This window comes from Streptomyces sp. NPDC046925 (assembly GCF_040644915.1).
Taxonomy (GTDB): Bacteria; Actinomycetota; Actinomycetes; order Streptomycetales; family Streptomycetaceae; genus Streptomyces.
Map to the genome: position 1 here is coordinate 1,305,079 of NZ_JBEYWZ010000002.1, position 56,897 is coordinate 1,361,975.

52 protein-coding genes (2 of these 52 only partly in view) are annotated in these 56,897 nt (G+C 71.0%); 35 read left to right on the forward strand and 17 right to left on the reverse strand.

The features are described from left to right. Window positions 1-404, forward strand: the 3' end of a protein-coding gene (locus ABZ906_RS12430; protein WP_361380953.1) for a cytosine permease. The gene continues 1,156 nt to the left of window position 1, outside the view; the window shows 404 of its 1,560 coding nt (coding positions 1,157-1,560); its start codon lies beyond the left edge, outside the window; it ends in the stop codon at window positions 402-404. Here the strand turns inward: ABZ906_RS12430 and ABZ906_RS12435 are convergent. The 4 genes from ABZ906_RS12435 to ABZ906_RS12450 all read right to left on the reverse strand — a co-directional run bounded on the left by ABZ906_RS12435 (window position 376) and on the right by ABZ906_RS12450 (window position 2,643). Next, window positions 376-879: an SRPBCC family protein gene (locus ABZ906_RS12435; protein ID WP_361183247.1), complete on the reverse strand. Its 504-nt coding sequence runs from the start codon at window positions 877-879 to the stop codon at window positions 376-378. The two genes, ABZ906_RS12430 and ABZ906_RS12435, sit on opposite strands and share 29 nt — an antisense overlap. A 110-nt stretch (window positions 880-989) precedes the next feature. Beyond that, window positions 990-1,331 carry an Asp23/Gls24 family envelope stress response protein gene (locus tag ABZ906_RS12440; RefSeq protein ID WP_361380956.1) on the reverse strand — a complete coding sequence of 114 codons (342 nt, stop codon included), beginning with the start codon at window positions 1,329-1,331 and terminating at the stop codon, window positions 990-992. Further along, complete coding sequence (locus tag ABZ906_RS12445) at window positions 1,328-2,065, reverse strand: Asp23/Gls24 family envelope stress response protein (protein WP_361380959.1); 738 nt, start codon at window positions 2,063-2,065, stop codon at window positions 1,328-1,330. Before ABZ906_RS12445 ends, ABZ906_RS12440 begins: the two co-directional genes overlap by 4 nt. Then, a complete protein-coding gene (locus ABZ906_RS12450) occupies window positions 2,056-2,643 on the reverse strand; it encodes an RNA polymerase sigma factor (protein WP_361380962.1) in 588 nt (195 codons plus the stop codon). Before ABZ906_RS12450 ends, ABZ906_RS12445 begins: the two co-directional genes overlap by 10 nt. 228 nt (window positions 2,644-2,871) lie before the next feature. On the opposite strand from ABZ906_RS12450, the gene ABZ906_RS12455 reads away from it, so the two are divergent. The 4 genes from ABZ906_RS12455 to ABZ906_RS12470 are packed head-to-tail and all read left to right on the forward strand — an operon-like array spanning window position 2,872 to window position 5,146. Then, window positions 2,872-3,402 carry an Asp23/Gls24 family envelope stress response protein gene (locus ABZ906_RS12455; RefSeq protein WP_361183252.1) on the forward strand — a complete coding sequence of 177 codons (531 nt, stop codon included), beginning with the start codon at window positions 2,872-2,874 and terminating at the stop codon, window positions 3,400-3,402. 52 nt (window positions 3,403-3,454) lie between these two features. Next, entirely contained in the window at window positions 3,455-3,640 is a 186-nt protein-coding gene (locus ABZ906_RS12460; protein ID WP_160503241.1) for a hypothetical protein, read from the forward strand. After that, on the forward strand, window positions 3,637-4,578 hold the full coding sequence (locus ABZ906_RS12465) for a DUF6286 domain-containing protein (RefSeq protein WP_361380965.1): 942 nt from the start codon (window positions 3,637-3,639) through the stop codon (window positions 4,576-4,578). The genes ABZ906_RS12460 and ABZ906_RS12465 overlap by 4 nt, the downstream gene beginning before the upstream one ends. Then, on the forward strand, window positions 4,562-5,146 hold the full coding sequence (locus ABZ906_RS12470) for an alkaline shock response membrane anchor protein AmaP (RefSeq protein WP_361380968.1): 585 nt from the start codon (window positions 4,562-4,564) through the stop codon (window positions 5,144-5,146). Before ABZ906_RS12465 ends, ABZ906_RS12470 begins: the two co-directional genes overlap by 17 nt. A 31-nt stretch (window positions 5,147-5,177) precedes the next feature. Here ABZ906_RS12470 and ABZ906_RS12475 read toward each other — a convergent pair whose 3' ends face one another. The 7 genes from ABZ906_RS12475 to ABZ906_RS12505 all read right to left on the reverse strand — a co-directional run bounded on the left by ABZ906_RS12475 (window position 5,178) and on the right by ABZ906_RS12505 (window position 12,208). Next, a complete protein-coding gene (locus ABZ906_RS12475) occupies window positions 5,178-5,750 on the reverse strand; it encodes a rhodanese-like domain-containing protein (protein WP_361380971.1) in 573 nt (190 codons plus the stop codon). Between the two features lie 188 nt (window positions 5,751-5,938). Next, window positions 5,939-6,592 carry a fasciclin domain-containing protein gene (locus ABZ906_RS12480; RefSeq protein WP_361183260.1) on the reverse strand — a complete coding sequence of 218 codons (654 nt, stop codon included), beginning with the start codon at window positions 6,590-6,592 and terminating at the stop codon, window positions 5,939-5,941. Window positions 6,593-6,798: 206 nt separating this feature from the next. After that, on the reverse strand, window positions 6,799-8,157 hold the full coding sequence (locus tag ABZ906_RS12485) for a deoxyribodipyrimidine photo-lyase (RefSeq protein ID WP_361380974.1): 1,359 nt from the start codon (window positions 8,155-8,157) through the stop codon (window positions 6,799-6,801). A 30-nt stretch (window positions 8,158-8,187) separates the two neighbouring features. Next, the gene (locus ABZ906_RS12490) at window positions 8,188-8,943 is read right to left on the reverse strand and encodes an anti-sigma factor (RefSeq protein ID WP_361380977.1); all 756 of its coding nucleotides are present in this window, start codon (window positions 8,941-8,943) and stop codon (window positions 8,188-8,190) included. Next, the gene (locus ABZ906_RS12495; protein ID WP_361183266.1) at window positions 8,940-9,527 is read right to left on the reverse strand and encodes a sigma-70 family RNA polymerase sigma factor; all 588 of its coding nucleotides are present in this window, start codon (window positions 9,525-9,527) and stop codon (window positions 8,940-8,942) included. The genes ABZ906_RS12490 and ABZ906_RS12495 overlap by 4 nt, the downstream gene beginning before the upstream one ends. Before the next feature lie 73 nt (window positions 9,528-9,600). Then, window positions 9,601-11,118, reverse strand: a complete 1,518-nt coding sequence (locus ABZ906_RS12500) for an SDR family oxidoreductase (protein ID WP_361380980.1) — start codon at window positions 11,116-11,118, stop codon at window positions 9,601-9,603. Window positions 11,119-11,218: 100 nt separating this feature from the next. Continuing rightward, on the reverse strand, window positions 11,219-12,208 hold the full coding sequence (locus tag ABZ906_RS12505; protein WP_361381448.1) for a LacI family DNA-binding transcriptional regulator: 990 nt from the start codon (window positions 12,206-12,208) through the stop codon (window positions 11,219-11,221). 322 nt (window positions 12,209-12,530) lie between these two features. Here ABZ906_RS12505 and ABZ906_RS12510 point away from each other — a divergent pair, with 322 nt between their 5' ends. From ABZ906_RS12510 to ABZ906_RS12535, 6 genes are all read left to right on the forward strand, one after another. Next, window positions 12,531-13,457, forward strand: a complete 927-nt coding sequence (locus ABZ906_RS12510; RefSeq protein ID WP_361183269.1) for a sugar ABC transporter permease — start codon at window positions 12,531-12,533, stop codon at window positions 13,455-13,457. Window positions 13,458-13,461: 4 nt separating this feature from the next. Beyond that, window positions 13,462-14,430 carry a carbohydrate ABC transporter permease gene (locus ABZ906_RS12515; RefSeq protein WP_361380983.1) on the forward strand — a complete coding sequence of 323 codons (969 nt, stop codon included), beginning with the start codon at window positions 13,462-13,464 and terminating at the stop codon, window positions 14,428-14,430. A 70-nt stretch (window positions 14,431-14,500) separates the two neighbouring features. Continuing rightward, the gene (locus ABZ906_RS12520) at window positions 14,501-15,841 is read left to right on the forward strand and encodes a sugar ABC transporter substrate-binding protein (RefSeq protein ID WP_361380986.1); all 1,341 of its coding nucleotides are present in this window, start codon (window positions 14,501-14,503) and stop codon (window positions 15,839-15,841) included. Between the two features lie 53 nt (window positions 15,842-15,894). Continuing rightward, window positions 15,895-17,946: a beta-galactosidase gene (locus tag ABZ906_RS12525; protein ID WP_361380989.1), complete on the forward strand. Its 2,052-nt coding sequence runs from the start codon at window positions 15,895-15,897 to the stop codon at window positions 17,944-17,946. Between the two features lie 52 nt (window positions 17,947-17,998). After that, on the forward strand, window positions 17,999-20,035 hold the full coding sequence (locus ABZ906_RS12530) for a glycoside hydrolase (RefSeq protein ID WP_361380992.1): 2,037 nt from the start codon (window positions 17,999-18,001) through the stop codon (window positions 20,033-20,035). An 82-nt stretch (window positions 20,036-20,117) separates the two neighbouring features. Further along, window positions 20,118-20,630: a flavin reductase family protein gene (locus ABZ906_RS12535; RefSeq protein WP_361380995.1), complete on the forward strand. Its 513-nt coding sequence runs from the start codon at window positions 20,118-20,120 to the stop codon at window positions 20,628-20,630. Between the two features lie 17 nt (window positions 20,631-20,647). Here the strand turns inward: ABZ906_RS12535 and ABZ906_RS12540 are convergent, their stop codons facing one another. Continuing rightward, a complete protein-coding gene (locus tag ABZ906_RS12540) occupies window positions 20,648-21,022 on the reverse strand; it encodes a VOC family protein (protein ID WP_361380998.1) in 375 nt (124 codons plus the stop codon). 212 nt (window positions 21,023-21,234) lie between these two features. On the opposite strand from ABZ906_RS12540, the gene dhaK reads away from it, so the two are divergent. From dhaK to ABZ906_RS12555, 3 genes are all read left to right on the forward strand, one after another. After that, a complete protein-coding gene (dhaK, locus tag ABZ906_RS12545; RefSeq protein ID WP_361183279.1) occupies window positions 21,235-22,227 on the forward strand; it encodes a dihydroxyacetone kinase subunit DhaK in 993 nt (330 codons plus the stop codon). A 97-nt stretch (window positions 22,228-22,324) separates the two neighbouring features. Next, window positions 22,325-22,933: a dihydroxyacetone kinase subunit DhaL gene (gene dhaL, locus ABZ906_RS12550; RefSeq protein ID WP_361183281.1), complete on the forward strand. Its 609-nt coding sequence runs from the start codon at window positions 22,325-22,327 to the stop codon at window positions 22,931-22,933. Then, entirely contained in the window at window positions 22,926-23,336 is a 411-nt protein-coding gene (locus ABZ906_RS12555) for a PTS fructose transporter subunit IIA (RefSeq protein WP_361183283.1), read from the forward strand. Before dhaL ends, ABZ906_RS12555 begins: the two co-directional genes overlap by 8 nt. Before the next feature lie 10 nt (window positions 23,337-23,346). On the opposite strand, the gene ABZ906_RS12560 is transcribed toward ABZ906_RS12555, so the two are convergent. Further along, window positions 23,347-24,111: a glycoside hydrolase family 75 protein gene (locus ABZ906_RS12560; RefSeq protein ID WP_361381001.1), complete on the reverse strand. Its 765-nt coding sequence runs from the start codon at window positions 24,109-24,111 to the stop codon at window positions 23,347-23,349. A gap of 257 nt (window positions 24,112-24,368) precedes the next feature. On the opposite strand from ABZ906_RS12560, the gene ABZ906_RS12565 reads away from it, so the two are divergent. Together ABZ906_RS12565 and ABZ906_RS12570 are read left to right on the forward strand one after the other, a co-directional pair. Beyond that, entirely contained in the window at window positions 24,369-25,358 is a 990-nt protein-coding gene (locus tag ABZ906_RS12565; protein ID WP_361381004.1) for a fibronectin type III domain-containing protein, read from the forward strand. A 187-nt stretch (window positions 25,359-25,545) separates the two neighbouring features. Continuing rightward, window positions 25,546-26,055, forward strand: a complete 510-nt coding sequence (locus tag ABZ906_RS12570) for a hypothetical protein (protein WP_361381007.1) — start codon at window positions 25,546-25,548, stop codon at window positions 26,053-26,055. Window positions 26,056-26,181: 126 nt separating this feature from the next. On the opposite strand, the gene ABZ906_RS12575 is transcribed toward ABZ906_RS12570, so the two are convergent. Together ABZ906_RS12575 and ABZ906_RS12580 are read right to left on the reverse strand one after the other, a co-directional pair. Beyond that, window positions 26,182-26,721, reverse strand: coding sequence for a PadR family transcriptional regulator (locus tag ABZ906_RS12575; protein ID WP_361381010.1), 540 nt, complete (start codon window positions 26,719-26,721; stop codon window positions 26,182-26,184). 76 nt (window positions 26,722-26,797) lie between these two features. Beyond that, the gene (locus ABZ906_RS12580; RefSeq protein ID WP_361381013.1) at window positions 26,798-28,819 is read right to left on the reverse strand and encodes an NADPH-dependent 2,4-dienoyl-CoA reductase; all 2,022 of its coding nucleotides are present in this window, start codon (window positions 28,817-28,819) and stop codon (window positions 26,798-26,800) included. 270 nt (window positions 28,820-29,089) lie between these two features. Between ABZ906_RS12580 and ABZ906_RS12585 the strand changes: the two genes are divergently transcribed. From ABZ906_RS12585 to ABZ906_RS12615, 7 genes are all read left to right on the forward strand, one after another. Beyond that, window positions 29,090-30,379, forward strand: coding sequence for an ABC transporter substrate-binding protein (locus tag ABZ906_RS12585; protein ID WP_361381016.1), 1,290 nt, complete (start codon window positions 29,090-29,092; stop codon window positions 30,377-30,379). A gap of 43 nt (window positions 30,380-30,422) precedes the next feature. Next, window positions 30,423-31,355, forward strand: coding sequence for a sugar ABC transporter permease (locus tag ABZ906_RS12590; RefSeq protein WP_361381019.1), 933 nt, complete (start codon window positions 30,423-30,425; stop codon window positions 31,353-31,355). 42 nt (window positions 31,356-31,397) lie between these two features. Beyond that, window positions 31,398-32,225 (forward strand): carbohydrate ABC transporter permease, encoded by an 828-nt coding sequence (locus ABZ906_RS12595; protein ID WP_361381022.1) that lies wholly within the window; start codon window positions 31,398-31,400, stop codon window positions 32,223-32,225. Window positions 32,226-32,290: 65 nt separating this feature from the next. Next, window positions 32,291-33,292 carry a LacI family DNA-binding transcriptional regulator gene (locus ABZ906_RS12600; RefSeq protein ID WP_361183561.1) on the forward strand — a complete coding sequence of 334 codons (1,002 nt, stop codon included), beginning with the start codon at window positions 32,291-32,293 and terminating at the stop codon, window positions 33,290-33,292. A gap of 56 nt (window positions 33,293-33,348) precedes the next feature. Next, on the forward strand, window positions 33,349-35,283 hold the full coding sequence (locus ABZ906_RS12605) for a cellulase family glycosylhydrolase (protein ID WP_361381025.1): 1,935 nt from the start codon (window positions 33,349-33,351) through the stop codon (window positions 35,281-35,283). Then, entirely contained in the window at window positions 35,280-37,574 is a 2,295-nt protein-coding gene (locus ABZ906_RS12610) for a glycoside hydrolase family 3 N-terminal domain-containing protein (protein WP_361381028.1), read from the forward strand. The genes ABZ906_RS12605 and ABZ906_RS12610 overlap by 4 nt, the downstream gene beginning before the upstream one ends. A gap of 97 nt (window positions 37,575-37,671) precedes the next feature. Continuing rightward, window positions 37,672-38,214, forward strand: coding sequence for a methylated-DNA--[protein]-cysteine S-methyltransferase (locus ABZ906_RS12615; RefSeq protein WP_361381031.1), 543 nt, complete (start codon window positions 37,672-37,674; stop codon window positions 38,212-38,214). On the opposite strand, the gene ABZ906_RS12620 is transcribed toward ABZ906_RS12615, so the two are convergent. Next, complete coding sequence (locus ABZ906_RS12620; RefSeq protein ID WP_361381034.1) at window positions 38,211-38,981, reverse strand: IclR family transcriptional regulator; 771 nt, start codon at window positions 38,979-38,981, stop codon at window positions 38,211-38,213. The two genes, ABZ906_RS12615 and ABZ906_RS12620, sit on opposite strands and share 4 nt — an antisense overlap. 242 nt (window positions 38,982-39,223) lie before the next feature. Between ABZ906_RS12620 and ABZ906_RS12625 the strand changes: the two genes are divergently transcribed. The 7 genes from ABZ906_RS12625 to ABZ906_RS12655 all read left to right on the forward strand — a co-directional run bounded on the left by ABZ906_RS12625 (window position 39,224) and on the right by ABZ906_RS12655 (window position 47,562). Then, window positions 39,224-40,384, forward strand: a complete 1,161-nt coding sequence (locus ABZ906_RS12625; RefSeq protein WP_361381037.1) for a mandelate racemase/muconate lactonizing enzyme family protein — start codon at window positions 39,224-39,226, stop codon at window positions 40,382-40,384. Next, the gene (locus ABZ906_RS12630) at window positions 40,381-41,400 is read left to right on the forward strand and encodes an alcohol dehydrogenase catalytic domain-containing protein (RefSeq protein ID WP_361381040.1); all 1,020 of its coding nucleotides are present in this window, start codon (window positions 40,381-40,383) and stop codon (window positions 41,398-41,400) included. The genes ABZ906_RS12625 and ABZ906_RS12630 overlap by 4 nt, the downstream gene beginning before the upstream one ends. A 92-nt stretch (window positions 41,401-41,492) precedes the next feature. Next, the gene (locus ABZ906_RS12635) at window positions 41,493-42,461 is read left to right on the forward strand and encodes a hypothetical protein (RefSeq protein WP_361381043.1); all 969 of its coding nucleotides are present in this window, start codon (window positions 41,493-41,495) and stop codon (window positions 42,459-42,461) included. A gap of 3 nt (window positions 42,462-42,464) precedes the next feature. Continuing rightward, window positions 42,465-43,583: a multiple monosaccharide ABC transporter substrate-binding protein gene (gene chvE, locus ABZ906_RS12640; protein WP_361381046.1), complete on the forward strand. Its 1,119-nt coding sequence runs from the start codon at window positions 42,465-42,467 to the stop codon at window positions 43,581-43,583. Window positions 43,584-43,600: 17 nt separating this feature from the next. After that, complete coding sequence (mmsA, locus tag ABZ906_RS12645) at window positions 43,601-45,139, forward strand: multiple monosaccharide ABC transporter ATP-binding protein (protein WP_361381451.1); 1,539 nt, start codon at window positions 43,601-43,603, stop codon at window positions 45,137-45,139. A 10-nt stretch (window positions 45,140-45,149) separates the two neighbouring features. Continuing rightward, the gene (gene mmsB, locus ABZ906_RS12650) at window positions 45,150-46,379 is read left to right on the forward strand and encodes a multiple monosaccharide ABC transporter permease (protein ID WP_361183310.1); all 1,230 of its coding nucleotides are present in this window, start codon (window positions 45,150-45,152) and stop codon (window positions 46,377-46,379) included. A 34-nt stretch (window positions 46,380-46,413) separates the two neighbouring features. Next, window positions 46,414-47,562, forward strand: a complete 1,149-nt coding sequence (locus ABZ906_RS12655; RefSeq protein WP_361381049.1) for an aldose epimerase family protein — start codon at window positions 46,414-46,416, stop codon at window positions 47,560-47,562. A 99-nt stretch (window positions 47,563-47,661) separates the two neighbouring features. On the opposite strand, the gene ABZ906_RS12660 is transcribed toward ABZ906_RS12655, so the two are convergent. Beyond that, window positions 47,662-50,508 carry a glycoside hydrolase family 3 C-terminal domain-containing protein gene (locus tag ABZ906_RS12660; RefSeq protein ID WP_361381052.1) on the reverse strand — a complete coding sequence of 949 codons (2,847 nt, stop codon included), beginning with the start codon at window positions 50,506-50,508 and terminating at the stop codon, window positions 47,662-47,664. Between the two features lie 296 nt (window positions 50,509-50,804). Here ABZ906_RS12660 and ABZ906_RS12665 point away from each other — a divergent pair, with 296 nt between their 5' ends. The 5 genes in view from ABZ906_RS12665 to ABZ906_RS12685 are tightly spaced (at most 8 nt apart) and all read left to right on the forward strand, a layout consistent with a single transcriptional unit that may run on beyond the window. Continuing rightward, window positions 50,805-52,481: an extracellular solute-binding protein gene (locus ABZ906_RS12665; protein WP_361381055.1), complete on the forward strand. Its 1,677-nt coding sequence runs from the start codon at window positions 50,805-50,807 to the stop codon at window positions 52,479-52,481. Window position 52,482: 1 nt separating this feature from the next. Then, window positions 52,483-53,505, forward strand: a complete 1,023-nt coding sequence (locus ABZ906_RS12670) for an ABC transporter permease subunit (RefSeq protein WP_361381058.1) — start codon at window positions 52,483-52,485, stop codon at window positions 53,503-53,505. Further along, entirely contained in the window at window positions 53,502-54,428 is a 927-nt protein-coding gene (locus ABZ906_RS12675; RefSeq protein WP_361381061.1) for a carbohydrate ABC transporter permease, read from the forward strand. Before ABZ906_RS12670 ends, ABZ906_RS12675 begins: the two co-directional genes overlap by 4 nt. Before the next feature lie 8 nt (window positions 54,429-54,436). Then, window positions 54,437-56,473, forward strand: coding sequence for a beta-galactosidase (locus ABZ906_RS12680; protein WP_361381064.1), 2,037 nt, complete (start codon window positions 54,437-54,439; stop codon window positions 56,471-56,473). Continuing rightward, window positions 56,470-56,897, forward strand: the 5' portion of a protein-coding gene (locus ABZ906_RS12685) for a hypothetical protein (RefSeq protein ID WP_361183320.1). It continues 286 nt past the right edge of the window; only the first 428 of its 714 coding nucleotides appear in the window; its start codon is at window positions 56,470-56,472; the stop codon falls past the right edge of the window. The genes ABZ906_RS12680 and ABZ906_RS12685 overlap by 4 nt, the downstream gene beginning before the upstream one ends.

The following is a 56,897-nucleotide window of genomic DNA, read 5'->3' on the forward strand; positions in this document are numbered from 1 at the left end:
TGCTCGGCTATGTCACCCGGCGCGGCTGGTACGACCCCGAGGCGCTGCAGGTCTTCACCCGCAGGCAGCACGGCGGCCGCTACTGGTTCGCGCGCGGCTGGAACTGGCGCGGCATGTCGGCCTGGTGGACCGGAGCGGTGACCGGCGTCCTTTTCACCAACATTCCCGGCCAGTTCGTCGGGCCGCTCGGTGACCTCGCGAACGGCGCCGACATCAGCCTCCCGCTGGGCGCGGCCGTCGCGGCGGTCGTCTACCTCGCCCTGCTCGCGGCCTTCCCGGAGCCGCGCGCGGTGTACGGGCCCGAGGGGCCGCGCTGGGTGCGGGCGGCCGACACCCCGATCGCGCCGATCACCGGGCCTCCCGGCGGGGACCGGGTCAGCGAGCCGTCTCGAACTCCCGCTTGAGGTTCTTCAGCGTCCGGTCGATGTTGCCGACCTGGAAGACCGCGAAGGTCTTGCCGCCCGTGGCGACGCGGTCGAAGGCGTTGGCCGCGAAGGCGGGCCAGGAGCGCCGGTCGTCCGTCCAGGTCTCGGTCACCTTCGTGGCGCCGCCTTTGTCCTCGAAGCGGTACTCCCAGGTGGCGATCGGGGCCCGCAGGCGAGGGCGCTTCAGGCCGATCGCGTGCACGCGGAAGGCGAAGCGCTTGCCGGGGTCGGCCTCGGTCACCGTGCAGCGCGTGGTCCAGCGGAACGGGCCGCGCTTGTTGTGCCCCTCGAAGACCAGGCCGACGGCGGCGGGCTCTTCGCCTCCGGGCACGGTCGCGCCGAGGTTCTCCGGGCTCCACCGCCCCATCAGGGCGGGCTGGCTGACCTGCTCGTACACCGACCGCGGTGACGCCTCGACCAGGATGCTGCGGGACACTGTGAACGTGCGGGTCATGACCACTCCGATCCTCGTCCCGCGACCTTACTTACCAGTAGCTTGAATGTCAGCCCCCTCCCTCACTCCCCTCCCCCGCCCCGGGAGCGGGCCGCGGCCACGAGGGCGTCTCAGACGAGCCCGGTCACGGTGACCGTCACCTCGGTCGCGTCCCCGCTCGTCCGCTCGACGGCCGCCGCCGCGGCCGACCGCACCTCCCGCGTCACGTCCAGGGCCCGCCGCCCCCGGTGCAGGACGACGTGCACCTCCACGCTCCAGGCCGCGGCCCCCTTCTGCCTGCGCACCTGGACCCCGCCGGAGCCCTTCGGCGCACCGGGCAGTCCGCGCCCGAGCAGGGCGGAGGACCGCAGGAGGTCCACGAGGCCGGGGCGCAGGAAGGCCACTCCGGGGGTGTCGAGGACCGCCTCCATGACGGCGTCCGCCAGCGCGCGGGACATGTCTCGGTCGCTCACTGCTGCCACCCTCCGTTGTTGTCGTGGCTGTCGGGGTCGATGACATCGGTGATCGTCACGTCGACGCCCGCGATCCGCATGCCGAGCTCGCCGTCCACCGCCTCGATCACCCGGCCGCGCACCAGGTCCGCGGCCTCCGGCAGATTCCACGTAAGAGGGACCTGCACCTCGATGCGCACCTTGACGGGGCCCCGCGCGAGGCGTCCCGCGGGCGCCGCGGCGCTGCCCGGGGCCAGCGGATCGATACGGCAGCTGCCCGCGCGCACGCCCGGCAGGGACTCGGCCGCCGCCCGGATGGTCCTGGCCGCCGCGGCCTCGACGATCCACGCGTCCTCGTCCTCGTCGCCCAGCGGCAGCGTCCGGCCCGGCCGCAGCTCCAGGCGCACCACGTCCATGACACGGCCGGTGAGCGCGGAGGTATCCGGCTCCCGCGGTGCCGCGTCGCGCGCCTGCGTGACGATCCCCTCCAGGTGCCGCAAGGCGTCCACGGCCTGCGTGCAGTGCGGGCAGCTCTCGATGTGGGGGTCGGGCACGCCCGCCTCCGACTGCTCCCACACATACGACAACTTGCGTCCGCAGGGCAGCAGTTCGTCATCCGGCAGCACTTCGAAGCCCGCCTCCCGCTCGTCGCCCGGTGTCTCGTCGCCCGGTGTCTCGTTGCCCGGTGTCTCGTTGCCCGGTGTCCTGTTGCCCGGTGTCTCCCCGTCCGGCCCGGATTCCCCGTTCACCGCCATGCCGCCATCGCCTCCGTCAGATAGCGCCGCGCTCTGAAGACCCGGCCGCGGACCGCCTCCGGGCTGATGCCGACCGAATCGGCGATGGACTCGTACGACGCCCCGTCCAGCTCGCGCAGCACCCAGCACACCCGCTGTTCCGGCGAGAGGCCCTCCATCACCCGCGCCAGATCCTGCACGGCCGCGTGCGCCTCGGCCGCCCGCGCGGGCGAGACCTCGTGCTCCGGTGCGGGCGGCTCGGGCAGGCCGTCCAGGGTCACGACCGGCCGCCGCGAACGCAGCACGTTCAGGCAGCGGTTGGTGACGATGCGATAGATCCACGTACCGAACTGGGCGTCGCCGCGGAACTCCGGCAGTTTGCGCCAGGCGCTGACGAAGGACTCCTGCACGGCGTCCTCCGCCTCCGGACGGCTGCCGAGCAGGCGGGTGGCCAGACGTAGGGCCGAGGGCGCGTGGCGGTGCATCAGCGCTTCGAAGGCCTCCTCGTCACCCTCCGCCGCCCGCACCGCGAGCAGTCCGTCCTCACGTCTCGATGACGCGTCCGCTTCCTCTGCTGTTCCGCCCCGGTCGCCCGGCACACGCGGCTCCTCTCTTTTCGATCGTGCTCGTACGACACACGAAGGACCCTCCGCGTTACGCGGCCCCGGCACGCTACATGCCCGGGAAAGAAATTCCCGCGAGGCGCGTAACAGGCGTACTGCGGCCGGGTCAGAGAAGGAGAAGAGCCGGGGACGGGCCCCTCACAGGGGCCCGGGCCGACGGCACAGTCACCGGGAAATCCCTGACGACCACTAGGAGATGCCACCATGGCGACGCAGGACCTCACTTCGAACGTTTCGAACACGGCCGTGTCCGTCAGCGGCGAGAAGGACCTCACCGGCGGGGCGCGCAAGAACACCCTCGGAGCCACCACCGTCACGGGAGGTACGGGCGCGGCAGAACCGGCGGCGACTCGGGGCAAGACGTCCATCGCCGATGTCGTGGTCGTGAAGATCGCCGGCATGGCGGCCCGCGAGATCCCCGGCGTGTTCGACATGGGCGGCGGTCTGTCCCGCACCATCGGCGCCGTGCGCGACCGTGTGCCCGGCGGGCGCCCCAACGTCGGCCGCGGCGTGAAGGTCGAGGTCGGCGAGCGGCAGACGGCGATCGACCTGGACATCGTCGTCGAGTACGGCGTGCCGATCACGGACGTGGCGCACGACGTGCGCGAGAACGTCATCTCCGCGGTGGAGCGCATCACCGGCCTGGAGGTAGTCGAGGTGAACGTCGCCGTCAACGACGTCCGCCTGCCCGACGAGGACACCGCGGACGCCGGCGGCGAGACGCGCGTCGAGTAACGCACCGGAGTAGATCGTCCCCCTTCTTTCGGTCTCTGGTGTGAGGTGAGTGGTGAGCACAGCTCTGGTCGGTCTGATGGCGGGCATGGCCCTGGGATTCGCCGGGTGGTTCGGCGGCTTCGGGGCGTTCCTGCTGGTCGCCGCGCTCGGCGCGGTCGGCTTCGTCCTGGGGCGCCTGGTGGACGACGGCACGGACATCCGCGCCTTCCTCGGCGGGCGCGACCGGGAGCGGCGATGACCACGCCCGCGGCGGACCGCGGCACGACGACCATCGCGGACCGCGCGGTGCGCCGGATCGCGGAGCGCGCCGCGACGGAGGCGACGGCCCCCGGCGCGATCTCGGCCGGCCGCGCGTCGGCGACCGTACGCGGGCGCCGGGCCGAGGTCGGTGTCACCGTGACGCTGCCCTACCCCGCGGTGCTGGACGATGCGGGCGAGAGCGTACGGGCACATGTGGCCGAGCGCACCGCCCGGCTCACCGGGCTCACCGTGCCGTCGGCGCGCGTCCGCGTCCGGGGTCTGTCCCCCCGGGAGCGGACCGCCGGGCAGCCCGCCCCGCCGGCGACGGAGACCGGGGCCACGGAGGACGCCGGGGCCCGTGCACGCCGCCCGTGGTCCCAACGCCGCCTTCCCGTGGCGGTGTTGGCGCTTGTCGCCGCCGCGGTCTGCGGGATCGTGCTGTACGACGTGGTGTCCGTGCACGCGGCCGGGCACGCTCCCGCGCGGTGGCGGGTCCGGGCGGTGGAGTGGCTCGCCACGCACGGCCCGGACGGCGGCGCGGCCTGGAGCGTTCCTGCCGCGATCGCCGTGTTCGCGCTCGGCGTGTGGCTGCTTGTCCTCGCCCTCACGCCGGGCCGCCGCGGCCGTCTCCCGATGCGGCCGCCGCTGCGGGACGTGCACGCGGTCCTGGAGCGGCGGGCGGTCGCGGTCTTCCTGCGGGACGCCGTGACCGACGTGCCCGGCGTCAGCAGGGTCGCGGTCCGGGTCGGCCGCCGCACCGCGCGGGTGCGCGCCGGTCTCGCGTTCGGCGAACCGGACGGCGCGCGGCGGGCGGTGACCGAGGCGGCCGGGGCGGCGGCCGCCGGGCTCGGCCTGGCCAGACCGCTGCGGCTGCGCGTACGGCTGAAGACGGAACCCACGTGGAGAGGTGCACCCCCTGATGAGTCGACTCCGTAGCAGCGCCAACCGCTCGACTCTGGTCTGCGCGGCGGCCGTTCTGCTCGGCGCGGGCGCCGTGCTCGCCTCCACGACCGCCCCGGTCCGCGAGCGGATTCCGGCGGCCTGGCCCCGGATCGGCGCCGACCGGGTGTGGCTGGACGAGGAGATGCTGGGCCGCTGGCGCGATCACGGCTGGTGGACTCCGGTGGTCATCGCCGGGCTGGCGGCAGGTGCCGTCCTGTTCCTCGGCTGGGCCCTCGCCCAGTTCCGCACCGGCCGGCTGCGCGAGCTGCCGCTCGGGCAGCCGGGTGTCACCCTCTCCGCGACGGCGCTGGCCTCCGTGATGGCCGACCGCGCCCGGGCGGTCGAGGGCGTGGCCCGCGCCGACGTGTCCCTGCTGGGACGCCCGCGCCGGCTGCGGGCCCGCATCACCCTGGTCCTCGACCCGGACGCGTCCCCGGAAGCGGTGCTGCGCGAGCTGGCCGGGGGCACGGTGGCCGAGGCACGGGCGGCGGCGGCGCCGCGCGCCCTGGAGGCGGACGTGCGTCTCACCACCCGGCCGCACCGGGCGCCCCGCATCCGCTGAGCGCCCGGCACACCGGTGGACAGGGCCGCCGCTACTGCTCCTGCTGGAGGGCTTCCAGCGTGGCGCTCAGGTCGGCGGGGCGCGGGCGGTTGTGGGGAAGCCGCGTGAGGGCGGCCGCCATCCCGCACGTGTTGGTGACGGCGGAGAAGACCAGGCCGGCGCCGATACCGGCGGCCAGCCAGCGTGCGCCCTTGAAGCGGGTTCCGGCGGCCAGGCCGAGCACGACGAGGGACCCGGCGGCCAGCCGCACCTGGCGTTCCATCGCCCAGCCCGCCGGTGCGCCCTCGGAGGGCTGCAGCGGGTGGCCCTGCGCCGCCCAGGCGGTGGTACCGCCGACGAGGGTGGCGGCCGGGATGTCGGCGGCGGCGAGCTCGGTGCCCGCGGTGGCGGAGCGGTTCCCGGAGGCGCAGACCATCAGGAGCTCACCGCGGGCGGCGGCTGCCTTCAGCTCGGGCAGCGCCTGGTGCAGGTCGCCGAGGGGAATGTTGTGCGCTCCGGGCAGGTGGCCGGAGGCGTACTCGCCGGGGCTGCGGACGTCGATGACGGTGTAGCGGTCCAGGCGGGCGGCCGCCTGGGCGGGCACCAGATCGGTGGGGGGAGTCATGTGGAGCTGTCCTTTCGTCGAGCAAAGGCTCTCACCCCGGCGCAGAGCATGGTCGCCGGGATCATCGAGGTGATCGGATACCGGGCGGGGCAGGGTTCGCGATCATCGCGACAGACCTCCACCATCGCACGAACGCCGAAAACCCCCGCCGCGCCCTGTGGGGCGGCGGAGGCGCTCGGCGGTGTCCGTCAGCTCTTGGGCATCAGGACGGTGTCGACGATGTGGACGGTGGCGTTGGCCGTGGGGACATTGCCGCAGACGACCTTCGACGTGTCGTTGACCTTGTACTCCTTGCCGGAGCCCGCGGTGGTGAGCTTGCTCTTCTCCAGCGTCTCGTAGGAGCCGTTCTCCAGGTCCTTGGGCGCGAGCTTCTGGCCCACCACGTGGTAGGTGAGGACCTTGGTCAGCATGGCCTTGTCGCCCAGAACCTTGTCCAGATCGGCCTTGGGGATCTTCGCGAAGGCGTCGTTGGTGGGCGCGAACACCGTGATGTTCTTGGCGTTGTTCAGGGTGTCCACCAGGCCGGCCTTCTTGACCGCGGTGACCAGCGTGGACAGCTCGGGGTTGTTCGACGCGGCGGTGGCGACCGGGTCCTTCGCCATCCCGTCGAAGCTGCCCTTGCCGTCCTTGGGCACCGACGAACAGGCCGGCCCGAACGGCTCGTCCATGGTCATGGCGTCGTCCGACTTGCTCGCCTTCGCGCTGGGCGAGGAGTCGCCGGCCTTGGTGTCCTTGTCGCCGCTGTCCGAGCACGCCGTCAGGGCGATCGGCAGAACCGCCGCGGCGGCGACGGCGACCGCGGCACGGCGGAGGCGGCTGGGGTACGTGGAGGTGGCGGACATGGTCTGCTCCTTGCGTCGTTGCATGTGCGTGGGGTGACCGTGAGCCGGCGGCATGAGGTGGGGGGATGCGGGCCGCCGCCGTTCTTCGCTCACAAGGGGAATTCGTCACGGTGCGCGCCGTGGTTTGGTCAGAGATCTACATTCACCCGATCAGGCAAGCTGCGGCACATCTGTCCCCACGGCAGTCGGTCGCCCCACCGCACCGCTCAGGCCCCGCGGGCCTCCTCGAAGCGGGCCTTGCCCTCGGTCAGTTCCACGATCGGGTCGGGGTAGTCGAGCTCCGCGCGGTCCTTGTCCGCCAGCTTCCACGGCTCGTGGATGTACCGGTCGGGAACGTCGGCGAGTTCGGGCACCCAGCGCCGCACGTAGCTGCCGTCCGGGTCGAAGCGCTTGCCCTGGATGACGGGGTTGAGGACCCGGTTGGGCCGGGTGTCGGTGCCGGTGCCCGCCGCCCACTGCCAGTTCAGCTGGTTGTTCGCGACGTCGCCGTCCACCAGGAGACTCAGGAAGTGCCGGGCGCCCACCCGCCAGTCCACGTAGAGGGTCTTGGTGAGGAAGCTCGCCACCACGAGCCGTCCCCGGTTGTGCATCCAGCCCTCGTGGCGCAGCTGCCGCATCGCCGCGTCCACGAAGGGGTAGCCGGTGCACCCACTCAGCCAGGCCGCGGTCTCCTTCTTGTTCGTGCGCCACCGGTCGCCGTGCGAGCGGTAGTCGCGGGCCGCCGCGTCCGGGCGGGCCGCGAGGACCTGGTGGTGGAAGTCCCGCCAGGCCAGCTGCCGTACGAACGCCTGCGCTCCCGACGAGCCCTCGCGCGACGCCCGGTGGACGACTTCGGCCGCCGACAGGGTGCCGAAGTGGAGGTGGGGCGAGAGGCGCGACGTGTCGTCGCCCGCGACGTCGTTCTGGCCGTCCTCGTACCCCGCGATGCCGCCGGACAGCCAGGACTTCAACTGCCGTCGCGCCGTGCTCTCGCCGCCCTTGCCCAGTCCCGGCGAGACGCCGGTGATCTCCGCACGCGGCAGCACCGGATCCGACGTCACGTCGGCGACCCGCACCTTGCGCGGTGCGGCAAGGACGTCCCGTACGCCTGCCGCCGTCCAGCGCCGGAAGTACGGGGTGAACACGGCGTAGTGGTCCTTGCCCGCCGGGAGCAGCTCCCCCGGGGTGACGGCCGTGATGACCGCGTCGTGCACGACGAACTCGCAGCCGGTGTCTTCGAGCGCGTCCCGCAGCCGCTCCTCGCGCCGCGTCGCGTACCGGCTGACCCCGCCCGCGACGTGCAGCCGCACCGCCTCGGTCTCCTTCACCAGCGTGCGGACCTGGTCGACGACGTCACCGCTGCGGACCACCAGGCGACCGCCGCGCTTGCGCAACTCCGAGTCCAGGTCCTCCAGGCAGTCGGCGAGGAAGGCACGGCGGTTCGGGACGGCGAAGCCGGTGGCCCGCAGCCCGTCGTCGTACACGAACAGCGGGACGATCCGGTCCGCGTCGCGCAGCGCGGCACGCAGCACCGGATTGTCGTGCAGACGCAGGTCGGACGTGAAGAGGACGATCGATACGGTCACTTTCTGCGGCTCCTCATGTTCTGCGCATCCTCATGCGGTGGGGAAATTCATCAGGGCGACCGGGTCGGACGTCGGCTCCTTGGAGCCGCCCGCAGGTTCCACGGTGATGCCGATGCCGGATGCCTGGTCGACCGGGCCGTCGAGGAGGACGGATTCGGTGCTGTGGGCCGGGTCCATCAGACCGGCCGAGCGCATCGTCCCGTCGTCGTTGAACCACAGCTGGTAGACCTTGCCGGAGGGCGGTCCCGGCATCCCGGCCGCCACGAAGGCGGCTTGGTTGAGGCTCTTGGCCACCACGACCGTGCCGGTGGCACCGTCGGTGAGCCGCCCGGTGGAGGCCTTGGCGTCGGGTGCCGCGAGCACCAGGGCCAGCTTCTCGGACTGCTGCTGTGCCTGCTGGGCCCGTTCGCCGGCGTCGTCGGCCCGCTCGTGCTGCCACACGGCGATCCCGCCGAAGGCCGCTGCGGCCGCCAGGCACGCGGCGAGGGCGAAGCGGGACAGCTGCCGGCCGCGGCCCGCGCCGCCGCCGGTCTTCCCCGGCGGGGGTGTGTGCGGCGGCTGCTGGCGGACCGTGGCGATGCGCCGCAGCACGTCGGCCTTCAGGTCCGCCGGAGGGGCGACCGACACGGCACGGGCCAGACGCCCGGCCGTCGCGGCCAGTTCACGCACCTCCTGGCCGCAGGCCTCGCACACCTCCAGGTGCCGCTCGAACTCCGTGCGCTCCTCGTCCGAGAGGGCGTGCAGGACGTACGCGCCCGTCATCGTGTGCAGGTCGGCGGCGCTCACGCGCTCACCCCCAGGCAGTCGCGCAGGCGGATCAGGCCGTCGCGCAGTCGCGTCTTGACCGTCCCCAGGGGCACGGAGAGCAGCTCCCCGACCTCGCGGTAGGTCAGCCCGCGGTAGTAGGCCAAGGTGACCGACTGGCGCTGGAGTTCGGTCAGGTTGCGCAGGCAGCGCCGGACCTGCTCGCGCTCCAGGCGGTTCTCGACCTGCTCGCTCACCTCGTCGAAGGCGGGGGTGCGTTCGAGCAGCGCCGCCTTGTGGTCGCGCTCGGCCGAGGCCTGCACGGACCGCACGCGGTCCACCGCTCTGCGGTGAGCCATCGTCAGGACCCAGTTCATGACACTCCCCCGTTCCGGCCGGTAGCGCGCGGCACTGCGCCACACCTCCACGAGGACCTCCTGGGCGACCTCCTCCGACTGGGCCGGATCGCGCAGTACCGTGCGCACCACGCCGAGGACCGGAGAGCACACCCCGTCGTACAGCGAGGCGAAGGCCTGCTGGTCGCCGCGGGCGACCCGGCCGAGCAGCTCGGCCAGATCGGGGCCGGCCGAGGGGGCCGCCCCGCTGATGTGCACTACTTCATTCACCCGGTGATCCTCCTGGACGCTGGTCGCCTTCAGAGGTGATTCGGAGCCGGTGCGTCGTCGGATTGCCGGTGGGTCACGTTTTCTGCGCGGTTTTGGCGGTGCGCTGTTCGGCCGTCCGTGTGATGTTGCGTGCCATGCCGCCGAAGAGAATCGCGTGGAACGGCGAGATGCTCCACCAGTACGCGTGCCCGAGCAGGCCGTGCGGGTGGAAGAGCGCCCGCTGCCGGTAGCGGGTGCGGCCCTTCTCGTCCTGTTCCGCGTACATCTCCAGCCAGGCGAGGCCCGGCAGCCTCATCTCCGCCCGCAGCCGCAGGAGGTGTCCCCGTTCGATCTCCTCGACGCGCCAGAAGTCCAGCGAGTCCCCCACCCGCAGCCGCTGGGCGTCACGGCGGCCCCTGCGCAGACCGACCCCGCCGACGAGCCGGTCGAGCCAGCCGCGTACGGCCCAGGCGAGCGGGAAGGAGTACCAGCCGTTGTCGCCTCCCACGCCTTCGACGACGTCCCACAGGGCCTGTGGCGAGGCGTCCACGGTCTGTTCGCGGCGGTCGGTGTAGAGGCTGCCGCCGGCCCAGTCGGGGTCGGTGGGCAGCGGGTCGCTGGGGGCGCCGGGCAGCGCGGCGGACGACCAGCGGGTGCTGACCTTGGCCTCCTTCACGCGTTCCAGGGCGAGGGCGAGCGCCCTGTCGAAGGTGATGGGGACGCCGGGTTCGTCGGGGACGTACCGCGCGATGTCGTGCTCGTGGCAGACGACCTCGTAGCGCAGCGATTCCGCGAGCGGCCGGGCGATCGACGCCGGTACGGGGGTGATCAGGCCGACCCAGTGGCTGGAGAGGCCGGGGCTCAGCATGGGGACCGGCAGGATGAGGCGGTGGGGCAGCTTCGCCACGACCGCGTACCTGCGCATCATCTCGCGGTAGGTGACGACGTCGGGGCCGCCGATGTCGAAGCCGCGGTTGACGTCGTCGGGCATGGTGGCGCTGCCCACGAGGTAGCGCAGCACGTCGCGCACGGCGACCGGCTGGATGCGGGTGCTCACCCAGCTCGGCGTGACCATGACCGGCAGGCGTTCGGTGAGATAGCGCAGCATCTCGAAGGACGCGGAGCCGGAGCCGATGATCACCGCGGCGCGCAGCTCGGTGGTCGGTACGCCGGACTCCAGGAAGATGCGGCCCACTTCGGCGCGCGAGCGCAGGTGCGGCGAGAGCTCCTCCTGCGGGATGCCCGCGGGGGTGAGTCCGCCGAGGTAGACGATGCGCCGTACGCCCGCGGCGCGGGCCTGCTCGGCGAAGATCCGCGCCGCCTCGCGGTCCGTCTCCTCGAATCCGGATCCGGTGCCGAGCGCGTGGATGAGGTAGTACGCGACGTCGATGTCCCGCATGGCCGAGCCGACGGACTCGGCGTCGGAGGCATCGCCCTTCACCACGTCGGCCTGCCCGGCCCAGGGGTGGTCGCGCAGCTTGCCGGGCGTGCGGGCGAGGCATCGCACCTGGTGTCCGGCGTCGAGCAGCTCGGGGACGAGCCGCCCTCCGATGTATCCGGTCGCTCCGGTCACCAGGCAGCGCAGCCCCTGCGCACCTTCGCCGCTGTCCATCGGTACCTCCGGCCTCGAACGATGTTCTCGCCTTCCCACCTTCCCCCGGTTGTGCGGTGTAGCGCGCGATCAGCGAGGTGTGTCAGGGACGGGAGCGGCGTCAGCGGGCGGGCGGCCGTGCGGTGCTCCGGCGCAGGACGAGCCGGGTGGGCACCAGCGTGGTGCCGCGTTCCGGGGTGCTCTGCCGCATCTGGCGCAGCACTCCCTCGACGCAGCGGCGTCCCACTTCGGCGAAGTCCTGGTGGACGGTGGTCAGGGGCGGCAGGAAGGAGCCGGACTCGGGGATGTCGTCGAAGCCGATGACGCTGACGTCGTCCGGCACCTTGCGGCCGCGTTCGTGCAGGGCGCGCAGCAGGCCGAGGGCCATCTGGTCGTTGGCGGCGAACACCGCGGTGCAGTCGTCCTGTCCGGCGATGCCGAGTCCGGCGCGGTAGCCGGACTCGGCCGACCAGTCGCCGCGCACGAGCGGCGGCGGGACGCGCCCGGCCTCCTCGAGCGTCGCCCGCCAGGCGTCGGCGCGGCGCTGCGCGGCGTAGGAGTCCTCGGGCCCCGCGAGGTGCCACACGGTCCGGTGGCCGAGGTCGAGCAGGTGCCGGACGGCGTCGCGGGTGCCGCCCGCCTGGTCGGTGTCGACCACGGTGTAGCGGTCCCCCGCGTCCGAGTCGGCCACGACGACCTGGACGTGGGGCGGCAGTGCGAGGGCGGCCGCGTCGAGCAGGTGCTTCTCCATGATGACGATGACGGCGTCGACGGCGAGCTCCCCGAGGCGGGAGAAGGCGCCGCGCACCTCGTCCTGGGTGGGGACGGCCACGGGGAGCAGGGTGACGGCGTACCCCTCCTGTGCCGCGGAGGTGGCGATCGCGTCGATGGTGCGGACGTTGCCCGTGGTGGAGAGCGTGAAGGTGATCAGGCCGATGGTGCGGAACTCGCCGCGTTTGAGGGCGCGGGCGGCGCTGTTGGGCCGGTAGCCCAGTTCCTTCATGGCGGCGAGCACCTGCCGCCGGGTCTCCTCGGTGACGCCCGGAAAGCCGTTGGAGACACGGGAGACGGTCTGCGAGGAGACGCCGGCGACCCGCGCCACGTCGGCCATGGACGCGCTCTGCCCGCGGCGCGGAGCCCGTTCCCCCGGGGTGCCGTTCGCCGGGGTGCTTTCGGTTGGTTCCACTGTCTCCCTCGCCGCGTGAATCAGCCGTCGCGGACGGCTTTCTGTCCGTGATTTCGGACGGCCTCGACCGTCTTCCGGGCGACCCTTGACCGTCGCCGTCGAGGCAGTGTAGACATTCCGCCACCGAATGTTTACGTAAACATAACACCCCGCGACGCCCTGCCCGGGCCCTTGTCGCGCCGCGATGTTTACGCAAACATCGGCGGCCGTGCGACGCCGGCTCCGAGATGGACGAGCGAGGAACGACATGACGACGCTTCATTTGCAGGGAGCCGCGGAGCGGCGCACGTCCCGACCACCGTCACCGCGCAGGCGCCGTTCCTGGACGGGCTGGGGATTCATCGGCCCCTTCGTGGCGGTCTTCGCGCTGGTCTTCCTGGCTCCCCTCGCCTACTCGGTCTATCTCAGCCTCTTCCGCGACCAGCTCATCGGCGGCACCACGTTCGTGGGCCTGGACAACTACCAGGAGGCCCTGAAGGACGACCAGTTCTGGGCCTCGCTCGGGCGGGTCTCGCTGTTCCTCGCGGTCCAGGTCCCGATCATGCTGGGCATCGCCCTGCTCGTGGCGCTCGCCCTGGACAGCGGCCGCCTGTACGGCAAGGACTTCTTCCGGATCTCGGTCTTCCTGCCCTATGCCGTGCCCGCCGTGGTGGCCTCGCTGATGTGGGGCTTCCTGTACGGCACCCGCTTCGGGCTCGTGGGGGACATCAACGACGCCCTGGGCGTCTCGCTGCCCGACCCGCTCTCGCCGGATCTGGTCCTTGCCTCCATCGGCAACATCGTCACCTGGGAGTTCGTGGGCTACAACATGCTGATCTTCTACTCGGCGCTGCGCGTCATCCCGCACTCCCTGTACGAGGCCGCCCAGATCGACGGCGCCGGTCAGCTGCGCGTCATCACGGCCATCAAACTCCCCGCGATCCGCGGCGCCCTGGTCATCGCGACGATCTTCTCGATCATCGGCAGCTTCCAGCTCTTCAACGAGCCGAGCATCCTGCAGAACCTGGCGCGCAACTCCATCACCACCGACTTCACCCCGAACCTCTACACGTACTCGCTGTCCTTCGCGGGCCAGCGGCAGAACTACTCCGCCACGGTCGCCATCGTCATGGGCCTGATCACCATGGTCATCGCCTACGCCGTCCAGCTGCGCGGCATGCGCAAGGGAGCGTGACCCGATGACCGGACCGAGCAGCCCCGCCACCACCGCATCCCCCGCCGTGCCCGCACCCGCCCGCGCTCCGCGCACCGCACCCCGCCTGCGCACACCCCGCGCCCGCACGTCACGCCGGCACAGCGCGGACCGTCCCCGGCGCAGCGTCCCGCTCACCGTGCTCACCGGCCTCGTCCTGCTCTACAGCCTGGTGCCGCTCCTCTGGCTGGTCATCAGCGCCACCAAGACCCAGGAGGGCCTGGCCGGTTCGTTCGGTCTGTGGTTCGGCGGCGACTTCGCGCTGTGGGACAACATCAGCCAGACGTTCACGTACGACGACGGCGTCTTCACCCGCTGGCTCCTGAACACCGTCCTGTACGTGGTGGTCGGCGCCGGGGGCGCCACCTTCCTCGCGGTCCTCGGCGGCTACGCGCTCGCGAAGTTCGACTTCCCCGGCAAGCGCGCCGTCTTCGCCGTGGTCATCGGCGCCGTCGCCGTACCCGGTACGGCACTGGCGGTGCCCACCTTCCTGATGTTCAGCAAGATGGGCCTGACGGACACCCCCTGGGCGGTCATCATTCCCTCGCTCATCTCGCCCTTCGGCCTCTACCTGATGTGGGTCTTCGCCACCGAGGCCATTCCCGCCGAGCTGATGGAGGCCGCCCGCATCGACGGGGCGGGCGAGCTGCGCACCTTCTTCCGGGTGGCGCTGCCGCTGCTCGCGCCCGGCACCGTGACCGTCCTCCTCTTCACGATGGTCGCGACCTGGAACAACTACTTCCTGCCGCTGATCATGCTCAAGGACCCGGACTGGTATCCGCTGACCCTGGGCCTGAACAGCTGGAACGCCCAGGCCGCGACGGCCGGCGGCGATCCCGTCTTCCACCTGGTGATCACCGGTTCGCTGATCACCGTCCTGCCGCTGATCGCCGCGTTCCTGCTGCTCCAGAAGCACTGGCAGTCCGGACTGGCCGCCGGAAGCGTCAAGGAGTAGTCCCCGGCTGCCAGTTGACCCGTAACCCTCGCAGATCCCCCGTCGACCACGAAGAAGTGGAAGCATCGCCATGCCCCAGAACACCCGCCGCGTGCTGCGCGGCATAGGAATCCTCTGCGCCCTCACCCTGGGGGCGACCGCCTGCGGCGGCTCCGACGACGGCGGATCCGATCAGAAGCAGGTCTCGTCCGCGGACATCGAGGCGGCCCTCGAGAAGGGCGGCAAGGTGAAGGTGTGGGCGTGGGAGCCCACCCTGAAGAAGGTCGTCACCGACTTCGAGAAGGAACATCCCAAGGTCGACGTCGAGTTGGTGAACGCGGGCACCAACAAGGAGCAGTACACGGCCCTGCAGAACGCCATCTCGGCGAAGAAGGGCGTCCCCGACGTCGCGCAGGTCGAGTACTACGCGCTGAGCCAGTACGCCCTGACGAAGTCCGTCACCGACCTGACCCCCTTCGGCGCGGACAAGCTCGCCGCGTCCTACTCGCCGGGCCCGTGGAACGCGGTGAAGTCCGGTGACGGCGTCTACGGCCTGCCGATGGACTCCGGTCCCATGGCCCTCTTCTACAACAAGAAGGTCTTCGACAAGCACAAGATCAAGGTGCCGACGACCTGGGACGAATACCTCCAGGCCGCCCGCAAGCTGCACAAGGCCGACCCGAAGGCGTACATCACCAGCGACACGGGCGAGGCGGGCCTCACCACCAGCCTGTTGTGGCAGGCCGGTTCGCGGCCCTACAAGGTCGACGGCACCAAGGTGGGCATCGACTTCACCGACAAGGGCGCCCGCGCCTACACCGAGACCTGGCAGAAGCTCATCGACGAGAAGCTGGTCGCGCCGATCAACCCCTGGACCGACGAGTGGTACAAGGCCTTCGGCGACGGCACCATCGCGACCCTGCCGTCCGGCGCCTGGATGCCCGCCAACTTCGCCTCCGGCGTCAAGGAGGCCGCCGGTGACTGGCGCGCGGCGCCGCTGCCGCAGTGGACCGCGGGCGACAGGGCGAGCGCCGAGAACGGCGGCAGCTCGCTGGCCCTGCCCGAGCTCGGCAAGAACAAGGAACTGGCCTACGCCTTCGTCGAGTACGCCAACTCCGGCAAGGGCGTGCAGACCCGCATCTCGGAGGGCGCCTTCCCGGCGACCACCAAGGACCTGAAGTCCAAAGCGTTCCAGGAGACCGAGTTCGCCTACTTCGGCGGCCAGAAGGCCAACAAGGTCTTCGCCGAGTCCGCGGCCAACGTCGCCGACGACTGGACGTACCTGCCCTACCAGGTGTACGCCAACTCGATCTTCAACGACACCGCGGGCAAGGCGTACGTCTCGGGCACTCCCCTGGCCAAGGGCCTGAAGTCCTGGCAGGACGCCTCCGTCAAGTACGGCTCCGAGCAGGGCTTCAGCGTCCGGAAGTGACGCGGCGCGCCCGTACCTCCCTACACCCCGAGCACCGCTCCGGAAGGACCACCATGCCCCCCACCCTCCCGTCCCGGCTGCTGCGCGGACCGGACGGTGACGTCACCCCCGCTCTCGCGTACGGCGCCGACTACAACCCCGAGCAGTGGCCGCGCGCCGTCTGGGAGGAGGACGTCCGGCTGATGCGGGAGGCCGGCGTCACCATCGTCTCCGTGGGGATCTTCTCCTGGGCCCGCATCCAACCGGACGCGGACACCTGGGACTTCGCGTGGCTCGACGAGGTCATGGACCTGCTGCACGCGGGCGGCATCGGGGTCGACCTGGCCACCGCCACCGCGTCCCCGCCGCCCTGGCTCACCGCCGCGCACCCGGAGATCCTCCCGGTGACCGCGACCGGTGAGACGGTGTGGCCGGGGGCGCGGCAGCACTGGCGGCCGACCTCGCCCGTCTTCAGGGAGCACGCGCTGCGCCTGGTCCGCGCGATGGCCGTGCGCTACGCCGAGCACCCGGCGCTGGTGGCCTGGCACGTCTCGAACGAGCTGGGCTGTCACAACATCTACGACTATTCCGACGACGCGGCCCGCGCCTTCCGCTCCTGGCTGCGCGCCCGCTACACCACCCTGGACGGCCTCAACCACGCCTGGGGCACGGCGTTCTGGGCCCAGCGCTACGGCGACTGGGAGCAGATCCTGCCTCCCCGGCTCGCGGCGTCGCACCCCAACCCCACCCAGCAGCTGGACTTCAAGCGGTTCTCCTCGGACGCCCTGAAGGAGTATCTGCGGGCGGAGCGGGACGTCCTGCGCGAGCTGACCCCGCAGGTGCCCGTCACCACGAACTTCATGGTGATGGGCGGCACCAAGGGCATGGACTACGCCGACTGGGCGGGCGAGATCGACTTCGTCTCGAACGACCACTACGTCGTGCCGGGTCCGCAGGCCAGGGACGAGCTGTCCTTCTCCGCCAACCTCACCAGCTCCCTGGCGGGCCACCGTCCGTGGTTCCTGATGGAGCACTCCACCAGCGCCGTCAACTGGCAGCCCGTGAACGTGGCCAAGGGCGAGGGCGAACTCGCCCGCGACTCCCTGCTCCACGTCGCGCACGGCGCGGACGCCGTGTGCTTCTTCCAGTGGCGCCAGTCGGCGGCCGGCGCCGAGAAGTACCACTCGGCGATGGTGCCGCACGCCGGAGCCGACAGCGATCTGTTCCGCGCGGTGACCGGTCTGGGGCAGACCCTGAAGGCGCTGGCGCCCGTCGCGGGGGCCGGGCGCGAACCAGCGCGGGTCGCCGTCCTCTTCGACTGGAACTCGTGGTGGGCCAGCGAGCAGGACTCCCACCCCACATCGCGCCTCGACTACCACCAGGAGGCCCTGGACTGGTACTCCGCGCTCCTGGCCCTCGGTATTCGCGCCGACGTCGTGACCACGCGGAACGACCTCGATCCCTACGACGTCCTGATCGCGCCCGTGCTTCACGTGGTCCCCGAGGCGCTTGCCAAGGACCTCACGCGGTACGTCGAGGGCGGCGGCCACCTGGTCACGACGTACTTCTCCGGCATCGTCGACGAGAACGACCATGTCTGGCTCGGCGGCTATCCGGGAGCGCTGCGCGATCTGCTCGGCATCCGCGTCGAGGAGTTCGGGCCGCTGCTCGACGGCGACACGGTCGCCCTGGACGACGCCACCACGGGCACGGTGTGGACCGACCGGATCACCGTCACGGGCGCCGAGGTGGAGGTGCTGTCCCGGTACGGCACCGGTGCCTACGCCGAGCGTCCCGCCGTCACCCGCCGTACGGCGGGGGCGGGCTCGGCGGCGTACGTCTCCACGCGGCTCGGCGCGCAGGGCCTGGCCGCGCTGCTGCCGCGGCTCCTCGCCCCGGCCGGGGTCGGCAGCGAACTGCCCGAGCCCGCGCGGGGGCGGGTCGAACTGGCCGTTCGCCGCGATGCCGGGGGCCGCTACCTGTTCCTGGTCAACCGGACGGACGACCCCGTGCCACTGCCGGGACTGGCCGGGGACGTCCTCGTCGGCGGGTCCCGTGCTGCCGCCGACGGCGGTCTCGTCCTGCCGCCGAGGGACGTCGCCGTCCTGCGGCAGCCCCACCCCTGATGTCTTTCCCTCCTGTTCGGCGCCATCCCGTCACCTACGTTGGGAGCACACGTTGGCACCTCGTACCCGCACGAGACGACTGGTCGGCCTCGTCGGCATCACCGCCCTGGCCACCGGGGCGGCCCTGCTGACCGCCCCGCCGCAGCAGGCCGCCGCGGCCTCCGCGTCGGTCACCGTCCGGCCCGACCCCTCCTACCGGCACGAGAAGTTCGAGGGCTGGGGCACCAGCCTGGTCTGGTTCGCCAACGCCACCGGCGACTACCCCAAGGAGATACGGGAGAAGCTCGCCCGGCTCCTCTTCGGCGACGACGGCCTGGCCCTGAACATCGCCCGCTACAACATCGGCGGCGGCAACGCCCCCGACGTCAAGGACTACTTGCGGCCCGGCGGCGCGGTCGAGGGCTGGTGGAAGGCCCCCGCGGGCACCACCCGCGAGGACACCGACTGGTGGAGCGCCGCGGACAAGGCCGACTGGAACCCCAAGGCCGACGCCACCCAGCGCTGGTGGGTCGACCGCATCAAGAAGGACGTCGACCACTGGGAGACGTTCAGCAACTCACCGCCCTGGTTCATGACCGAGAGCGGTTACGTGTCGGGCAACTTCGACGCGGGCAGCGACCAGCTCAAGACCGAGTCGGTCGACGACTTCGCCTCCTACCTCGTGGGCGCGACCGAACGGCTCGAAAAGGCGCACGGCATCAAGGTCGACACCCTCGACCCGTTCAACGAACCCAACACCGACTACTGGGGCACCCGTCTGGGCGCGGACGGCGAGCCGGTCGGCGGCCGGCAGGAAGGGGCACACATCGGCCCCGGGCTCCAGCAGAAGGTGATCAAGGCCCTCGACCCGGCCCTGAAGAAGTCCGGTACGGGCGCGGCGATCTCCGCCATGGACGAGACCAACCCCTCCACCTTCACGCGGAACTGGAACACCTATCCGCAGGAGGTCAGGGACGCCGTCGGTCAGATGAACGTCCACACCTACGGCACGGACGGCCGCACCAGCGTCCGCGACCTGGCCAAGGCGGCCGACAAGCCGCTGTGGATGAGCGAGGTCGAGGGCGACTGGGGCGACGGGCAGGACTTCGACGACATGCGGCCGGGCCTCGGCCTGGCCCAGCGGATGGTCGACGACCTGCGGGAACTGGAGCCGAAGGCCTGGGTGTTCTGGCAGCCGGTCGAGGACTACGACAACATGAAGCCCGGCGGCGAGTCCGCCAAGGGCGGCAACTGGGGCAGCATCCAACTGCCGTTCAGCTGCACCTCGAAGGACACCCTGGAGACCTGCCCGGTCCGCACGAACACCAAGTTCGACACGGCCCGCAACTTCACCCACTTCATCAAGCCCGGCGACCGGCTCGTCAAGGTCGACGACACGTCGAGCGCCGCCGCCGTGACCCGCAAGGGCGACGGCGCGACGGTCGTCCACGTCAACGGCACCACTGCCGCGCGCACGGTCACGGTCGACCTGTCCAAGTTCGGGCAGGTGCGCCGCGGAGCCACCGTCACGCCCGTCGTGACCAGCGCCGGAGGCAAGCTCGAACGGCACCGCGCCATCGAGGTCAGCGACAGGAAAGCCACTTTCGAGGTGCCCGCCCAGTCGGTGACCTCGTTCCTCGTCAAGGGCGTCTCCGGTGTCGCGAAGGACGCCGCCGAACTGCGGAAGAACCACACGTACGAGCTGACCGGCGCCCAGAGCGGCAAGAACCTCGCCGTCGCCGACGACGGCACCGGCCTCGTCATCAGGAACGCCGCGGACACGGCGGGCCAGCGGTGGCGGCTGCGGCAGATCAGCGGGGAGCCCGGCAACCAGCGGCGGTACGTCTTCACCGACCCGGCGGGAGACAGGCGCCTCGCCGTCCGTGACGGCGCCCCGGTCGTCGAGCCCGACACCGGCCCCCGCGGCAGGGCCGCCCAGTGGATCATGTCCACGACCGGTGACGGCACATGGACCCTCGTCAACGCGGCCACCGGACGGCTCCTCGAAGTCGGCGGCCAGGCCACGCACGACGGAGCCGCCGTCACGACCTGGACACCGAACTCCGGCGCCAACCAGCGCTGGAAGCTGACCGACGTCGACCGGAACTGACAGGACGCGATGTTCCGAGGGGCGTACCCAGGTGTTTGGGTACGCCCCTCGCGGTATGTGACGGTGGAGACGCGGACAGATCATGGACACAGGAGAGGTGGTCGCCTTGGTGACCGTGGACGGATTCACCGGCCGGCTCGACTACCCGATGCTCGTGGTGACGGCGGCGACCGATGACGGCACGCCGAAGGGCTGCCTGGTCGGCTTCGCCTCGCAGTGTTCGCTCAGCCCGGCACGCTTCGCGGTGTGGCTCTCCCGGGCGAACCACACATATGAAGTGGCGCGGCGCGCCGAGTTCCTCGGGGTGCATCTGCTCAGACGGGACGAGCACCACCTGGCGCGCCGGTTCGGCGGCGCGTGCGGCGCACGGGTCGACAAATTCGCCGGCGTCCGGTGGCAGCCGGGCACGGGAGGGGCTCCGGTGCTCACGGACTCCTGCTCCTGGTGGGTCGGCAGGGTGGAGCGTTACGCCGACTGGGGAGACCACGTGGGCTTCCATCTCACGCCCGTGAAGACGGGCGGGGACGGGTCAGCGCACGAGAAGTTGCTCCGCCTCAGCGACGTCACCGACCTCGACCCCGGCCATCCGGGGTGATGCGGGTCGTGCGCCTCTCACTCCTCCACGCAGAGGCAGAAGGGGTGGCCCACCGGGTCGGCGTAGACCCGCCAGCCGCGTTCTCCGCCGTTGTCGTCGAGGTCGAGGGGGGTCGCGCCGAGGGCGATCACCGCGTCCTGCGCCCGGTCCATGTCGGTGACGGTGAAGTCGAGATGCAGCTGCTGCGAGTCCGAGCCGCCCTGCGGCCACTTGGGCGGCCGGTGGTCCGGTGCGCGCTGGAAGGAGATCCGGTGGTTGCCGGGGGCGTAGAGGTCGTACCAGATGTCGTTGTACTGCCGGACCTCGCCGCCGAGCACGGCCTGATAGAAGCGGGCCAGCGACTCGGGGTCGGGGCAGTCCAGCGCAACCAGCGTGTAGGTCGCGATCGGCATGGGCGGCTCTCCTCGCGGGTCCGGGCATGCGGGGCGGTACGGACGGGAAGGCCGGGTCGGGTCTCCCGTCACTTCACCGTAAGCCCGCCGCTTCTCCCGTGCCTCTTGGCGCACCGGCCCCCCGGCCCTTGGCCCCGGATCCGCAAACGCGCTGCTTGACCCGGAAATACCCGGCGCCGAAACTTAACTGCCCACCCCACCAGGAGGTACCCATGAAGATGCTGATCAACGTCGCGGAGACGGTCGTGGCGGACGCGCTGCGGGGCATGGCAGCCGCGCATCCCGATCTGACGATCGACGTCGAGAACCGCGTGATCGTACGCAGGGACGCCCCCGTCGCCGGGAAGGTCGCCCTCGTCTCCGGAGGGGGCTCGGGGCATGAGCCGCTGCACGGCGGGTTCGTGGGGCCGGGGATGCTGTCGGCCGCCTGTCCCGGTGAGGTGTTCACCTCGCCCGTGCCGGACCAGATGGTGCGGGCGGCCGCCGCCGTGGACAGCGGGGCCGGGGTGCTGTTCGTCGTGAAGAACTACACGGGGGACGTCCTCAACTTCGACATGGCCGCCGAACTCGCCGAGGACGAGGGCATTCAGGTCGCCAAAGTGCTTGTCAACGACGACGTGGCGGTCACGGACAGTCTGTACACGGCCGGGCGGCGCGGTACCGGCGCGACCCTCTACGTGGAGAAGATCGCCGGGGCGGCGGCCGACGAGGGCATGCCCCTGGAGCGGGTCGAGGCGATCGCGCGGCAGGTCAACGAGAACGCACGCAGTTTCGGGGTCGCCCTGTCCCCTTGCTCCACTCCCGCCAAGGGCAGCCCGACCTTCGATCTGCCCACCGGCGAGCTGGAGTTGGGCGTCGGCATCCACGGCGAGCCCGGTCGTGAGCGGCGCCCGATGATGACGTCCAGTGAGATCGCGGACTTCGCCGTGGACGCCGTACTGGAGGATCTCAACCCACGCAATCCGGTGCTCGTGCTCGTGAACGGCATGGGGGCCACTCCCCTCCTGGAGCTGTACGGCTTCAACGCCGAGGTCCAGCGTGTCCTCGCCGAGCGCGGTGTCGTCGTCGCGCACACACTGGTCGGCAACTACGTCACCTCGCTGGACATGGCGGGGGCATCCGTCACCCTGTGTCAGGTCGACGAGGAGCTGCTGCGGCTCTGGAACGCTCCGGTGCGCACCGCCGGGCTTCGCTGGGGCGTCTGATCCACCGGCCGCCCCGGGCCCGCGACCGGGGCGTCCGCATCCGTACCCGACCGATCTACCGCTGTTCTACCGTTGTTCTACCGCGCAAGGAGTTTCCGTGCTCGATGCCGCATTCTTCCGACACTGGCTGACCTCGGCCGCCGCACTCGTCGACCGGGAGGCCGGGCGGCTCACCGAGCTCGACTCGCCGATCGGCGACGCCGACCACGGCAGCAATCTGCAGCGCGGGTTCGCCGCCGTGGTGACCACCCTGGAGAAGGAGGCGCCCGCCACGCCCGGAGCCGTGCTCACCCTGGCGGGGCGGCAGCTGATCTCGACCGTGGGGGGTGCGTCGGGGCCGCTGTACGGCACGCTGCTGCGGCGGACCGGCAAGACGCTCGGTGACGCCGCCGAGGTCAGCGAGCAGGAGTTCGCGGACGCGCTGCGCGCCGGCGTCGACGCGGTCAGCGCGCTCGGCGGCGCCGCTCCCGGCGACAAGACGATGCTGGACGCCCTGGTGCCCGCGGTCGACGCGCTCGGGGAGTCGTTCGATGCGGCGCGTGCCGCCGCCAACGAAGGCGCGCTGGCCACGACGCCGCTGCAGGCGCGCAAGGGGCGTGCCAGCTATCTGGGCGAGCGCAGCATCGGGCACCAGGACCCCGGGGCGACATCCTCCGCGCTGCTCTTCGACGCGCTCGTACAGACCGCGGAGGCCGGCCGTGAGTGACGACAAGCTGGTCGGCATCGTTCTCGTCTCGCACAGCGGCGCCGTCGCCGAGTCCGTCGCCGCGCTGGCCACGGGTCTCGCGGGCGGTGGGTCGACCGCGCCCGTGGCCGCGGCGGGCGGCACCGAGGACGGCGGCTTCGGCACGAGCTCGGAACTCATCGCCCGGGCCGCAGCGAAGGTGGACCGCGGCGCGGGCGTCGCGATCCTCACCGACCTGGGCAGCGCGGTCCTCACGGTGAAAGCCCTGATCGCCGAGGGCGACGAGCTCCCGGAGGGCTCCCGCCTGGTGGACGCCCCGTTCGTCGAGGGTGCGATCGCCGCGGTCGTGGCCGCGTCGGCGGGCTCCGACGTCCACGCGGTCGAGGCCGCGGCGGCGGACGCGTACTCCTACCGGAAGGAGTGAGACCGGGCGCTCAGTTCCGGCTCAGGAACTGCCGGGCCAGCGCGTCACCCCGGGTGACCGCGGCCCGGTGGTTCTCGATCGGGGACGCCTTGGGACCGTCGAAGACGATGTAGGTGACGCCCGCACCGGTGCCGCCGGTCCGGGGGTCGGGGCTGATGCCGAGCGACTTCGCCGCCGCGTAGGACGCCTCGCCGATGAGGTCGGTGGGGCCGGTGTCGCCGACGACGGCGTACAGGACCTTGCCCCGGTGGATCACGGCGGCCACCGAGCCGCCCGTGATGCCGTGCCTGGTGTGGTTCCAGCGGCTGCTCGCGCCCGGCACGACGATGTACGGGAGGTACTCCGAGCTCAATTGGCGGCCGTTGGACTCCTGGAACGCGGTGGTGTTCTGGAACAGGGGGTCCGTGCGCCGGTTGCAGGCCGTGCTCGGCCGCCCGTCGCAGTCGATGTCCATGTCGGCCGTCCACAGCACGGCGCCCCGCTTGGCGCAGACGGGGATGTTCTCGGCGGCCCCGTCGTCCGTACGGTACTTGCCGCGCGAGACCTGTTTACAGGGTCCCGCGGCCTTGGCGAGGAGCGCGGCGGCGGACACGGAGCCTTCTCCGGGCGCCCGGGAAGCCCGGGAGGCCTCGGGCCGGGGCGGTGAACTCAGCGGGATCTGTGCCGAGTTGCCGTTCGCCTCGCTCCGCTGCGGGAACGCCGACGCGGACAGGGGGGCGGGGACGAGCAGGGCGGCTCCGGCGGCGAGGGCGAGCGCCGTGTTCCTGGTACGCACGGGGAAGGGGCCTTTCCTGGGGGCGGGGTCCGACGGCGGCCCGGTGGGACGAGCGGCGGCCGTCGGGCGGAAGTACGTGACCAGACATCCCGGGCTGTTCCGGGTCGTACACCTCGGCCGCCGCCCGGCACCGGAGGGCGCACGCACCCCCGATGACGTGCACATCCCTTGAGACGCACGCGCACACCCCTTGATGTGCACCCGACACCTGTGTCAAATAGGTCCGGACCAATGCCGCCCGAATGGAAGGCACGCCCGTGCGACGGACCCCCCACCTGTCCGCCCTCCTCGCTCTCACCGTCTGCACCCTCACCGCCTGCACCCTGACCGCCTGCTCCTGGGGCGGCGACCAGGACGCGAAGGACGTGCAGCCGCCGACCGCGCCCCGGGGCATCACCGTCCAGGCGGGCAGCGCCACCACCGCGCACGTCATGTGGAACCAGGCCACGGACGACACCGGGGTCACCGGCTACGACGTGTACCGGGGCGCCACCAGGGTCAAGCGCGTGCCGGGCAGCAAGCACATGGTGGACGTCGTCGGCCTGAAGCCGTCCACGGCCTACACCTTCACCGTCCGGGCCCGCGACGCCGAGGGGAACGTCGGCCCGGCCGGCAAGAAGCTGACGGTGACCACGCCCGCCGCGGCCGCCGCGGACCACGAGCCGCCCTCACGGCCCGGCTCCCCGCGGGGCGCGGTCGAGGGAAGCCGGGCGGTGAGGCTGTCCTGGGGCGCCTCGAAGGACGCCAAGGGCGTCGCCTCGTACGAGATCTACCAGGGCACCTCGAAGATCCACAGTGTGGACGGCGGCGAGCACGAGACCCTGGTCACCGGACTGCGGCCGGGCACGGCCTACCGCTTCACCGTCAAGGCGCTCGACGCGGCCGACAACGCGTCGCCCGCGAGCCGCGCCGTCCGCCTGACCACCGCGGCGGGCCGGGACGACGGCCGTGCCACCGCCCCTGCGGACTTCCGCGCGAAGACCCGCCATGCCGACGGGGCGTACTACATCGACCTGGCGTGGACGCCGCCGCACACGGGCGGCGCGGTGGCCGAGTACCAGATCCACCTCGACGGCAAGACCGCCACCTCCCTGGTGTTCGGCGGCACCGCTCCCCGCGAGAAGGCCACGCACAGCTTCTACGTGGGCAAGGAGCCGGGTGACGCGCACCGCGTGAAGCTGAGGGCCAAGCTTCCCGACGGGACGTGGGGCGGCTGGTCCGCCGAACGGAAGGTCACCACCGGCTGACGCCCGTGACGGCGGGTCAGCCGCCGCCCCTGTCGGCCGTACGAAGGATTCCGTCACCTGCCCGGTCGCCGTCCGCATGCGGCCCCGGCGGATGGCACGTTGGCTCGTCGGCAGGTAGCACGGGCGCTTCCCGACCCCCGGCGGCGCATGGGATGTACCGCCTCCCGTGCCGCCGGAGGGCAGACTCATGCGCACTACCCAGATATTCGTCCGCTCCGGCCTGACCGTCGCCGCCGCAGCCGCGCTGCCGCTGGTACTGACCGCTCCGTCGGCGTTCGCCGCCGAGGGGATCTCGGTGAGCACCAGGGGATCGACGGTCACGGTCACCACGTCGGCGTGCCCCGACGGCGGCAATGCCGCGCTGATGAGCAACGGCCAGGCGAGCTTCGCCCAGGGCAGGCAAGTGCCCCTGTCGGGCGGCAGCGCCTCCTGGCAGAACGTCAGCAGCGGCAGGCACACGGTGGCCGTGATCTGCGAGGACGGCACGACGGCCGGGTCCCAGACGGTCACCGTCGGGGCCTCGCCGACCACCTCGTCCACGACGTCGCCCGCGCGGGGCGTCCGGGGCGGTCTCGGCGGCGGCAGCGAGGACCGCGGCACGATCACCCTCGTCGGGGGCGGTGCCCTCCTGGCCCTGGCCGCCGCGGGTGGCGGCGCCTGGTATCTGCGCCGGCGCGGGGCGCAGCACCGGCTCTGACCCGGGCCACGGGCTCCGATCGGGGGCCACGGGCTCTGTTGCAGGTGACGAACGAGCGGCTGCCGCCGGTTCCGACGCGCGTCGGGGCGGGCGGCAGCCGTCGTGCACGCCGGAACCGGGCGGGCGTCAGGCCTCCGGCGCCCCGAGCTCCTCCAGTGTCTGCTCCAGCCACCGCGTCCAGAACGTCTCCAGGTCGATCCCGGCCCGCAGCACGACATGCCGCAGCCGGTCCTCCACCGTGTCCTTGCCGGGCGGGAAGTCCCGCTTCTCGATCTCCTCGTACTCGGCCAACTGCTCTCGGTGCAGGGTGAGATGGCGGCGCAGGTCCGCCTCGATGCCGTCCGTGCCGACGACCGCCGCCGCCCGCAGGCGCAGCAGCAGCGTGTCCCGCAGCGGCTTGGGGTCCTGGCTCGCCGCCGTCCAGCGGGCCAGTTCGGCGCGGCCCGCGGGCAGGACCTCGTACTCCTTCTTCTGCCCGCGGGTGGCCTGCTGCTGCTCAAGGGCGCGGATGGCCCCCTCCCGCTCCAGTTTTCCCAGCTCGCGGTAGATCTGCTGGTGCGTGGCCGACCAGAAGTAGCCGATCGACTTGTCGAACCTGCGGGTCAGCTCAAGGCCCGACGAAGGCTTCTCGAGCAGGGCGGTGAGGATCGCGTGCGGGAGTGACATGGCGGCCATCCTAAGTACGGCGTCCGCGCCGGGCGCCCCGCGCGACGGGTCGCCCGGCGTCACGGAACACCCGGTGTCACAGCGCCGCGGCCAGCTCCGTGCCCTGCTTGATGGCGTGCTTGGCGTCCAGCTCGGCGGCCACGTCCGCGCCCCCGATGAGGTGCGCGCTCAGCCCGGCGGCGAGCAGCTCCTCGTACAGGTCGCGGCGCGGGTCCTGGCCGGAGCACAGGACGACCGTGTCGACGGGGATGAGCGTGGACTGCCCGTCGACCGTGATGTGCAGGCCCGCGTCGTCGATGAGGTCGTAGCTCGCGCCCGCGACCATCGTGACGCCGCGGTAGCGCAGTTCGGTGCGGTGGATCCAGCCCGTGGTCTTGCCGAGGCCCTGGCCGACCTTGGACGTCTTGCGCTGCAGGAGGTGCACGGAGCGCGGCGGGGCCGGGCGGTCGGGCGCGGTCAGGCCGCCGCGGTCCTTGTAGTCCATGTCGACGCCCCACTGCCGGAAGTACGTCGCCGGGTCCAGGCTCGCCTTGTCGCCGCTGTCGGTGAGGTACTCGGCGACGTCGAAGCCGATGCCGCCCGCGCCGATGATCGCGACCCGCTCCCCCACGGGCGCGCTGTCGCGCAGCACGTCGAGGTAGCCCACCACGCTGGGGTGGTCGATGCCGGGAATCTCGGGGGTGCGGGGGGTGACGCCGGTGGCGACGACGACCTCGTCGTACGCGGCCTTCGCGAGGTCGTCCGCGGTGGCGCGAGTGTTCAACTGGACGTTCACGCCGTGCAGTTCGAGCTGCGTGCGGTAGTAGCGCAGGGTCTCGTCGAACTCTTCCTTGCCGGGGACCTTGCGGGCGACGTTGAGCTGGCCGCCGATCTCGGACGCCGCGTCGACGAGCGTGACGTCGTGGCCGCGCTCGGCCGCCGACACCGCGAAGGCGAGCCCGGCGGGGCCCGCGCCGACGACCGCGACGCGCTTCTTGTGCCGGGTCGGCGCGAGGACGAGTTCGGTCTCGTGGCAGGCGCGCGGGTTCACCAGGCAGGAGGTGATCTGCAGGTTGAAGGTGTGGTCCAGGCAGGCCTGGTTGCAGCCGATGCAGGTGTTGATGGCGTCGGGCTGCTCGGCCTGCGCCTTGGCGACGAAGTCCGGGTCGGCGAGGAGCGGACGGGCCAGGGACACCATGTCGGCGGCGCCGTCGGCGAGCAACTGCTCTGCGATCTCGGGGGTGTTGATGCGGTTGGTGGTGACGAGCGGCACGGAGACCTCGCCCATGACCTTTTTCGTGACGAAGGTGTACGCGCCGCGCGGCACCGAGGTCGCGATGGTGGGGATGCGTGCCTCGTGCCAGCCGATGCCGGTGTTGATGATCGTGGCGCCCGCGGCCTCGATCTCCTTGGCGAGGTGGACGACCTCTTCGAGGGTGGAGCCGCCGGGGACCAGGTCCAGCATGGACAGGCGGTAGATGATGATGAAGTCCGCGCCGACGCGCTCGCGTATGCGCCGGACGATCTCGACGGGGAAGCGGATGCGGTTCTCGTAGGCGCCGCCCCAGCGGTCCTCGCGCTGGTTGGTGGGGGCCGCGATGAACTCGTTGATCAAGTAGCCCTCGGAGCCCATGACTTCGACGCCGTCGTAGCCCGCGCGCTTGGCAAGTTCCGCGGCGCGCACGAAGTCCTCGATGGTCTGCTCGACCTCGTCGTCGGTCAGGGCGCGCGGCACGAAGGGGCTGATCGGCGCCTTGATCGCACTCGGCGCGACCAGGCCCTCGTGGTAGGCGTACCGCCCGAAGTGCAGGATCTGCATGGCGATCTTGCCGCCCGCCGCGTGCACGGCGGCCGTGACGCCCGCGTGCTTCTCGGCCTCCGCCTCGGTGGTCAGCTTGGCGCCGCCGTCCCAGGGGCGGCCGAGCTCGTTCGGGGCGATGCCGCCGGTGACGATGAGGCCGACACCGCCGCGCGCGCGGGTCGCGTAGAACTCCGCCATCCGCTCGAAACCGTTCGGCGCCTCCTCCAGGCCCACGTGCATGGATCCCATCAGGACCCGGTTGGGCAGCGTGGTGAAGCCCAGGTCGAGCGGGCTCAGCAGGTTCGGGTAGCGGCTCATGCGGGCCCTCCGTACGGCGTGTGTCGTCAGGACAGTTCTAGAGGACGCCGACCCCTTGTGCAACTAGTTGCATAAAAACCGAGACGCAGATCTCGTGACCCACCGTGATCGATCGCGATCGATCCTGAGTGATTTGCCGGTTTTGTCGGAAGATTCGCGGTGCGCAACAGGGGATTGACCATTCAACGAAGCGCTTCTAGTCTCCTCGCACCCCCGCAGGTATATCGATTAACCCCTGGTTGTCATCGCCCTGGTTGGAGACATCCCGCTGTGCGCTCAACGATGAGTCGGCGCGGCTTCCTCGCCGCAGGTTCAGGCCTGGCCGCCGCCACCACCCTGCCCGCCCTCGCCGGCTGTTCCACGCTGGCGTCGGCGGATTCCGATCCCGACACGCTCGTGGTGCACAGCCAGCTGGGCACCACCGCGCCGGGCTCGCCCACCTATCTGTCCGCCCTGAACACCTTCCGGGACGAGAACCCCGGCCTGAAGGTGAAGAACCTCGTGAACGGCGACGATCTCGCGCAGGTCTACGAGACCTCGCGCCTGGCCCGCAAGGAGCCGGACGTCGTCATGGTGAACCTCTACGACAAGACGCTGGCCTGGACCGATGTCGGGGCCACCGTCGACGTGAAGGGCTACATGGACGACTGGGGGCTGCGCGAGCGCGTCCTGCCCGTCGCCCTGGACGCCTGGACCGACGGCAAGGGGCGGCTGCGCGCCTTCCCCTACTTCGCCACCAACTGGCCGGTCGCCTACAACACCGCGCTGCTCGACAGGGCCGGTGTCGACGCGATCCCCACCACCGGCGACCAGCTGATCTCCGCGGCACGCAAGCTCCGCGCCAAGGGCATCGCCCCGGTGACCGTCGGCGGCAACGACTGGACGGGCCAGAAGCTCCTCGCCCAGATCATCCAGACCTTCCTCACCCCCGAGGAGGCGCAGAAGGTCTTCACGAGCGGCGACTTCGGCGGCCGGGGCGCCCGCGAGGGCATCGAGTACTTCACCGCCCTGCGCGACGCCGGGGTCTTCGCCGACAAGGCGCAGGGCCTGACGTCCGACACGATGACGACGCAGTTCAACACGGGCCACGCCGCCATCCAGTCCGCGATGTCCTCGGCGCTCGCCAAGGTCCCCGACAAGATCGCCCGGCACACCGAGGTCGGCGGCTGGCCGCTGGCGCCGCACGCCGCGCACGACAAGCCGACGATCCTGCGCACCTACACCCTCATCGGTTTCTGGATCAGCCCCAACGGCACGAAGAAGCTGGACGCCGTCGAGAAGTTCCTGCGCTTCATGTACCGGCCGGAGACCGTCTCGCGTTTCATCAAGGAGAGCGGGCGCGACATGGCCCTGCGCTCGGACACCCTCAGCACGGACTTCCCGCTGGTCGCCGACGCGCAGAAGCTCGGCGACGACGTCAGCGAGGCCCTGCTGCCCGACGTCTGCGTCCCGCCGGCCGCGACACAGCCGCTGATCACCGCGACCAGCACGGCGTTCACCCGGGGCACGAGCCCCGCCAGGGTGCGCTCCGTGCTCGAAGCCGCGTACCGCACCGCATGAGCCGCCCGCCCGAGCCGCCCGAGCTTCCTGGGAGTCACCCGAGATGACGACAACGCTGTCGACGCCGGGCGGGACCGAGGTCCGCCCCGCCCCCTCCGAGCCACCCGTGCGCAAGCGCCGCCGCGAGGGCGGCACGATCCTCGCCGTCCCCGCCCTGGTCTGGTACCTGGTCTTCATGGTCGGGCCGATGATCGCGATCTTCGTGATCGCGGCCCTGCACTGGCCGGGCATGCTGCAGCCGGTCTCGTTCGCCGGGTGGGACAACGTCCGTACGGTCTTCGACGATCCGGTGTTCTGGGACGCCGTGCGCAATACGGCGGTCCAGCTGGCCATCGCGCTGCCGATCATGATCGTGTGCGCGTACATGCTGGGCTACTACGTGGCGCAGAAGCCGCCGGGCCACCGCGTCCTGCGCTATCTGCTCTTCATCCCCGGCCTGATCTCCACCCCGGCCAAGGCGATGGTCTTCTACGCGGCGCTCTCCCCCGACGGCCTGGTCAACGGCGCGCTGAAGTCGGTGGGTCTGGGCTCGGTGACCGACGCCTGGCTGGCCTCTCCGTCGACGGCGCTGGCCTGTCTGATCGTGCTCGACATCTGGGGCGGCATCGGCTTCACCGCCGTCCTGTTCGCGGCCCGGCTCGGCAGTGTGCCCGAGGAGATCGGCGAGGCCGCGCAATTGGACGGCGCCGGGCACTGGCGGACGATGTGGGGCGTGCACTTCCCGGTCATCCGCGACTACGTGGGCGTGGTGACGATGCTCCAGTTCCTCTGGACGTTCTTCGGGTCGGCGCAGCACGTCCTGCTGCTCACGCAGGGCGGTCCCGGCAGTTCGTCGACCACGCTGTCGTTCCTCGTCTACCAGAAGGCGTTCATCGCGGCCGACCTCGGCTACAGCCAGACCGTCGGCGTGATCCTCTTCCTGGTCGGCCTGGTCGGCCTGCTCACCATCCGCCGCGCGTTCCGCCAGAACTACTGACGCCGTACGCCCCCGATTGACCCCCGATTGGAGCCGGTCACCATGAAGCACGGAAAGTCCTGGCTGCCCGCGCACATCCTGGCCTGGGCGTACGCGGCGCTGCTCGTCGTGCCCCTCTACTACCTGCTGGCCTCGGCTTTCAAGACGAACGAAGAGATCTTCGCCAGCCCCTTCTCCCTGCCCACCTCGTTCTCCTTCGGCAACTTCGGCACGGCCTTCGAGAGCGCCGATCTGGGGCTCGCGGTCGTCAACTCGGCGCTCGTGACGTTCTTCTCGCTCGCGCTGACCCTGGTGCTCGCGATCCCGGCGGCGTTCGCGATCGCCCGCTCGACGGGCCGCCTCGGCGCCTTCGTGGAGAAGGTCTTCTCGCTCGGCTTCCTCATCCCGACGTTCGCCGCGCTCTTCCCGACGTTCCTGCTCGCCGCGGCGACGGGGCTTTTCCACACGCGCCTGTTCATGGTGCTCTTCCTGCCCGCCACCGCGATGCCGCTGTCCGTGGTCATCCTGGTGCAGTTCATGCGGACCATCCCCAAGGAGATGGAGGAGGCGGCCCGCATCGACGGCGCCTCCACGTTCGGGGTCCTGCGGCACGTCTATACGCCGATGTGCATGCCCGGCATCGCGACGGTGCTGCTCCTGAACTTCCTGACGTTCTGGAACGAGTACCTGTACTCGCTCGTCATCATCGGCCCCGACCCGTCCCAGCGCACCGTGCAGGTCGCCCTGCCCACCCTCAAGTCCCTGACGGGGACGGATTACGGGGTCCTGACCGCCGGTACGGTACTGACTCTCGTACCGGTATGGGCCGTCTACACGGTGTTGCAGAAGCGGATGCAGCAGGCCCTCGTCAGTGGGGCGGTGAAGATGTGAACACTCCGGAAGCATCCCGCAGGGACAGCGAGGCACCCCGCAGGGACAGCGGCGCACGTCCGACCATCAAGGCGGTCGCCGCGGCGGCCGGGGTCTCCACGGCCGCCGTCTCCCAGGCGTTCAACGCCAAGGGCCGCATCTCCGAGGCGACCCGGCGCCGCATCCAGGACGCCGCCGCCGAGCTCGGCTGGTCGCCGAGCGCCACGGCGACGGCCCTGCGCAGCGCCCGTACCCGCACGCTCGCCCTGGTGGTGCGCCGCCCCACGGACGTGCTCGGCGCGGACCCGCACTTCACCGAGCTGATCACCGGTCTGGAGGGCGAACTCGCCCCGCGCGGCTACGGCTTGCTGCTCCACCTGGTCACGGACGTGGCCGAGGAGAGCGCGCTGTACGAACGGCTCGCCGCCGAGGGCCGCGTCGACGGCGCCGTCCTGACCGACGCCCGCGCCGACGATCCGCGCCCGCCGCTCCTGCGGGGCCTCGGCCTGCCCGCCGTGCTGCTCGGCGCGCCCCACCCGGACGCGCCCGTGCCGACCGTGGGCCTGGGCAACCAGGGCGCCGGCATACACGAAGCCGTCGACCACCTCATCGAGCTCGGTCACCGGCGCATCGCCTATGTGTCGGGGCCCGGCGAACTGCTGCACACGGGGCTGCGCCGCGCGGTCTTCGAGGAGACCCTGCTGCTCAAGGGACTTGCCCCGGCCGCCGTTCTGAGCACCGACTTCTCCGAGGCCGCGGCCGTCGCCGCGACCGAGGAGCTGCTCGGCATGGAGCAGCGTCCCACCGCCGTCATGTACGCCAACGACTCCATGGCGGTGTGCGGCATCGGCGCCGCCCAGCGCGCGGGACTGCGCGTCCCCGACGACCTGTCCGTGGTCGGCTACGACAACCTGCCGATCGGCCACTGGCTGCACCCTCGTCTGACGACCGTCGACCAGCAGGTGCAGCGGGTCGGTGCGGCCGCCGCGCGTGCGCTGCTCGCGCAGTGCGGCGAGGACGTGCCGCCCGTCGCGCTCGACGAACGGCCACGGCTCGTGGTCCGCGAGTCGACGGGTCCCGCCCGCTGACCGCCTCCGCTTCTGATCACTTCTCCACCCCCGTACGGAAAGACCTGAGTACCACCATGCGACGCCACAGCGCCCGGCTCACCCACGACTCCGCCATCCTGCCCTGGATCGGCGCCAACTTCTGGTCCCGCACCGGCGGTCCGCTGATGTGGCGGAACTACGACCCGAAGACGGTCCGCGAGGAACTGTCCGTGCTGCGCGAGCACGGCATGACGATGACCCGCTCCTTCTTCTACTGGCCGGACTTCCACCCCGAGCCGCACCGCATCGACGAGGAGCTGTGCGAGCGCTTCCGCGACTTCCTCGACGCGCACACCGAGCTGGGAATGGGCACGGTGCCCACCTTCATCGTCGGCCACATGTCGGGCGAGAACTGGGACCCGGCGTGGCGCGGGGACCGCGACCTCTACGAGGACGTGTGGCTGGTCGGCCGCCAGTCGTGGTTCGTGTCGCAGATGACGCGCCGCTTCAAGGTCCACCCGGCGGTGACGGGCTGGCTCATCACCAACGAGATGCCGGGCTACGGCCGCATCTACCAAGTGGACCCGCCCTCCAGCGATGTCGTCACCGCCTGGGCGCAGTTCATGTGCGACGCGGTGCGCGCGGCAGGCGGCACCCAGCCGGTGTCGCTCGGCGACGGCGCGTGGGGCATCGAGGTGACGGGCCGCGACAACGGCTTCTCGCTGCGGGACACGGCCGAGTACGTCGACTTCGTGGGCCCGCACGTCTACCGGTCGGACACGGACCGCGTACGTCAGCACTACCGCGCCGCCTTCGAGTGCGAACTGGCGGGCGTCACCGAACAGCCGGTGATCCTGGAGGAGTTCGGGCTCTCGACGGACACCGTCTCGGCGGAGAACGCGGGCATCTACTACCGCCAGACGCTCCACAACTCCCTGCTCGGCGGCGCGACCGGCTGGATGGCCTGGAACAACACCGACTACGACGATCTGTGGGACCAGTCGCCCTACGACCATCACCCCTTCGAGATGCACTTCGGCATCACGGACAGCACCGGCGCCCCGAAGACCCCGCTCGTCGAGATAGCCGCGTTCTCCGACATCCTGGAGCAGGTCGACTTCGCGCGTTGCCGCCGCTCGGACGCGGACGCGGCGCTCGTCGTCCCCGCGTTCCTGGAGCGCGGCTACCCCTACAGCCGCCCCGCCGACCGCCCGCTGATCTTCACCTCCCTCCACCAGGGGTACGTCGCCGCACGCGGCGCCGATCTCCCGGTGGCCCTCACGCGGGAGGCGGACGGGCTTCCGGGGGATGCGGCGCTGTATCTCCTGCCGTCCACCCGGCAGTTCACGACCCGCACCCGGCGCGAGCTCGAACGGCGGGCCCGCGAGGGCGCCACGGTGTACCTGTCGTTCTGCTCCGGCGAGCACCCGGGGACGCGCGGCCCGTGGTTCGACGACCTGGACGGGCTCTTCGGCGTCGAGCTCCAGCTCTCCTACGGGGTGGCCGAGCCCATCGAGGACGACGTCCTGGAGATGACCTTCACCGAGGAGTTCGGCGGCATCCCCGCGGGCGAGACCCTGCGCTTCCCCGTGGCGGGCAACGAGGACAGCCGCGCCTACCTGCCGGTCGTCCCGACGGGGGCGCGGGTCGTGGCCAAGGACGCACACGGCCGTCCCGCGCTCCTGGTCAACGAGACGGGAAGCGGCCGTACGGTCCTTGCCACCTACCCCCTTGAGCACATGGCCGCGCGCACGGCCCGCGTCAACCCGGAGCAGACCCACCGTCTGTACGCGGCCCTGGCCGAGATCGCGGGCGTGGAGCGGTCGGTGACGGTCGACAGCCCCTACGTCTCCGCGGACGTCCTGGTGCACGAGGACGGGCGGCGGTTCGTGTGGCTGGTCAGCCAGTCGGACGAGGAAGTGACGGTGCGCCCGGCGGTGGACGGTTCGCTGCACGACCTGGACACGCGTGAGGCGGTGGCGGAGGTACGGCTCGTCCCGTTCGGCGTGTGCGTCCTCGAAGTGCGATGAGCGCGCCGCTGTACCGGGACGCGGGCGCTCCCGTCGCCGACCGGGTGCGCGACCTGCTCTCCCGGATGACGCTCACCGAGAAGGCCGGCCAGGTCAACCAGCGGATGTACGGCTGGGACGCGTACGAGCGGACGGCCGGTGCACAGGGCGGTCACCGTCTGACGGACGCCTTCCGCGCCGAGGTCGCCGCGTTCGACGGGATGGGCGCGCTGTACGGCCTCCAGCGCGCCGACCCGTGGTCGGGTGTGACGTTCGCGGACGGCATCACCGCCGCGGACGCGGCGCGCGTCGCGAACGCGGTGCAGCGGCACGTCGTGACGGGCACCCGGCTCGGCATTCCGGTCCTGCTGGTCGAGGAGGTGCCGCACGGCCATCAGGCCCTGGACGGCACGGTCCTGCCGGTGAATCTCGCGGTGGGCGCGACCTGGGACCCGGAGCTGTACGAGGCCGCCGCGGCGGGCGCGGCCGCCGAGCTGCGCGCCCGCGGCGGCCATGTCGCCCTGGTCTCGGCGCTCGACCTGGTGCGCGATCCGCGCTGGGGACGTGCGGAGGAGTGCTTCGGCGAGGACCCGTATCTCGCGGCGCGGTTCACGCGGGCGCTGGTGCGGGGCATGCAGGGCGACGACGCCGTGTTCGCCCCGGACCGGGCGGCGGTCGTCCTCAAGCACTTCGCCGGGCAGGGCGCGACGATCGGCGGCCGCAACAGCGCGGCCACCGAGCTGGGACCGCGGGAACTCCACGAGATCCACCTGGTGGCGGCGCGGGCGGGCATCCGCGCCGGGGCGGCGGGCGTCATGGCCGCCTACAACGAGTACGACGGTCTGCCGTGCGCGGCCAACCGCGACCTGCTCACCGGCCTCCTTCGCGAGCGCTGGGGGTTCGAGGGCGTGGTCATGGCGGACGGGTGCGCACTCGACCGTCTCGTACGCCTCGCCGGTGACCCGGTGGCGGCGGGCGCCCTCGCCCTGGACGCGGGCACGGACTTGAGTCTGTGGGACGCCGCGTTCCCGCGGATCGCCGAGGCGGTCGAGCGGGGCCTGGTCTCCGAGCAGGCCCTGGACGCGGCCGTCGCCCGTGTCCTGACGCTGAAGTTCCGCCTGGGTCTCTTCGAGCGGCCGTACGTGGACGAGGAGCCTGAACGCACGCCCGTACTGCGTGAGTTGAGCGAGCGTCTGGGCCGCGAGTCCGTCGTGCTCCTGAGCCATGACGGGACCACGCTGCCCATGACTGCCGCGTCCCGCGTCGCCGTCATCGGCCCGGGCGCCGCCTCGCTCCCCCGGCAGCTCGGCGACTACACCGCGCCGCAGCGCCCCGGCACCGGCCTGACCGTCCTGGACGGCATCAGGGCCGTGGCGCCGCCGGGCAGCGAGGTGACGTACGCGCGGGGCTGCGAGCTGGTGGGCGGCGACCTCGGTGGCATCCCGGAGGCGGTGGCGCTTGCCGCCGCAGCCGATACCGCCGTGCTCGTGCTCGGCGGGTCGAGCGCGCGGGAGGCCGACACCCGCTTCGAGAGCAACGGGGCCGCCGTCGTGGCGTCCGGCGCCCCGGCGGGCATGACGTGCGGCGAGGGCGTCGACCTTGCCGAACTGAGCCTGCCGGAGGGGCAGTCGGCGCTCCTCGATGCCGTGGCCGCCACCGGCACCCCGGTCGTCGTGGTCCTCGTCCAGGGGCGGCCGCATGCCGTGCCGGAGCTGTCCGGGCGGGCCGGTGCCGTACTCTCGGCGTGGTACCCGGGGCCGTGGGGCGGGCGGGCCGTCGCCGACATCCTCTTCGGGCGCGCGGAGCCCGTGGGACGGCTGCCCGTGTCCGTGCCGCGCTCGGCCGCCCAGCTTCCGGTGTTCTACAACGCCAAGGACCACGGCTACCGGGGTTACGTGGACCAGCCGGCCACCGCGCTGTACGCCTTCGGCCACGGCCTGTCGTACACGAGCGTCGCGTACGGGGAGCCCCGGCTTTCGCGCACCCGGGTCCCGGTCACTGATCCGGAGCTCACCTGCACGGTCGCCGTCACGAACACGGGGGCGCGTGCGGTGCGGGAGACCGTGCAGCTCTATGTGCGCCGGGTGTCGGGCTCCACCTCCTGGCCGCGCGTGCGTGAGCTGCGCGGTTTCGCCCGGGTCGAGCTGGCCCCCGGTGAGGAGGCCGAGGTCGCCTTCGTCGTCGGGGCGGATACCCTGGCGTCGCTGGACCGCGCCCTGGAGCACGCCGTGGAGCCCGGCGAGGTCCTTCTGGAGACCGGGCCCTCGTCCGACCGCACCAGCGGCGCCCGCCTGACCCTGTCACCCGCATGAGCGCCACGTCCGAATCCCGCCAGCCGCGCGCCCGCGCACCCCGCAGACTTGGGGAGCGTCACCGGGGAAAAGTCACCGGGGAAACAGGGAGCGTCTGATGACCGAGGTCATGGCGAAGGCCGTCTACACGACCGTCGAGAGCCCGCTGGGCGAGCTGCTGCTGGTGGGTGAGGAGTCGGCCACCGCGCACGGCGGCACCGCCCTTGCCTCGCTGTCCCTGCCGGGGCAGAAGGGCGGCGCGGTCGTCCGGGACGGGTGGGTGCGCGACGACGGGGCATTCGCCGAGATCGCCGGGCAGCTGCGCGGCTACTTCGAGGGGACGCGCCGGCACTTCGACGTCGAGTACACGAGCGGCGTCGGCACCGACTTCCAGCGGCGCGTCTGGCACGCCCTCGACTCGCTCCCGTACGGCACGACCACCTCGTACGGGAAGCTCGCCGAGCAACTGGGGATCTCGCGCGCCGCGGTCCGCGCCCTGGGCACGGCGATCGGGCGCAACCCGCTGCTCGTCGTGCGCCCCTGCCACCGGGTCGTCGCCGCCGACGGCTCGCTCGCCGGGTACGCGGGCGGCCTCGACGCCAAGCGGCGGCTCCTGGACCTGGAGTCGGCGAACCGGCCGCAGCGGCAAGAGACGACCTAACGCACGCCCCGGTGGCCCAGGCGCTCCGAGAGGTCGTCCGCGCCCTTGGCGGCGAGTTCGGCCAGTTCGTCCTCGCGCTGCTCGCTCCAGCGGATCATCGGCACGGAGATGGAGAGGGCGGCGACGACCTGGCCCGAGCTGTCGCGGACCGGGGCGGCCACGCAGCTGACGTCCGGGTTCGACTCGCGGTGTTCGGCCGCGACCCCGCGCTCCCGGATGCCGGCGAGCGCGGCGAGCAGCGCGTCGGGCTCCGTGATGCTGTTCTGGGTCATCGCCACCAGCTCATGTCCCGCCAGGCGGCCTTCGAGCTCGGCCGGGGGCAGTGAGGCGAGCAGCATCTTGCCGACCGACGTGCAGTGGGCGGGCAGTTTGCGGCCCGCGGCGGAGACCATGCGCACCGCGTGGGTGGAGTCCACCTTGGCTATGTAGATGACGTCCGTGCCTTCCAGGACGGCCACATGGACCGTCTCGTCGCAGGTCTCGGCGACCTCGCGGGCCACCTGCTGCCCCTCCGCGGCCAGGTCGAGCTGCTCGGCGTACCGGCTGCCGAGCTGGTAGGCGCGTACGCCCAGGCGGTAGCGCCCTGTCTGGTCCGGGATCTGGACAAGGTAGGAGCGGGCGGCGAGTGTGGTCAGGAGTTCGTGCACGGTGGTGCGCGGCAGCTGGAGTCTGCGGGTCACCTCGGGGGCGGACAGCGTGCCGTCGCCCTCCAGGAACAGTTCCAGTATGTCCAGCGCCCTGGTCACCGCAGGAACCAGTCGTCCCATGGTCGGCCTCCCACCCCGTGCGTCCGAAGTCCGCCCCCAGAGGCGTCCGAAACTTCGGTCAACGATCGATATGACGAACACAGGCTAGCCATTGCCGCGTTCGGCGCGCAACGGCCCGGGGTCCGACCGCGCGCCCAAGACCGTTTTGCGCGACCCATTGACACCCTGCCGCCTGCATGAATACGGTCACGCCAACATTTCGAACGTGTGACGAAATACCGAACAACCAAGGGGCAACTGCCTTGCGTATTACGGGAATCAGCACGCACGTGGTGGGAACGCCGTGGCGCAATCTCACCTACGTCCAGGTCCACACCGACGAAGGCCTCACCGGCGTCGGCGAGACCCGCATGCTCGGCCGCACCGACGCGCTCATCGGCTACCTCCGGGAGGCGGCGGCCAACCACATCGTGGGGTCCGACCCGTTCGCGGTCGAGGACCTCGTGCGGAGGATGAAGTACGGCGACTACGGCCGGGCCGGCGAGATCGTCATGTCGGGCATCGCCTGCGTGGAGATGGCCTGCTGGGACATCAAGGGCAAGGCCCTGGGCGTGCCGGTCTGGCAGCTCCTCGGCGGGAAGGTGACCGACAAGGTCAAGGCGTACGCGAACGGCTGGTACACCACCGAGCGCACCCCGGAGGCGTACCACAAGGCCGCTCTGGCCGTCGTCGAGCGCGGCTACCGCGCCCTGAAGATCGACCCGTTCGGGACCGGGCACTTCGAGCTCGACCAGGCGGGCACGAACTACGCGGTCTCGCTGATCGAGGCGGTCCGGGACGCGATCGGTCCGGACGCCGAGCTGATGCTGGAGATGCACGGGCGCTTCAGCCCGTCCACCGCGGTGCGCCTGGCGCGGGAGATGGCGCCGTTCCGGCCCGCATGGCTTGAGGAGCCGGTGCCGCCGGAGAACCTCAAGGCCCTGGAGAAGGTCGCCGCCAAGGTGGACATGCCGATCGCCACCGGCGAGCGCATCCACGACCGGATCGAGTTCCGCGAGCTCTTCGAGTCCCAGGCCGCCGACATCATCCAGCCGGACCTCGGCCACATCGGCGGCATCCTGGAGACCCGCAAGCTGGCCGCGACGGCGGAGACGCACTACACGCTGATCGCGCCGCACAACGTCGGCGGCTCGGTGCTCACCGCGGCCTCCCTTCAACTGGCCGCCTGCACAACGAACTTCAAGATCCTGGAGCACTTCAACGACTTCGCGGACGCGGAGATCAAGAAGGTGGTCAAGGGCGCGCCCAAGGTGGTCGACGGCTACTTCGAGGTGTCGCACGAGCCGGGCCTCGGCGTCGAGCTCGACACGGAAGCGGCGGCCGAGTTCCCGCAGCAGCAGGCGCGGTTCGACCTGTGGGCCGAGGGCTGGGAGAAGCGCTCCCCCAAGGCAGCCGCGAAGTGAGCACCGAATCCCGCGCGATCGTCGTCGACCGGCCGGGCACGCACCGGCTCACGGTCGGCGCGCGGCCAGAGCCGGGCCCCGGCGAGGTCCTGGTCAAGGTCGCCGCGGCCGGAATCTGCATGAGCGACCGCGAGGTCTACGACGGTCACCGGGACGCCGCCTACGTGCGCTATCCCGTGATCCCGGGGCACGAGTGGTCCGGCACCGTCGAGGCCACCGGCGAGGGCGTCGACCCCGCGCTCGCCGGGCACAAGACGGTCGCCGAGGGGTTCCGCGCCTGCGGCACCTGCGAGCGCTGCCGGTGCGGCGAGACGAGCCTGTGCGGCGGCGGGTACGCGGAGACCGGGTTCACCGAGCCCGGCGCCTTCGCCGACCACGTGGTCGTCCCCGCCCGGCTCCTGCATCTCCTGCACCCGGACGCGGATCTCGCCGCGGCCGCTCTCCTCGAACCCGCCGCGGTCATCGCGGGCGCGGTGCGGACGGGGCGGCCGAGCCCCGGCGAGCGGATCGCGGTGGTCGGCGCGGGGACCCTGGGGATGCTCGCGGTGCAGCTCCTCGCCGCCTCGTCGCCCGGCGAGCTCGTCGTGATCGACCCGCGGGCCGAGCGCGGCAGGCAGGCGCTCGAATTCGGGGCGAGCGAGAGCCTGACGCCCGGTGAGGCGGAGGCGTACCACGGCCGCTTCGACCTGGTCGTGGAGACCGCGGGGGCGCCGAGCACGGCCGCCTCGTCCTGTCTGCTCGCGCGCAGGGGCGGCCGGGTGGTCCTTACCGGCATGTTCACGCCCGGCGCCGTCGGCATCGATCCGGTGCATCTCTCGCTGAGCCAGCTGGAGGTGCGCAGCGTCTTCGGCGCGCCGTCCTCCGCCTGGTCGGACGCGGTGCGGGCGTTCGGGCTCGGGCTGCTCGACCCGGCCCCGCTCATCACGCACGAGTTCCCGCTCGAGCAGTTCGGGGAGGCCGTCGCGCTGGTGGGCGGCGGCGATCCGAAGACAGGAAAGGTGCTCTTGCGCCCCTGAGACGCCTCCGAGGCGTCCGCCAAGTACGCCCACCGAACCGACCGACGTACGAAATATCGAACACAGCAGAATTCACTGCGTATGGGAGTCCCGTGACCAGCCCGTCAGCACCCCGCCGCCCCGGCGTCGACGCCCTAGCCCGCATCGGGCACCCCGTACCCGCCGTCGATCCGGCCGACGCGTCCCCGCACGTGTTCCCCGACGGCGGCACCTGGCGCACCGAGATTCCCTCCGTGGAGGGGCCCGAGGCGCTCGCCGTCGTCCTGAAGGAGAGCTCGCGGCTCGATGTGCCGATCCACCGGATCAGCCAGGGCAGCGGCATCTGGATGCTCTCCGACGTCGAGATCACCGAGATGGTGGAGGCCTGCGCCGAACGGGACATCGAGCTCTGCCTGTTCACGGGTCCGCGCGGCACCTGGGACATCGGCGCCGCGACGCGCACCGACTCGGGCGGCGCGGGGCTTCGCTCGCGCGGCCACGACGCGCTCGCCGGCTGCGTCGAAGACGCCGTGCGCGCCACCGAGTTGGGCGTGAAGTGCCTGCTCGTCGCCGACGAGGGCGTGCTGTGGACCCTTCACCGGCTGCGGGCGGCCGGTGTGCTGCCCGCCGACACCACGTTCAAGGTCTCGGCCCTGATCGGCCCGGTCAACCCGGCCTCGTACGCGGTCTACGAGCGGCTCGGCGCCGACTCCCTCAACATTCCCTCCGACCTCACCCTCGCCCACCTCACCGAGATCCGCCGGGCGAGCCGCGCCCCGATGGACCTGTACGTCGAGGCGCCCGACGACCTCGGCGGCTACGTCCGGATGTACGAGGCGGCCGAGCTGATCCGGCGCGGCGCCCCGCTGTACCTCAAGTTCGGCCTGAGCAAGTCACCCGGCATCTATCCCTACGGCGCCCACCTGCGCGATCACACCCTGGCCACCGCCCGCGAGCGGGTCCGCCGCGGACGCCTCACCCTCGATCTGCTCGCCCGGCACGGCGCGGACGGCGGCATGTCGCCGCTCGGCGCACGGCTGCCCGGCGAGCTCCAGCGCTTCCCCGTCCCGGAAGGGGACTGACCCATGAGAACCCGCATATCCCGCGTGCGACTCACCGCCGCCATGGCCACCGTTGTCCTGCTGGGCTCGCTGACCGCCTGCGGCCAGGAGGCCAAGGGCGGCAGCCGCTACAAACCGGACGAGGGCAAGGGCAGCACCATCGGACTCGCGATGCCCACCAAGTCCTCCGAGCGGTGGATCGCCGACGGCAACAACATGGCCAAGCAGTTCCAGAAGGCCGGCTACAAGACCGATCTGCAGTACGGCGACGACAAGGTCGAGAACCAGATCGCCCAGCTGGAGAACATGATCACCAAGGGGCGCAGCCTCCTGGTGGTGGCCGCCATCGACGGCTCCGCGCTCACCGAGGTCCTGCAGCGCGCGGCCGACGCGGGCATCCCCGTGATCTCGTACGACCGTCTCATCCTCGGCACCGAGAACGTCGACTACTACGCGTCGTTCGACAACGAGCGCGTCGGCCGTCTCGAAGCCCAGTACATCGTCGAGAAGCTGAAGCTGGGCAAGCCGGAGAAGGGCGGCGACGCGAAGAACATCGAGCTGTTCGCGGGCTCGCCGGACGACAACAACACCAAGTACTTCTGGACCGGCGCCATGAAGGTGCTCCAGCCGTACTTCAAGAGCGGTCAGCTCGTCGTGCGCAGCAAGCAGACGAAGATGAACCAGGCCACCACGCTGCGCTGGGACGGCGGCACCGCGCAGAAGCGCATGGACGACCTGATCAGCAAGAACTACGGCTCCGCGAAGGTCGACGCGGTCCTCTCGCCCTATGACGGCATCTCGATCGGCATCATCTCGGCGTTGAAGAGCGCGGGCTACGGCACCAAGAGCGATCCGCTGCCGGTGATCACCGGGCAGGACGCGGAGCTCGCGTCGGTGAAGTCCATCATCCGCGGCGAGCAGACGCAGACGGTGTTCAAGGACACCCGCAAGCTGGCGGCGCAGACGGTGTCCATGGGCGACGCGGTCCTCAACGACAAGAAGCCGAAGGTCAACAACACCGAGGACTACAACAACGGCAAGAAGACCGTGCCGTCCTTCCTGCTCGACCCGGTCAGCATCGACAAGTCCAACACCCAGCTCCTGGTCGACGAGGGCTACTTCAAGGAAGGACAGCTCAAGTGAGCGCCCCCGTACTGGAGATGCGGGGCATCACCAAGACGTTCCCCGGCGTCAAGGCGCTCTCCGACGTGAATCTGACCGTGGGTGCCGGGGAGATCCACGCGATCTGCGGCGAGAACGGCGCGGGCAAGTCGACGCTGATGAAGGTGCTCAGCGGCGTCCACGAGCACGGCAGTTACGACGGCGAGATCCACTTCGAGGGCAAGCAGATGGCCTTCAAGGACATCCGCGCCAGCGAGAAGCACGGCATCGTCATCATCCACCAGGAGCTGGCGCTCGTCCCGTATCTGTCCATCGCCGAGAACATCTTCCTCGGCAACGAACAGAGCAGCCGGGGCTTCATCGACTGGAACGACACGCTGCGCAGGGCGAGCGCGCTGCTCAAGCGGGTCGGCCTACGCGACAAGCCGCAGACTCCGGTCGCGGACATCGGCGTGGGCAAGCAGCAGCTGGTGGAGATCGCCAAGGCCCTGTCGAAGGAGGTGAAGCTGCTCATCCTGGACGAGCCGACGGCGGCCCTGAACGACGAGGACAGCGCGAAGCTGCTCGACCTCATCCTGGAGCTGCGCGATCAGGGCATCGCCTGCATCATCATCTCGCACAAGCTGAACGAGATCCGGGCCATCACCGACTCGGTGACGATCCTGCGCGACGGGCAGACCATCGAGACCCTGACGGTCCGTGAGACGCCGTCCGCCGAACCGCAGTTGTCGGAGGACCGCATCATCCGCGGCATGGTCGGCCGCGACCTCGACAACCGCTTCCCCGACCGCACGCCCTACGAGGGCGAGGACGCGGGATCCCTCGCCCTGTCCGTCGAGGGCTGGACGGTGCGGCATCCGGTCGACCATCAGCGCAAGGTCGTCGACGACGTGTCGCTGACCGTGCGGCGCGGCGAGATCGTCGGCATCGCGGGCCTGATGGGCGCGGGCCGCACGGAGCTCGCGATGTCCGTCTTCGGGCGTTCCTACGGTCAGTACGTCACCGGCACGGTGGCCGTCGGCGGACGCGAGGTCGTGACGAAGAACGTGCCCGCGGCGGTCGACGCCGGCATCGCTTACGTCACCGAGGACCGCAAGCAGTACGGCCTCAACTTGATCGACAACATCAACCGCAACATCTCGCTGGCCTCGCTCACGGACATGCGACGCACGGACGGCTTTGTCGACGAGCACAAGGAACGCTCCGTCTCCGAGCGCTACCGCAAGTCGATGAACATCAAGGCCCCCACCGTCTTCGAGCAGGTGGGGCGGCTCTCCGGCGGCAACCAGCAGAAGGTCGTCCTGAGCAAGTGGATCCACGCCGACCCCGAGGTCCTGATCCTCGACGAGCCGACGCGCGGCATCGACATCGGCGCCAAGTACGAGATCTACACCGTCATCGACAAGCTGGCGGCCTCGGGCAAGGCGGTGCTGTTCATCTCCTCCGAACTGCCCGAGCTGCTCGGGATGTGCGACCGGATCTACACGATGGCCGAGGGCAGGCTGACCGGTGAGGTCGACCGCGCGGACGCCACCCAGGAACTCCTGATGCGCCACATGACCAAGAACAGAAGCTGAGGCCTCCGCCATGACCACCACGACCACGCCGCCACGCGACACCTCGTCCAAGCCGTCCGCCAAGGAGTCCACCGGCGCCCTGCTGCTGCAGAGCGTGCGCTCCAACATGCGCCAGTACGGCATGCTCGTCGCCCTGGCCTTCATCGTCATCCTGTTCCAGATCTGGACCGACGGCACGCTGCTCCTGCCGAACAACGTCTCCAACCTGATCCAGCAGAACGGCTACATCCTCATCCTGGCCATCGGCATGATGATCGTGATCATCGCCGGTCATATTGATTTGTCCGTCGGCTCACTGGTCGCCTTCGTGGGCGCCATGTCGGCGGTGATGATGGTCAAACACGACATGCCCTGGGTGCTCGCGCTCGTCCTCTCGCTCCTCATCGGCGCGGTCGCCGGAGCGTGGCAGGGCTTCTTCATCGCCTATGTCGGCATCCCGTCGTTCATCGTGACGCTCGCCGGCATGCTGCTCTTCCGCGGTCTCACGCAGATCGTCCTGGAGGGCCAGTCGCTCTCGCCGTTCCCCGAGGGCTTCCAGAACATCGCCAAGGGGTTCATCCCCGAGATGGGCCCGTACACGCAGTACCACAACCCGACCCTGGTGCTCGGTCTCGTGACGGTCGTCTTCCTGGTCTTCCGCGAGTGGCGCAGCCGCAAGCAGCAACTGGCCTACGACCTCGACGTGATGCCGACGGGCCTGTGGGCGGCGAAGCTGGTGGCGATCTCCGCGGCCGTCATCGCCTTCACGCTGACCCTCGCCAGCTTCCACGGCGTGCCCGTGGTGCTGCTCATCATGTGCGGCCTGCTCATCTCGCTGGGCTATGTGATGCGCAACGCGGTCGTCGGACGCCATGTGTACGCGCTCGGCGGCAACAAGGCGGCGGCGAAGCTCTCCGGCGTCAAGGACAAGCGCGTCACCTTCCTGATCTTCGTGAACATGGGTGTGCTCGCCGCGCTCGCGGGCTGTGTGTACGCGGCGCGGCTGAACGCGGGCACTCCGCAGGCCGGTCTGAACTTCGAACTGGAGGCGATCGCGGCCTCGTTCATCGGCGGTGCGTCGATGAGCGGCGGCGTCGGCACGGTGATGGGCGCCGTGATCGGCGGTCTGGTGCTCGGCGTCCTGAACAACGGCATGTCCCTGGTCAACATCGGAACCGACTACCAGCAGGTCATCAAGGGCCTGGTGCTGCTCGCGGCGGTCGGCTTCGACGTCTGGAACAAGCGCAAGGTCGGTCGCTAGTCCTCTCCGTCAGCTGATACGTCTGGAGCCGCACATGGAAACGAGCAGACGCACCGTTCTGGCCTCGGCCGCCGCGGTCGGCCTCACCACCGCCGTCGCGGGCACGTCGTACGCCTCGGCGGGCCGCACGCCCGCCAAGGAGCTCTTCGGGAAGCTGGCCGACGGCACCAAGGTGTACCGCTGGTCCCTCGCCAACGGCGGCACCCGCATGAAGGTGCTCTCGTACGGCGGCATCGTGCAGTCCCTCGAACTCCCCGACCGGCACGGCCGGTACACCAACGTCTCCCTCGGCTACGACACCATCGAGGAGTACGTCGCCGGGACCACGTTCTTCGGCGCCACGATCGGCCGCTACGGCAACCGCATCGCCAAGGGCCGCTTCACCCTGGACGGCAAGGCGTACCAGCTCTCCGTGAACGACGGCGAGAACAGCCTGCACGGCGGGGCCAAGGGCTTCGACACGCGGGTGTGGGACGTCGAGCCGTTCACGGACTCCTCCGGGGTCGGCCTGCGCCTGCACTACACGAGCGTCGACGGCGAGATGGGCTACCCCGGAACTCTGCGGGTGACCGTGACGTACACGCTCGACGCGCGCGGCGACTGGCGCGTCGACTACGCGGCGACCACGGACAAGGCCACCGTGGTGAACCTGACGAACCACACGTACTACAACCTCGCGGGCGAGGGCAGCGGCGACATCCTGGGCCACGAACTGACCCTGGCCGCTGCCCGGTACACGCCCACCGACGCCGGTCTCATCCCGACCGGCGAGCTCGCGAAGGTGGCGGGGACGCCCTTCGACTTCCGGCGCGCGAAGACCGTCGGCGAGGACATCCGGGTCTCGCATCCGCAGCTGGTGACCGCCAAGGGATTCGACCACAACTGGGTCCTGGACAAGGGCATCACGAAGCGCCCCGAGCACTTCGCGACCCTGCGGGATCCGGAGTCCGGGCGTGGCATGAGGATCGCCACGACCGAGCCGGGCGTGCAGTTCTACTCGGGGAACTTCCTCGACGGCACCCTCACCGGGCCTTCGGGGCGCACCTACCGGCAGGGCGACGGGCTCTGCCTGGAGACGCAGCATTTCCCGGACTCCCCCAACCAGCCGAAGTTCCCCTCGACGGTGCTGCGTCCCGGCCAGACCTACCGGTCGAGCACGGTGCACAGCTTCTCGGCGCGCTGAGCGGCGCCCCGGCCTTCGGGAAGACACCTCGTACACGTGACACGGCGCTGCGGCGCGGCCTCACCCGGTCGTGCCGCAGCGCCGTTTCCTTCGTGCGCTCTACCCCCGCCGGGCGGTGGCCGTGAAGGCGAGCCGCGCGAGCCGCAAGGGGCCGCGCAGCCGTACGCGCAGGTCGCGCACGCCCGATGCGGTGAAGCCTGAGGTGTGCGGGGCGTAGTCGTACACGCCTCCGGTGGCCGGGACGGTGACGGTGGTGGCGGTGCTTCCCGAGATGAGGTCGACGGCTCCGGTGCCGGAGACCTCGACCGAGACGGCGCACACTCCTTCGCCGAAGTCGCAGTAACGGAAGAGCAGTTCACCCGTGCCGCCGTCGACCGCCCGCACGGCGTCGCCGCTCGTCCGGGCGCGGTCGACGATCTCGGTGGCTCTCTGTTCGTCGTAGCCGGTCGCCGCCAGGCCGGCGACACGCACCGGCCGTGCGGCGATCGGCGCGCCCTCGATGTCGACGGTCGCCGCCAGCCGGATGTCACTGCTCGATGCACCGGCCTGCACCTCGTGCGCGCCCGGCGCAACGGCCCAGCGGTCGTGCCGCACGTCCCAGAACCCCAGCTCGGAGACCGGCAGCAGGAACTCCAGGCGGCGCGCGGCCCCCGGCGCGAGATGGATGCGGCGGTGCGCGGCGAGCTGCCGGTGCGGCAGGGCGAGCGCCCCGGCGGCATCGGCGGGAGCCCGGGTGTAGAGCTGGGCCACCTCGTCCGCTGCGACGGGCCCGGTGTTGGTGACGGTGAAGGAGACCCGGATCGTATCCCCCTCGCGGACGGCCACCAGATCGTCGTACGCGAAGGAGGAGTAGCCCAGGCCGTGCCCGAACGGGTAGAGCGGGGTGCCGTCGAAGTAGAGGTAGGTCTGCCGGGAGCCGATGACGTCGTAGTCGAGCAGGTCGGGGAGGTCGGTGTCGGCGGCGTACCAGGTCTGCGGGAGGCGTCCGGCCGGGGAGACGTCGCCGGCGATGATCCGGGCGAGGGCGGTGCCCGCGGCCTGGCCGCCGTGCGCGGTCCACAGCAGTGCGGGGAGCCGGTCGTGGGCGTCGGCGACCGCGTACGGGTAGGCGCAGACGAGGGCAAGGGCGGTGCGGGGGTTGGCGGCGCGTGCCGCGCGCCACAGCCGCTCCTGGTGGGGCGGCAGGGCCAGCGTCGAGCGGTCCTCGGTCTCGCGGCCGTTGATGTGGGGGTCGTTCCCGGCGACGACGAGCACGGCGTCGGCCTGCGCGGCGGCGCGGGCCACGGCGTCCTCGCCGCGCTCCACGAACTCGACGGCGAAGACCTCCGGCTCGTCGGCAACCTTCACGCCGCCGGCGGCGACAGAGACGTACCCACCCGTCCCCGTGTGCTCGATGAGGTACCCGTCGCCGTGCCCGACCAGCGCGAACGTCTCCTGTACGACCCAGCCGCCGGGCTGGTCGGCCGACGCGCGCACGAATCCGTCGTCGGCGACCGAGAGGTAGCGGCCGTCGGGGGCGCGCAGCGTCCACGCGCCGCATCCCCAGTCGACGAGGGCGAACTCGGTGGGCTCGGGGCCGCAGGTCAGCGGCGGCAGGTCGGTACGGCCACTCAGCAGGGCCGGGTCGAGGGCGACCCCGGCGGCCGGGAGCGGGCCGTCCTCGTCGGCGTCCGGCACCCTCAGCCAGCCGGCCCCGCACCGCAGGCGCACCCGGTCCACGCCTTCGGTGAAGGTGACCCGGTCGGCGCCGAATCGCTCGCGCAGCCCGTCGAGGGGTGTGCTGCGGCGGATCAGGGTGCCGCTGTACCAGTCCGTCTTGCACGCGTCGGCGAGGAGTCCGACGACCGCGATCCGGGTGCCTTCGGGCAGCGGGAGCAGGCCGTCGTTCTTGAGCAGGACGACGGCCTGCTCGGCGGCCTCCCGGGCCAGTGCGCGGTGTGCGGGGGTGTCGAAGGCGTGGGTGGCCGGGTCGGCGTACGGGCCCTGGCCGGGGTCGAACTCGCCGAGCCGGAAGCGTACGGAGAGATGGCGGCGTACGGCGGTGTCGATGTCGGCCTCGCTCAACAGGCCCTGTTCCAGGGCCCCTTGAATGCGTCCGGTGATGATGCTCGCGTCGGTGCCGTGGTCGGTGAAGCTGTCCACGCCCGCGGCGAGCGCCGCCGCGGTGGCCTCCTCGTGGGTGTCGAAGTACTTCTCGGAGTCGACGAGGTTGCTGGGCGCGCCCGCGTCGGAGCAGACGAGCAGGTCCTGGTCGGTCCAGGTGCGCAGGTGCTCGCGCAGGTACGGCGAGAGGTGGTTGGGGCGGCCGTTGACCAGGTTGTACGCGGGCATCACCCCGGCCACGGCGCCCGCCTCGACGGCGGCACGGAAGGCCCGCAGGTCGTACTCGTGCAGGACGCGGGGGCGTACGGAGGCGGACGACGTGTCGCGGCGCATCTCGTTGTTGTGGGCCAGCCAGTGCTTGAGCACGGGGGCGGTGCGCCAGTGGTGCGGGTGGTCGCCCCGCAGGCCGCGGGTGTAGGCGACGGCGATCGCGGAGGTGAGCCGCGGGTCCTCCGAGTAGCCCTCCTCGTTCCTGCCCCACAGCGGGTGGCGGAGCAGGTTCACCGTCGGCGCCCAGAGGTTGAGGCCGACGCGGTCGTCTTCGGCGCGCATGGCGCGTGCCTCGGTGGAGACGGCCTCGCCGATGCGGCGCACGAGGTCGTCGTTCCAGGTGGCGCCGAGGCCGATGGCCTGCGGGAAGACGGTGGCGGGGCCCATCCAGGCGACGCCGTGCAGGGCTTCCTGCCCGGTGCGGAACGGGGCGATGCCGAGCCGTTCGACGCCGGGAGTGAACTGGTGCAGGAGTGCGATGCGTTCGCCGGTGGTCAGCCGGGACAGGAGGTCGTCCACGCGCTGGTCCAGCGGCAGTTCGGGGTCACGGAAGGGCGGCGGGCTTGCGGTCACGTACGGATCCCCTTGGCGGGCGGCGAACGGTGGGCACGGAAGAACGGCACAAGATTCGAAGCGCTTCGATGCTGGGTGTCACTGGCGCTCATGTCAAGGAGGTGGACCACCAAGAACCCTCAACCGGGCGGGAGTTGCTGCGCACACGGTTCGGGAGAACCCCTCCGAGGAATTCGGATCCGAGTCTTGTTACGGCCCGACCCTTCACTTAACCTCGCTGCAACATCGAAGCGCTTCGAATGCCGACCGGCGGTGACCGCCGTATGTCTGGGCACGCGCCACGAAGGGTTGACGCCATGACGCCGAACTCCTCCTCCGACAGCTCTCGTTCGAGCCGGAGATCCTTCCTCGCCTCATCGGGCCTCGCCGCGCTCGTCGTGGCCGGCGGGGCCCCGCTGCTCACGGCCTGCGGAGGCAGCGGGTCGAAGAACGAGGGCACCACGACGGGGAAGAAGCTCAAGGACCTGCTTCCCGCCTACGTCGCATCGGAGCTCGCGGCGCCGGACATCCCCGCCAAGAACGGCTCGGCGGCGGGCTTCACCAAGGCGCTTCCCGCGTCCGGACTGAAGCAGTCGGTGCCCAAGAAGCTCGGCAAGGGCGGCGAGTTCACCGTCATGGCGCCGATCTGGGGGAACGTCCCCAAGCAGGGCAATCCCTACTGGACGGCGATGGACGAGGCCGCCGGTGTCCGCGTCAAGTGGCAGAACCAGCAGGGCGACACGTACGGCCAGAAGCTGGGCGCGGTCCTCGCCTCCAGCGGTGTCCCGGACGCCGTGGTCGTGCCGGGCTGGGAGCTGACCGGCAAGATACCGAGCGCCGTCGCCAACAAGTTCGCCGACCTCGGCCCCTATCTGAGCGGCGACAAGGTCAAGGAGTACCCGAACCTCGCGGCGATCCCCACCGGCGCCTGGCAGCGCTCCATCTTCGGCGGCAAGCTGCGCGGCCTGCCGATGCCCTCCGCGACCACGGTGAACATCGCGCCGTTCTACCGCACCGACCTCTTCGAGAAGGAAGGGCTCGAAGCACCCACGAGCGCGCAGGAGTTCTACGACCTGTGCAAGGAGCTCAACGCCCCCAAGAGCAAGGTGTGGGCGTGCGGCGACATGACCTGGGCGGCCTGGCACATCTTCGGGGTGCTGCCGGAGAAGCCGTACTACTGGAAGCTCGTCGACGGCAAGCTCGTCAACCGCTACGAGACCGACGAGTACCTCGAAGCCCTGGAGTGGTCGCGCAAGCTGTACTCGGCGGGTTTCGTGCACCCCGACGCGAAGGCCGAGACCGGCAGCATCGGCGACCTGTGCGCGGCGGGCAAGGTCTGGATGTACTGCCAGGACCTCTCCGACTGGTACGGCAAGGCGGCCGTGCAGCGCGTGGACAACAAGAAGTTCCGCATGGAGGCCTTCGACTACTTCGCCGCCGACGGCGGCGCGCCCACCCTGTACGCGCGTCCGCCGGCCGACATCTGGACGTTCATCAGCGAGAAGGCCGACGAGAAGACGGTCCGCGACATCCTCGCCCTCGCCAACTTCACGGCCGCTCCCTACGGTTCGAGTGAGCAGCGCCTGCGCATGTACGGCGTCGAGGGCGTCCACCACACGTTCAAGGACGGCGTCCTCACCAAGAACGGCAAGGGCAACAACGAGGTCTTCTCGACGTACGAGTACCTCGCGTCGCCCGCGCCGTTCGTCGCCTACCCCGATCTGCCGGACGTCACCGAGGGCATGGTCGGGTGGCAGCAGCGGCAGGGCGCGCACACGAAGAAGCCGCTCTTCCACGGCATGCAGATCATCGAGCCGACCCGGTACACCGAGCTGAACGCCGAGTTCGAGGACCTGGAGAAGGACGTCGTGCGCGGCCGCAAGAAGGTCGGCGACATGCAGCAGGCGGCGTCGGACTGGAAGTCGGGCGGCGGCGACAAGCTGCGCGACTGGTACAAGAAGCTCCTTGACGAGTCCGGCGACGCGGCGTCCTGACATGGCCCAGAGCACGACTCACGCACGCGAGACCACCAGCGGGCGGGCGCCCGCCGCACCCACCGAAGCCGTGCCCCCGCCGCACAGAGCCCCTGCCCGCGTCCCGCTGCGGCACCGGCTGCGCCGCGACCGCGTGCTGCTCCTGATGGTGCTGCCCGCCCTGCTGCTCCTGCTCGTCTTCACCTACGTGCCGCTGATCGGCAACATCGTCGCCTTCCAGGACTACGACCCTTACATCGCCGACAACGCGTTCCAGGCGATGACGCAGAGCCCCTGGATCGGCGTCGAGCACTTCCGGCACATGGTCGAGGACCGGCTGTTCTGGCAGGCGGTCAGGAACACCCTGGCGATCTTCGCGATCCAGCTGACGCTGTTCTTCCCGCTGCCGATCGCGCTCGCGCTGTTCGTCCACAGCTTCGTGCGGCCGAGGGTGCGGGCGGTCGCCCAGGCGATCCTCTACCTTCCGCACTTCTTCTCCTGGGTCCTGGTCATCACGGTCTTCCAGCAGATGTTCGGCGGCGCGGGCCTGGTCGCGCAGGTCCTGCGGGACCACGGTCACGAGGGCTTCGACCTGATGACCGACCCGGCCCTGTTCAAGTTCCTGGTCACGTTCGAGATGGTCTGGAAGGACGCGGGCTGGGGCGTCATCGTCTTCCTCGCCGCGCTCGCCGCCGTCAGCCCGGACCTGTACGAGGCGTCCGCGATGGACGGGGCGAACCGCTGGCGGCGCATGTGGCACATCCAGCTGCCCGCGCTGCGCCCGGTGGTGGCCCTGCTGCTCGTGCTCCAGGTGGGCAACGCGCTGACGGTCGGCTTCGAGCAGATCCTGCTCCAGCGCACGGCCGTGGGCCCCACGGCCTCCGAGGTCCTGGACACCTATGTGTGGAACACCGGCCTGGACAACGGCAACTTCGGCTACGGCGCCGCCATCGGCATCGTCAAGGGCGTCTTCGGCCTCCTGATGGTGCTCGGGGCCAACAAGGCCGCCCATCTGATGGGCGAGCAGGGGGTGTACAAGCGGTGAGCGTCCTGAACTTCGGCATCAGGCCCGGCAGCAGGTCGGGGCTTCGCCCGGTGTGGGAGGAGCCGCCGACCCGGGCCGGCCTGGCCACCAAGGGCGTGACGCTGACCCTGGTGTGTCTGGCGGTCCTCTTCCCGGTGTGGGTGGTGGTCGTCACCAGCCTCTCCTCGGTCCGGACGATCACCGAGACGGGCGGCCTCGTGGTGATCCCGCGCGGCGTCACCTTCGTCCACTACCAGGAGCTGCTCGGCGGCGGCCAGGTGTCGCGCGCGGCCCTGGTCAGCGTGGTCGTCACGGTCGCCGGAACGCTGTTCAGCATGGTGGTGTCCGTCCTGTGCGCGTACGGCCTCTCGCGCCCCGGATCGGTCCTGCACCGTCCGGTCCTGCTCGTCATCGTCGCCACGATGTTCTTCGGGGCCGGGCTCATCCCCACCTATCTGGTGGTGCAGGGCCTCGGGCTCACGGACACCTATCTGTCGCTGATCCTGCCGAGCGCCCTGAACGTCTTCAACATCCTCGTCCTGCGGGCGTTCTTCATGGGCACGGCGCAGGAGCTCATCGAGAGCGCCCGCATCGACGGCGCCGGGGACCTGCGCATCCTGTGGCGGATCGTGATGCCGCTGTCCCGCGCGGTCATCGCGGTCATCACCCTCTTCTACGCGGTGGGCTACTGGAGCGCGTGGTTCAACGCGTCGATCTATCTCAGCGACCCGGACATGATGCCGTTGCAGAACGTCATGCAGCAGCTGGTCATCAAGCAGCAGAAGCCGACGGGCCTGTCCCAGGCCATCAACACCGGGCATCTGTCGCCGCTCGCCATCCAGATGGCGGTGATGGTCCTGGCGCTGCTGCCGGTGGCCGTCCTCTCGCCTTTCGTGCAGCGGCATTTCAAGCAGGGCATGCTCACCGGCGCAGTGAAGGGCTGATCCACACGATGCCTTCCCTCGACGACACCACCCGCGGCCGGATCCTGTTCGGCGGCGACTACAACCCCGAGCAGTGGCCCGAGGAGGTCTGGCACGAAGACGTACGCCTGATGCGCGAGGCCTCGGTCACCACCGTCACGCTCGGCGTCTTCTCCTGGGCGCGGCTCGAACCCCGGCCCGGAGAGCGGGACTTCGGCTGGCTGGATCGCCTCATGGATCTGCTGCACGAGAACGGCATCGGCGTCGTTCTCGCGACGCCGACCTCCGCTCCCCCGCCGTGGCTGGGCCTCCTGCACCCCGAGACGCTGCCCCGCGACGAGGACGGGCAGGTCGAGTGGTGGGGCTCGCGCCAGCACTTCGCGCACTCCAGCGCCGCCTACCGCGCCTTCGCCGCCGCGATCACCGAGGACCTGGCGGCCCGGTACGCGCACCACCCCGCGCTCACGATGTGGCACATCAACAACGAGTACTGCACCTACGACTGGGGCGAGGAGGCGGCGGTCGCGTTCCGCCGCTGGCTCGTGGCGAGGTACGCCTCGCTCGACGCGCTCAACTCGGCCTGGGGGACGGCCTTCTGGGGGCAGAGCTACGACAGCTGGACGGAGATCCTGCCGCCCCGCCGCGCCCATTACCTGAAGAATCCCGCCCAGGTCCTGGACTTCAAGCGGTTCACGTCCGACGCCCTGCTCGCATGCTTCCGCGCCGAGCGTGACATCGTCACCGCGCACACCCCGCACCTGCCGGTCACCACCAACTTCATGCCGCTGTGGTCGGGGCAGGACGCCTGGACGTGGGCCGCGCAGGAGGACGTCGTCTCCGTCGACATCTACCCCGACCCGCGGGATCCGCTCGGTGCCCAGCAGGGCGCCCTGGTGCAGGACATGACGCGCTCCCAGGCGGGCGGCGGCCCGTGGATGCTGATGGAGCAGGCGGCGGGTCCCGTCAACTGGCGCGGGGTGAACCATCCCAAGCCGCGCGGCCTGAACCGTCTGTGGACCTGGCAGGCGGTGGCCCGCGGCGCGGACGCCGTCTGCTACTTCCAGTGGCGCCAGTCCCGGCAGGGCGCGGAGAAGTTCCACTCCGGGATGGTGAGCCACGCCGGCGAGCACGGCCGCACCTTCCAGGAGATCAAGGAGCTGGGCGCCGAGCTCGCGGCGGTCGGTCCCGAGGTGGCGGGCACCCGGGTCACGGCCGAGGTGGCCGTCCTGCACGACTGGAACTCCTGGTGGGCGAGCCAGCAGGACGGCAGGCCCTCATCGCTTGTCGACCACACGGAGATCCTGAGCGCCTGGCACCGGGCGCTGTGGGAGGCCGACACCCCCGTCGACTTCGCCCACCCCGAGCACGACCTGACCGCGTACCGCATGGTCGTCGTCCCGCATCTCTATCTCCTCACCGACAGCGCGATCGACAACCTCCTGACGTACGTACGCGGCGGCGGCACCCTCGTCTGCGGCTTCCTCACCGGCGTCGCCGACGGGGACGACCGGGTGCGTCCTGGCGGCATGGACGCCCGCCTGCGCGCCCTGTTCGGCATCCGCACCGTGCACGAGTGGTGGCCCCTCGATGCCGGGCAGCACGTGGACTGCGGCGATTTCACCGGCACCCTCTGGTCGGAAGAGCTGCTCGCGGATGAAGACGCCGAGACGGTCGCCGTCTACCGGGGCGGCGAACTCGACGGCCTTCCCGCGGTCCTGCGCCGCGACCGCGCCTGGTACCTGTCCACGCTTCCCGAACCCGGGGCCCTGCGCGAACTGCTGTCGCGCGTGGCCGCCGAAGCAGGCGTACGGCCTTCGCTCGCAGGCCTCCCCCGCGGAGTGGAGGCCGTACGCCGCGGCGATCTCCTGTTCCTCCTGCACCACGGCGAACAGGAGGTGACCGTGCCCGTGCCGGGCAGGCACCTCGATCTGCTGACCGGCAGCAAGGCCGAGGACGTGATCTCCCTCGGCCGCCACGGCGTGGCCGTCCTGCGCCGCGCCGACGACGACCGCGGGCCCGCCCCGGACCCGCGGCACTCCTCGCCCCACCCTGGAGACGACACATGACACGACACCCCCGCCGCACCCTGACCCGCCTGCTGCTCGCCCCCGCACTGGCGGCGGGCGCGACCTTAGGGCTGGCGTCCGCCCCCGCGCAGGCCGCCGTCTGGAGCTCCTGCGACCAGTGGGGCAACACCAGCCTCAACGGCTACACCCTCTACAACAACATCTGGGGCTCGGGCGCGGGCAGCCAGTGCATATCGGCGGACTCCGGCACCAAGTGGAGCGTGCGCGCCGACCACCCCAACACCGGCGGCATCAAGTCGTACCCGAACTCCAAGAAGGTCATCGGCAAGCCCGTCGACTCGCTGTCCTCGCTGAAGAGCTCGTACAACGTCAAGGTCCCCTCGGCCGGTGACTACAACTCCTCGTACGACATCTGGGACACCGACTACGACTACGAGATCATGCTCTGGGTCAACTACAACGG

Bases quoted from the DNA above. Each gene is read 5' to 3' on its own strand.
- ABZ906_RS12435 (WP_361183247.1), bottom strand. From the start codon at position 879: ATGACCCGCACGTTCACAGTGTCCCGCAGCATCCTGGTCGAGGCGTCA.
- ABZ906_RS12445 (WP_361380959.1), bottom strand. From the start codon at position 2,065: ATGGCGGTGAACGGGGAATCCGGGCCGGACGGGGAGACACCGGGCAAC.
- ABZ906_RS12455 (WP_361183252.1), top strand. From the start codon at position 2,872: ATGGCGACGCAGGACCTCACTTCGAACGTTTCGAACACGGCCGTGTCC.
- ABZ906_RS12465 (WP_361380965.1), top strand. From the start codon at position 3,637: ATGACCACGCCCGCGGCGGACCGCGGCACGACGACCATCGCGGACCGC.
- ABZ906_RS12470 (WP_361380968.1), top strand. From the start codon at position 4,562: ATGAGTCGACTCCGTAGCAGCGCCAACCGCTCGACTCTGGTCTGCGCG.
- ABZ906_RS12475 (WP_361380971.1), bottom strand. From the start codon at position 5,750: ATGACTCCCCCCACCGATCTGGTGCCCGCCCAGGCGGCCGCCCGCCTG.
- ABZ906_RS12480 (WP_361183260.1), bottom strand. From the start codon at position 6,592: ATGTCCGCCACCTCCACGTACCCCAGCCGCCTCCGCCGTGCCGCGGTC.
- ABZ906_RS12500 (WP_361380980.1), bottom strand. From the start codon at position 11,118: ATGGACAGCGGCGAAGGTGCGCAGGGGCTGCGCTGCCTGGTGACCGGA.
- ABZ906_RS12505 (WP_361381448.1), bottom strand. From the start codon at position 12,208: ATGGCCGACGTGGCGCGGGTCGCCGGCGTCTCCTCGCAGACCGTCTCC.
- ABZ906_RS12510 (WP_361183269.1), top strand. From the start codon at position 12,531: ATGACGACGCTTCATTTGCAGGGAGCCGCGGAGCGGCGCACGTCCCGA.
- ABZ906_RS12515 (WP_361380983.1), top strand. From the start codon at position 13,462: ATGACCGGACCGAGCAGCCCCGCCACCACCGCATCCCCCGCCGTGCCC.
- ABZ906_RS12520 (WP_361380986.1), top strand. From the start codon at position 14,501: ATGCCCCAGAACACCCGCCGCGTGCTGCGCGGCATAGGAATCCTCTGC.
- ABZ906_RS12525 (WP_361380989.1), top strand. From the start codon at position 15,895: ATGCCCCCCACCCTCCCGTCCCGGCTGCTGCGCGGACCGGACGGTGAC.
- ABZ906_RS12535 (WP_361380995.1), top strand. From the start codon at position 20,118: ATGGACACAGGAGAGGTGGTCGCCTTGGTGACCGTGGACGGATTCACC.
- ABZ906_RS12540 (WP_361380998.1), bottom strand. From the start codon at position 21,022: ATGCCGATCGCGACCTACACGCTGGTTGCGCTGGACTGCCCCGACCCC.
- dhaK (WP_361183279.1), top strand. From the start codon at position 21,235: ATGAAGATGCTGATCAACGTCGCGGAGACGGTCGTGGCGGACGCGCTG.
- ABZ906_RS12570 (WP_361381007.1), top strand. From the start codon at position 25,546: ATGCGCACTACCCAGATATTCGTCCGCTCCGGCCTGACCGTCGCCGCC.
- ABZ906_RS12575 (WP_361381010.1), bottom strand. From the start codon at position 26,721: ATGTCACTCCCGCACGCGATCCTCACCGCCCTGCTCGAGAAGCCTTCG.
- ABZ906_RS12580 (WP_361381013.1), bottom strand. From the start codon at position 28,819: ATGAGCCGCTACCCGAACCTGCTGAGCCCGCTCGACCTGGGCTTCACC.
- ABZ906_RS12590 (WP_361381019.1), top strand. From the start codon at position 30,423: ATGACGACAACGCTGTCGACGCCGGGCGGGACCGAGGTCCGCCCCGCC.
- ABZ906_RS12595 (WP_361381022.1), top strand. From the start codon at position 31,398: ATGAAGCACGGAAAGTCCTGGCTGCCCGCGCACATCCTGGCCTGGGCG.
- ABZ906_RS12605 (WP_361381025.1), top strand. From the start codon at position 33,349: ATGCGACGCCACAGCGCCCGGCTCACCCACGACTCCGCCATCCTGCCC.
- ABZ906_RS12610 (WP_361381028.1), top strand. From the start codon at position 35,280: ATGAGCGCGCCGCTGTACCGGGACGCGGGCGCTCCCGTCGCCGACCGG.
- ABZ906_RS12615 (WP_361381031.1), top strand. From the start codon at position 37,672: ATGACCGAGGTCATGGCGAAGGCCGTCTACACGACCGTCGAGAGCCCG.
- ABZ906_RS12620 (WP_361381034.1), bottom strand. From the start codon at position 38,981: ATGGGACGACTGGTTCCTGCGGTGACCAGGGCGCTGGACATACTGGAA.
- chvE (WP_361381046.1), top strand. From the start codon at position 42,465: ATGAGAACCCGCATATCCCGCGTGCGACTCACCGCCGCCATGGCCACC.
- mmsA (WP_361381451.1), top strand. From the start codon at position 43,601: ATGCGGGGCATCACCAAGACGTTCCCCGGCGTCAAGGCGCTCTCCGAC.
- mmsB (WP_361183310.1), top strand. From the start codon at position 45,150: ATGACCACCACGACCACGCCGCCACGCGACACCTCGTCCAAGCCGTCC.
- ABZ906_RS12655 (WP_361381049.1), top strand. From the start codon at position 46,414: ATGGAAACGAGCAGACGCACCGTTCTGGCCTCGGCCGCCGCGGTCGGC.
- ABZ906_RS12665 (WP_361381055.1), top strand. From the start codon at position 50,805: ATGACGCCGAACTCCTCCTCCGACAGCTCTCGTTCGAGCCGGAGATCC.
- ABZ906_RS12670 (WP_361381058.1), top strand. From the start codon at position 52,483: ATGGCCCAGAGCACGACTCACGCACGCGAGACCACCAGCGGGCGGGCG.
- ABZ906_RS12680 (WP_361381064.1), top strand. From the start codon at position 54,437: ATGCCTTCCCTCGACGACACCACCCGCGGCCGGATCCTGTTCGGCGGC.